Source organism: Microbacterium sp. Z11_20 (genome assembly GCF_057197605.1).
On the sequence record NZ_JBXVOQ010000006.1, the window covers coordinates 225315 to 281864 of the forward strand.

Consider the following 56550-nt stretch of genomic DNA (forward strand, 5'->3'; position numbering starts at 1 on the left):
AGTGACCCTCCCGCGCCGCCTCCCCCCACCCCGCCGTTCCTGGAGCCTCCAGGCGCGCCTGATGACGGCGATCATCGGGATGGTGGCGGTCATCCTCGCGATCGTCGCGCTGTCCACCGGTGCGATCCTCGGGCAGGTTCTTCAGGAGAACCTCGATACGCAGGTGCGCGAAGCCGCGGCCAACGTGCGGGTCAATCCGCAGAGCACGGCCACGGATCTGCTCGCGAACGGCCGGTTCCAGGACGGCACGATGCTGGTCACCCAGACACCCGGCGGGGGCACGACCGGCGCCTACGTCGACGGCGTCACGGTGCGGGCGCTGGACGGCGACGAGATCGAGAAGATCGTCGACTCGGTCCGCACTGCCGCCTCGCGCACGGTGGACATCCCCGAGCTCGGCGACTATCGGGTGACCAGCGTGGCCTTTCCCGGACAGCAGGCGATCGCGGTCCTCGGGCTCCCGCTGTCGGAGATCACCGGCACGATCTCGCAGATCCTGATCACGGTGGCGCTCGTGACCACCGGTGGCCTGCTGCTGCTGTCCTCGATCATCGCGATCGTGATCCGCATCGGCCTGGGCCCCCTCCGCTCCGTCGCCGACACCGCCGCGCGCGTGGCGAAGGTGCGCATGGACTCCGGGGACGTGTCGATCACCGAGCGCGTCCCCGCCGATCAAACGGACGAGAACACCGAGATCGGGCAGGTGGGAGCGGCGCTGAACACGCTGCTCGACCACGTCGACGCCTCGCTCACGGCCCGGCAGCACAACGAGGAGCTCATGCGCCGCTTCGTCGCCGACGCCAGCCACGAGCTGCGGACGCCGTTGACCTCCATCCGCGGCTACTCCGAATTGTCGCTGCGCGATGCGACCCTGAGCGAGAACACCCACGCGGCTTTGGAGCGCATCCAGGCGCAGTCGCTGCGCATGACCGCCCTCGTGGAGGACCTGCTGCTGCTGGCGAGACTGGATGAGGGTCAGGAGCTGGTGTACGGCGAGGTGGACCTCACGCGTCTGGCGGTGGAGGCCGTGGGTGACGCGCGCCCGGCCGGTCCCGACCACCAGTGGGTGCTGGATGTCGGCGATGAGCCGGTGATCCTGGCCGGAGACGCGGCGCGCCTGCAGCAGGTCATCGCGAACCTGCTCGCCAACGCCCGCACCCACACGCCCGCCGGCACCGTCGTCACCGTGTCGGTGCGCCGTGACGGCGAGGAAGCGGTGCTGCGCGTACACGACGACGGCCCCGGGATCGACCCCGCCATCGCCGATCGGCTGTTCGAACGGTTCGCACGCGGTGACGTCTCGCGCACGCGGAAGACCGGTGGCACGGGGCTGGGCCTGTCGATCGCCCGGGCCATCGTCGAGGCCCACCACGGCACGATTCGCGCCGAGAGCACTCCCGGCGACACCACGTTCGAGGTGCGCCTGCCCGCGAAGCCCGCCGACCCCGCATAGCCCTCCCCCGCCGTCGACTCGCCGACAAACGTCGTGACATGCGCGAAACAGGGACGTTTTCTGGCGAGTGGACGGCGTCAGTAGCCGGCGAACGCGTCGGTCGTGAGGGAGCGGGCGCGCTCGAGAGCGGGGGCGAGGCTCGCGATCAGTGCGGGCGGGCCGGAGATGTACGCGTGCCGCCCGGAGATGTCGGGCACCATCCGCAGCAGCGCCTCGGCGTCCAAGCGCACGCCCGCTCCCGCCCACCGCCACGACGCAGGGAGGTCGGGCGGGGCCTCGCGCGCGAACACGATGACCGGGATTCCCGACCGCGCGATCTCGTCGCGGAAGGCCAGTTCCGCCGCATCCGAGGCGATGTACAGGAGCACGATGTCGCGCTCCTCCCGTGCGGCCGCGAGGTGGCGCAGCTGCGAGACGAACGGGGTCACGCCGATGCCCGCGGCCACCAGCAGAAGCGGCGTGGCGGGCCTCGTCGGAAGGAGGAAGTCGCCCCAGATGCCCGTCGCCGTCAGGCTCGCGCCGGGCTCCGCCTCGGCGAGCGCGCGTTTGAAACTGGAGTTCGACCCCTCCCGGTAGGCGATCCGCACGATGGGCAGGTCTTCGGGTGCCGAGACGATGGAGAACTCCCGCCGCGTCCCGCGCGCGTCGGGCCGGCGGTGGGGCACATCGAGTTCGAGGTATTGCCCGGGGCGGAACCCGGCCGGCCGTTCTGCGCGGAAGGTCAGTTCACGCGCGGTCGGGGTGAGCTCGCGCCGGCCTTCCAGGACGAGGCGCAGGGCGCTCCGGCGGACGAAGGCGAACGCGACGAGATTGCCGATCAGGAGGGCGAACTCCTGCCCGAGGGTCACGACTCCGAGGTTGATCGGCCATCCGGCCAGCACACCGACGACTCCCGCGACGGTGAGCTGCTGCCACCGGCGCGGCGGCAGCGTCAGCGGCTCGGTGAGCATGAAGGCACCGAGGAACAGGTAGGGCGAGGACAGCACCACCTGCGACAGGATGCCCGCGGCGTCCACCTCCACGCCTGCTGCGGTGTCCTGCGCCACAGCGCGGAGGAACGCCACGCCGGCGGCGATCACCCAGAAGCCTCCGACCATCCGCAGCTTCTCGGTGCGCCACAGGATCGCCAGGCCCAGGATCAGCACCGGCAGCGCCAGCGGCGGAGTGCCCACCCACCACGCCGACGCCCCCAGCGCGGGCACCGCGATCCCCACGAGCGTGAGCACCGCGGCACCCACCGCGGCGGGGTTGAAGAGGTGGCGCCCGCGCCACGCGAGCACGTACTTCGACGCGGATGCGGCGGCACCGGCCAGCGCGATTCCGGCGAGACCCACGGGGTCGAGGGTGGGGAAGAGCACGAACAGGAGGATCCCCGCCGTGGTGACGGAAGACTCCAGGCGGCGGGGCAGTCGCATCGCGCTCTGCACGACGAGGTCGACGACCGCGCACACCGCCGCCAGCACGAGCGCGGTGACGATCAGATCGAGCGGACGCGGGCCCACCAGTCCCAGCAGCGAGAGCGCGAGCGCCACCACGGTCAGCGCGCCGAGGGAGAACAGCATGAGGCGATACATCGACACCCGCCCGAGCAGTCCGAGCACGCGGGTCCAGGCTGCCGTGACCGTTCCGATCACGAGAACAACTCCACCGTGCAGCCGGGCGACCACTCCACGCGCCCGTCCGTGCGCATCCGCACCCAGTGCGCACCCCAGGATGCGGCGAGCTCCGGACCGCCGTCGAAGAACAGCGCCGTGGCCAGCGCGTCCGCCTGCATGGCGGTGGGAGCCAGCGCCCACGTCGCCGCGTACGCGCGCACGGGCGCTCCGGTCCGCGCGTCGAGCACGTGGTGCAGCCCGTTGCCCCAGGTGCGGCGGGTCGTGGCTGAGGCGCACAGCGCCGCGTCCTGCACCTCGACCACGCCGATCGCCCTCCGCGCGTCGAACGGATGCTCGAGACCCACGCGCTGCGGTGTGCCTCGCACGGCCAGATCGCCCGACGCATCCACGACGACCTCCGCCTCGCCGGAGTTCGTCACGACCTCCAGCACCAGATCGACCAGGCGACCCTTCCCCACGGCGCCGACGTCGATGGTGGCAGGGCCGGCGAGCGTGAGCCGGCCGTCCCCCCATGTGAGGCGATCGCGCCAGTCCGCGGGCGCCCGGCGCGGATCGGCCGGGGCGAACGAATAGCGCGCGTCGTACCCGAGCCGCGCGAGGGAGTCGCCCACGAGGGGGTTCACCGCCCCGTCGGTGGCGGCATCGAGGTGCTCATAGACAGCGAGCATCGCGTCCGCATCGCGCGGCGCCGCCACGGAGCCGCCGTCCCGCGCCAATTCCGAGACGAGGGAGTCGCCGCGGAATCGTGACCAGGCCCGGTCGAACCCGGAGATCAGGGTCTCCACCTTCTGGGTCACCGACGGGGGAAGGGGCGCGCCGGTCTCGATCGACCAGCGCGTGCCGATGGCCTCGAACGACCAGGCCGCGCGCGGGGGTACGGATGTGAGCATGCGCTCAGGCGGTCGCGTCGGCCTTGATGGCCTCCAGCGCCTCGTTGAACCCCCCGCTGGTGAGGGAGGACCCCGCAACCCGGCTGACGGAGATCTCGTCGATGTCGCGTCCCACGACCTCGTCGGAGATGCCGCCGATGAACCGGCCCTGGTACTGCGTGGACTGCGGTGCCTGGGGGTCGCCGGTCACCTCGACCGCGGTGACCACATCGCCCTCCAGCGTGACGGTGACCTCGATGGTCTCGGTCGTCTCGGGGGTGCGGTAGGAACCCTCCGCGGTGTAGGTGCCGTCGGTGTAGGCGCCCTCCCCCGCGGAGCCGGAGCCGGCGTCGCTCTGCGTCGTCTCGTCGGCCTCAGGCTCGGCGGCAGGGGTGCCGGCGCATCCGGCGAGGGTCACGATGCCGGCCACGCCCAGGAGGGCGGTGCCGATGCGGACGGGGCGGGGTGCGGTGGTGCGGATCACGGGCGTCCTCCTGAGAGAGTCGGTGCAGTGCCTCGCGACGGGATCGTCACACGGGTGACACGGTGCAACGGACCCGCCGGTTCACCGGCGCGGCGACCTTTGCGCAAACTCGCCGGGAAGACGGGCCGAGAACCGGGTGGCGTCAGGCCTCGCCGCCGAACATGCTCGTCACCGAGCCGTCTTCGAAGACCTCGCGGATGGCGCGGGCCAGGAGCGGCGCGATCGGCAGGACCATGAGCCCCTCGAACCGCTCGTCCGCGGGGATCGGCACGGTGTCGGTGACCACGACGAGGTCGATCGCCTCGTCCTGCAGGCGCACCGTCGCGGGCGGGCTGAAGATCGCGTGGGTCGCGGCGACGATGACCTTCCGCGCGCCGGCCGCCTTGAGGGCCTGCGCGGCCTTCACGATGGTGCCACCGGTGTCGATCATGTCGTCCACCAGGAGGCACGTCCGGCCGGCGACCTCACCGACGATCTCGTGCACGGTGACCTGGTTCGCCACCTTCGGGTCGCGACGTTTGTGGATGATCGCCAGCGGCGCCCCCAGGCTGTCCGACCACGTGTCGGCCACGCGGACACGGCCCATGTCGGGCGAGACGACGGTGAGGGTGTCGCGGTCTTCCGCGCTGAGGTGCTCGCGGAAATACTCCAGGAGCACGGGCTTGGCGAAGAGGTGGTCGACGGGCCCGTCGAAGAAGCCCTGGATCTGTGCCGCGTGCAGGTCGACGCTCATGATGCGATCGGCGCCGGCGGTGGTGAGGAGGTCGGTGACCAGGCGGGCGCTGATCGGCTCGCGTCCGCGCCCCTTCTTGTCCTGGCGCGAATACGGGAAGTACGGCGCGACGACGGTGATGCGCTTGGCCGAGGCCCGCTTGAGGGCGTCGAGCATGATGAGCAGCTCCATGAGCCACTCGTTGACGGGCGGACCGAACGACTGGATGACGAAGACATCGCATCCGCGGATCGACACCTCGAACCGCGTGTAGATCTCCCCCGACGCGAACGTGCGGTGCTCGGTGGGAGCCAGCTCCGTGCCCAGCTGAGCGGCCACCTGCGCCGCCAACTCGGGGTGGGATCGACCGGCTGCCACGACCAGGCGCTTCTTGGTCTTGGCGACCAGTCCCGGGGCGATGCCGTTGTCCCGATCCAGGTCAACCGTCTTCTTCTTGCGGCCCATCGCCAGCTTCCTGTGCAGATCGGGCGAGCGCGGCGGCATGTGCCGCGCCCGTACCCGGTCGGTTCTTTTCGACCCATCCTTCGACGTTGCGCTGGGGCGCGACGCTCAGCGCGAGAGCCCCGGCGGGCACGTCCTTGCGGATCACGGCCCCGGCTCCGGTCTTGGCGCCTTCTCCGATCCTAACCGGCGCCACGAAGACGTTGTGCGAGCCGGAGTGCACCTCGTCGCCGATCTCGGTGCGGTGCTTGGTCAGATCGTCGTAGTTGGCCGTGATCGCACCCGCACCGAGGTTCACGTGGCGCCCGATGGTGGTGTCGCCGATGTAGGACAGGTGCGGCACCTTGCTGCCCTCGCCGATCGTGGAGTTCTTCGTCTCGACGAACGTGCCGATCTTCCCGCCCTCGGCGAGCGTGGTGTTGGGGCGGAGATACGCGAACGGGCCGACGGTCGTGCGCGCGCCGATCACGGCGAGGGTCGCGTCCGTGCGGCGGACGACGGCGTCCTCCCCCACCTCGCAGTCCACGAGGCTCGTGTCCGGGCCGATCACGGCACCGGAGGCGATGGTCGTCGCGCGGAGGATGTGCGTGTTGGGCAGGATCGTCACATCGGGCGCGAGGGCCGCGGTGTCGTCGATCCACGTCGTCGCGGGGTCCTGCACGGTGACCCCCTCCACCTGCCAGCGGCGGATGATGCGGGCGTTCAGCGTGCGCGCGGCCGCGGCCAGCTGCACCCGGTCGTTCACGCCGAGGGCGGCGGTCGCATCCGGCGCCTCGGTGACGGCGACCTCGTGACGCGAGTCGCGGAGGAGCCGCACGACGTCGGTGAGGTAGCGCTCGCCCTGCGCGTTGGCCTCCCCGACCAGAGCGAGGTGGGTCCGCAGCGGCTCCGCCTGGAAGACGTACACCCCGACGTTGATCTCGGTGACGGCGGCTTCGTCCTCGGTGGCGTCCTTCTGCTCCACGATGCGCTCCACACCGCCGGAGGAGTCGCGGATGATGCGGCCGTAGCCGCTCGGGTCGTCCACCCGCGCGCTGAGGACGGTCGCGGCGGCACCAGACGAACGGTGCGCGGCCAGCAGATCGGCAAGGGTGGAGGCCTCGAGCAACGGCACGTCGCCGCTGAGGACGAGGATGTCACCGGTGAAGCCGCCGAGGTCCTCCAGGGCCACCTGCACCGCGCGACCCGTGCCGGGGATCTCATCCTGGTCGACGATGTGCACGTCGGTGGTGAGCCCGCGGAGCGTCTCGACGACGAGATCACGTTCGTGACGCACGACGACGTCGATGCGCACGGGGTCGAGCAGGGAGGCCGCATCCAGGACGTGGGCGACGAGCGGGCGCCCGCCCAGAGGATGCAGCACCTTCGGCAGGCGCGAACGCATGCGCGTCCCCTGCCCTGCGGCGAGAATCACGACAGCCAGATCGTTCGTTGTGCTCATGCTCCGCCGCCAGGATTCGAACCTGGTCCTAACAGCTCCAAAGGCTGTCGTGCTGCCGTTACACCACGGCGGACCGCGCCCGCGGCGCCGCTTCAGTCTGCCAGATGCAGCTCCACGGCCGCCGCGAACGCGCGGCCGGCACCAGCGGCGATAATGAGTGGGTGAGCCACGAGAGCGATGAGGTCGACCGCATCGTCGAAGCGTGGATGGAGCAGCGACCCGACCTGGATTTCTCACCGCTGGAGGTGCTCTCCCGCGTCGACCGCCTCTCACGCCACCTCGACCGGGCGCGCCGGGAGGCGTTCCGCCGCAGCGAGCTGGAGCCGTGGGAGTGGGACGTGCTGTCGGCACTGCGCCGGGCGGGCGAGCCGTTCCAGCTGAGCCCCAAGCAACTCCTGCAGCAGACCCTCGTCTCCAGCGGCACCATGACCAACCGCATCGACCGCCTCGTCGACCGCCGCCTGGTGCGCCGCGAGGCCGATCCAGGAGACGGCCGCAGCGTGCTGGTGACACTCACTCCCGACGGTCGCACGCGCGTGGATGCGGCGATCACCCGGCTGGTCGATGCCGAGGCCATTCTCCTGGACGCGCTCTCGCGCGGTGACCGCGAGCGGCTGGCCAACCTGCTGCGCAAGCTCAGCCTGGGCTTCGACGGCTGAAACCCCCCTGCCGGCGGGTCACCGCACTAGGGCCGCGGCTGCTGCTCCACGCGTGACACGAAGTCCAGGAGCACGGAGGCGAGCGCCGCCGGCGCTTCCTGGGCGACGAGGTGTCCGACGCCCTCGACGTGCACCGCGGTGAATTCGCCTGCCGCCACCGGACGGAACGACCGTGCCGTGAACGGGTGGTTGGCGCCGTCGACCGTGAGCACCGGAACCCGGATCGGGTGGCTCTGTGCGCGGGCTCGCGTCGCCCCCTCGTCGGTGAACAGGGCGCGATACAGGCCTTCCGTGCCGCGCCACGCGTGGGGTCGTGAATACGTGCGGACGAACTCGTCGAGGTCCGCGGGGCCGACCGCGCCCTCGGTGGCATTCATCATCGGGTACGCCCACCCGGCGAGAAGCGCGCGTTCGTGGCCGGGGAGGAGCATCGAGGGGATGCCGGGGGTGCCGAGGAATCCGACGTGCCACGATCCGAAGGCGTTCACGTCGGCGAGGGCCTCGAGGCCGTAGCCGACGAGGGAGGATTCGACGGCGGTGAAGCTGAGCACCTCGTCGGGGTGCGCGGTCGCGAAGCGGAACGCCAGCCCCCCGCTGATGTCCTGTGCGAGGAGGTGCACGGCGCCCACGCCCAGGTGAGCGACGAGGTGGTGCAGGTCGTCGGCGGCGGCCTGTTCGCTGTGGCCGGTGGCGGCGGTGCTCGAGTCGCCGAAGCCGCGCAGGTCGAGCGCGTACACACGGTGGGTCTCCGCCAGAAGCGGGATGAGGCCCCGGAAGGCCCACCACGTCTCGGGCCAGCCGTGGACGAGCAGGATGGGCGAGCCGGACGTGCCGGCGGCGACGTAGTGCAGCTCGGTGCCGTTGAGTTCGGACCGATGGTGGGTGACAGCGGGGATGGTGGCGCCGATGGGGGCGATGGTGGACATGACTACTTCCAATCGACAATGTGGTTGTCGACAAAGATTAGACAACCGAGTTGTCTACGTCAAGCGGACCTAGACTGCTGAGGTGGCTCGTCGGGGTGGTGACCTAGCGCTGCTGATGCTCGCGGGTTTCCGCACGCTGGCCGACCGCGCGACCGCGGAGCTGGCGCGGCGGGGGTATGCCGACGTCCGACCCGTGCACGACTTCGCGCTCCACTCGATCATCGCCGGCGCGGCGAACGCCTCGGAACTCGGTCGTGCGATGTCGGTCACGAAGCAGGCGGCAGCGCGGACGATCACCGTCCTCGAGCAGAGAGGCTACGTCGCGCGCGAGGTCGATGCGGCGGACCGGAGGAAGATGACGCTGCGGGTCACCGAACGCGGCACCGACCTCCTGCGTGAGGGTGAGGCGGTCTTCGACGAGATGCGCGACGAGCTCGAGCGGCAGGTGGGCGCGGCATCCCTGGCGACGCTGGAGGACACCCTGCGCACCCTGGTGGGCGACAAGACGATCCGCCTCGACTCCCCCGGCTGGGACGCGGCCGAGGGCGACGTCGACGGCCGCGGATAACCTCGGCCGGATCCGCCCCGGCCTCACGCGCGGTGCGGCTCAGCCGAGCGCTTCCCCCAGCGCGTACCAGCGGGCCTCGAGGTCGTCGCGCTCGGCTTCCAGAGCGGCGATCCGCTGCATCTCCGACGAGATCCCGGTGTAGTCGGCCTGGTCGTGCTCGGCCAGCGCCGTGCGCGCCCCGCCGATCTCCTTCTCGAGCTTCGCGATCCGCCGCTCCAGCGCCGCGGTCTCCTTCTGGGCTGCGCGCAGGTCGGCGCCGGACAGCCCCGGGGATGCCGCGGCCTTCGCCGCGCCGGCGGCCGGGGCATCCGACTCCATCTTCCGCAGCCGCAGGTACTCGTCGACCCCGCCGGGCAGGTGCCGCAGGTGTCGGTCGAAGATGCCGTACTGCTGGTCGGTGACGCGCTCGAGGAAGTACCGGTCGTGCGAGACGACGAGCAGCGTGCCCGGCCAGGAATCGAGGAGGTCCTCCATCGCGGCGAGCATGTCGGTGTCGAGGTCGTTGGTGGGTTCGTCGAGGATCAGGACGTTCGGCTGGTCGAGGAGGATGAGCAGCAGCTGGAGGCGGCGCTTCTGACCGCCCGAGAGGTCCTTCACGGGCGTGGACAGCTGCGCGCTGGAGAATCCGAGCCGCTCGAGGAGCTGCCCGGGCGTGAGCTCCTGGGACTTGGATCCCGCACCGAACGTGTAGCTGGTGCGGAGGCTCTCCACGACGACCCGGACGGGGGCGTCGAGGTGTTGCTCCAGCTCGTCCAGGCGCTGGGTGAGCGTTGCCACCCGCACGGTCTTCCCGCGTTTGACCCGGCCCGAGGTGGGCGCGACGGTGCCGTCGATGAGTCCGAGCAGGGTGGACTTGCCGGCCCCGTTGACGCCGAGGATGCCGGTCCGCTCGCCCGGGGCGATGCGCCACTCGATGCCCTCCAGCACCTCCCGCGTCCCGGTCCCCTCTCCGGGCGAAGGGTACGCGACCGACACGTCCAGGAGGTCGACGACGTCCTTTCCCAGACGTGAGACCGCGAGCGACTGCAGCGCCACGGTGTCGCGGATCTCGGGCACGTCGGCGATGAGGGAGTTCGCCGCGTCGATGCGGAACTTCGGCTTGGTCGAGCGCGCTGGGGCACCGCGTCGCAGCCACGCCAGCTCTTTGCGCGCGAGGTTCTGCCGGCGCGCTTCGATCGTGGCGGACTGACGGTCGCGTTCGACCCGCTGGAGGATGTAGGCGGCATAGCCGCCCTCGAACGGCTCGACGATGCGGTCGTGCACCTCCCACGTGACGGTGCACACTTCGTCCAGGAACCAGCGATCGTGGGTGACGACGAGCAACCCGCCCGCGTTCGCGGACCATCGGCGCTTGAGGTGCTCGGCGAGCCACGTGATCCCCTCGACATCGAGGTGGTTGGTCGGCTCGTCCAGGAACAGCACGTCCCAGTCATCGACCAGCAGGCGCGCCAGGGCCACGCGCCGGCGCTGCCCTCCGGAGAGGGTGCCGAGCACCGCTCCCCACGGCAGGTCGCCCAGGAGCCCGGCGATGACGTCGCGCACCCGGGGGTCACCCGCCCATTCGTATTCGGGGCGGTCGCCCACCACGGCAGCGCCGATCGTCAGGTCGTCCGGAAGCGTGTCAGCCTGGTCGAGCACGCCGATGCGCACCCCGCCGCGCACCGTCACCCGGCCCGAGTCGGGCTGCTGGCGCCCGGCGAGCATCGCGAGCAGGCTCGACTTTCCGTCGCCGTTGCGCCCCACGATGCCGATGCGATCACCCTCGTTCACGCCGAGAGAGATCGAATCGAAGACGACCGTGGTGGGATATTCCAGGTGCAGGGCCTCGGCCCCAAGGAGATGTGCCATCCATCCCAGGCTACGGCGAATCGCCGCCGGCCGATTCCGCGGCGGTCCGGTGACTCCGGTTACCCGGTCAGGGGGTGGCGGGCCGGCCGAGTCCGAGGGTGTCCCGCAGGGTCGTGCCCGGGTACTCGCGGCGGAACAGGCCGCGACGCTGCAGTTCGGGGATGAGGTCGTCGCAGATCCGGTCCAACCCCTCGGGCAGGTACGAGGGGGTGAGGGTGAACCCGTCGCACGCGCCGCTTCGGAACCACTCCTCCATGCGGTCGGCGACGGTCTGCGCCGTGCCGACGAGAACCTGGTGCCCGGAGGACGTGCCGTGGGTGCGCAGCAGCTCGCGGAGCGTCGGCTTCTCGCCCACGACGATGCGGTACAGGCCGGGATACCGACTCGCGAGGGGGCTGGGATGGGTCGCGGCCTCCGACGGGTCGATGAGGCGATCGGGGGGAACCGGGTGGTCGAGGTCGAGGTCGGTGAGCTCGGCACCGAGCAGCAGCCCGCTGAGGGTGGCGAGGGCGATGTCGGGCTGGACAAGGTCGCCGAGTTCCGCGAGGCTGCGCTCGGCGTCCTCCTGGGTATCGCCGATGACCGGCATCAGCCCCGGGAGGATCGGGATGCGGTCGCGCCCGGCCTCCGTGGAGAGCTCCGCGAGCTGGGACCGGAATCGCTGCGCCGGCTCTTTCTCCACCTGCGCAGTGAAGACGACCTCGGCATTGCGCGCCGCGAACCGCATCCCCTCCTCCGACTGCCCCGCCTGGGCGATGACCGGGCGGCCCTGCGGTGATCGCGGGATGCTCAGCGCGTCGCGTATCTGGTAGTGATCTCCGCGGTAGTTCGGCTGGTGGATCTTCGCGGGGTCGGCCCACATGCCGTTCTCCCGGTCGATGATGACGGCGTCGTCCTCCCACGCGTCCCATACCGCGATGCAGGCCTGCAGGTAATCCTCCGCCCGGTGGTAGCGCTCCTGCTTGTCGGGCAGGGGCACCGTGAAGTTCTGGGCGCCGTCATAGGAGGTCACGACGTTCCACCCCACCCGGCCGTCGGAGAGGTGGTCCAGCTGCGACAGCATCCGGGCGACGTTGTACGGCTCGCTGAAGGTCGTCGAAATCGTGGCGACCAGGCCGATGTGCTCGGTCACTGCGCTCAGCGCGGCCATGGTCGTCAACGGCTCGTAGCCGCCCATCCAGGGATTGAGGCCGGCGTCGACGAAGAACAGCTGGTCGGCGAAGAAGACGGCGTCCATCTTCGCCGCCTCCGCGCGCTGCACCGAGTTCTTGGCGCCATCCAGACCGTAGAGCAGCTCCACCTGGCTGTCGGGGCGACGCCAGCTCGACCTGTTCCGGCCGACGGGGCTGAAGAACAGGAACAGGTGCATCTGGTCGTCGGCGCGCTCGGGCATCTGAATCTCTCCGTCGGGTCGGTCGCGGCGGCGGAACCGGTCCGCGCGGACGCTCGCCCCACCGTAGGAGCACGGTCGCGTGCCGCCCCGCGCCCATCGGGCCAATCAGGTAATAACCCCCACCCCGCCGACCGCGGTGCCCTGCGCCACGCGAGGGCCCGGCCCGCTGGTACGGCGTAGCCTGTCGGCCATGAGGCGTGCTCGCGTGGATTCCTCGGCGGTCGAGTCGATCGGATACGACCCCGCGCTGGCCGTGCTGGAGATCCAGTTCACCAGCGGTGATGTCTACCGTTATTTCGCCGTACCGCCCTCGGCCCACCGCGACCTGGTCGAGGCCGGCAGCATCGGTCGCCACTTCCTCGACCACATCCGTGACGTGTACCCCAGCGAGCGGGTGCGCTGACCGGAAGCACGCAGGAGGGGACGCCCGCTGCCGGCGCGTCCCCTCCTGGGTGCGGTGACTCCGCGGGGTCAGACGAGCCCGTTGTCCTCCAGCCACTGCGACGCGATCTCATCGGAGGAGAGTTCCTCCTCCGTGGACTGCACGTTCAGTGCGACCAGGTCCTCCGGGGTCAGGGCGGCGCTGACGGCGTTGAGCACCTCCGCCACCTCGTCCGCGACGTCCGCGCTGACCACGGGGATCACGTTGGAGGCGAGGAAGAGTCCCTCCGGGTCGTCGAGGACGACGAGGTCTTGGGTCTGGATGCTCGGATCGGCGGTGAAGACATTGGCGACGTTCACCGTGCCGGCCACGAGATCTTCGACCGTCGTGTCACCGGTGGCCGAGAAGTCGACCTCCACGCCGTAGGTCGACTGGAGGCCCTCCGGCCCGTAGGGCCGCTCGGCGAGCTCGGCCGGACCCCCGAGCGTCAGGGGCACATCGACGTTGGCGAGATCGGCGATCGTGGACAGGCCGTACTGGTCGGCGAATTCGGCCGTGACGGTGTAGGAATCCTGATCGCTCGCCGTGGCCTGCTCGAGCACTTCCAGACCCTCGGGCAGGGCGTCGGGCAACGCGGCGTAGACCTCCTCGGCGGTGCGCGCCTCCGTCTCGGCGTCGAAGTACTGCAGGAGGTTGCCCGAGTACTCGGGGAAGACGTTGACCGAGCCTTCCTCCAGGAGCGGGATGTACGCGTCGCGCTGGCCGATCTGGAACGAACGCTCCACCTCGAAACCGGCATTCTCCAGCGCCTGGGCGTAGATCTCGGCGATGATCTCGTTCGAGTAGTAGGCCTGGGAGCCGACGACGATCGCGGTGTCATCCGCGTTCTCGCCACCGGCGGAGTTGTCGTCTTCGAGCGGGTTGCTCGACGCGCAGCCGGCCAGCGCGAGCGCGGCTGCTGCGACACCGGCGACACCGGCGACACCGGCGAGGCCCTTCCGGGTACGTGCTGTGAACATGGGTTCCTCTTTCCTGGTGGGGCGTGATGACGTCAGACCGGCAGGCGCGGACCGCTGCGGCTGACGAGGGCGGGTGGTTCGGCCTGTGCGCGGAGCTTCTTCGTGGCGATCCCGGAACCGGATGCTGCGGCGCCGACCCCGCGGGGCACCACGGCGATCTGCAGCCACGCGAACAGGGCGTCCAGGATCAGGGCGAGCGCCGCCACCAGGAGTGCGCCCCCGATGATCACCTCCAGGCGCCGCAGCTGCAGCCCCGAGATGATGTACTCCCCCAGGCCACCGAGACCGATGTAGGCGGCGATGGTCACGGTCGCGACCACCTGGAGCGTCGCCGCCCGGAGGCCTCCGATGAGAAGGGGCAGCCCGAGAGGCACTTCGATGCGCCACAGGATCTGCCACTCCGTCATGCCCATCGACCGTCCGGCATCCAACACGCGCGGGTCGATGGCCTCGCACCCGGTGTACGCGCCGGCCAGGAGCGAGGGGATGGCGAGCACGACGAAGGTGATGACCGCCGCTTCCGGCTTGTGCAGGACCCCCAGGAGCAGCGTGAGGAGAATGACCAGGCCGAAGGAGGGGATCGCACGGGCGGCACCGGACACGGCCACGGCGATCTCGCGTCCTCTGCCGCTGTGCCCGATGTACCACCCGATCGGGACGGCGATCGCCGCGGCCACGAGGACGGAGATCGCCGTGTAGGCGATCTGCTCCAGGATGGCGACCGGGATCGGCGACAGCGCGCCGGTGTCGCCGGAGAAGAGCCATGCGATGGCCTCGAGGAAGAGGGTCATGCGTCCGCTCCCGCGGGAACGGCCGCCGTGCGCCGCGCGCGCACGGGGGATGCGCGGCGTGTCCACGGCATGAGGAGACGCCCCGCGAGTACGAGAAGCAGATCGACCAGGAGCGCGAGGACGACGACCGCGACGACACCGGCGAACACTTCGGGGAGGATGCGCCGCTGCAGCCCGTTCGTGAACAGGTACCCGAGGTTCGTGATGCCGACCAGGATCCCGACCGTTGCGAGCGAGATGGTGCTGGCGGCGGAGACGCGCAGGCCGGCGAGGATCACGGGCCCGGCCAGAGGAAGGTCCACCGCGCGGAACCGGCGGAGCGGGCCGAACCCGATCGCGATGGAGGCCTGACGCACGCCGGGATCCACGGCATCCAGTCCGTCGGCGACGGAGCGCACGAGGATCGCCACGGCGTAGATCGTCAGCGCCACCACGAGGTTCGTCTCACTGGTGAAGCTGTACCAGCCGGTCGCGGTGGGCAGGAGGATCAGCAGCGCGATCGAGGGGATCGTGTACAGCAGCCCCGTGATCGTGGTGACGCCGCTGCGCACGCGACGGTACCGCCACGCCACCCAGCCCAGCGGCACGGAGATCACCAAGCCGAGCAGAAGCGGGACCACGCTCTGCCGCAGATGGACGAGGGCCAGCTCGCCGATCAGGTCGAGGTTGGCGGCCACCCAGTTCACCGCTCGGCCTCCTCGTGGAGTGCCCCCTGCGTTCGCCCTTCGGCATCCACGACGACCGTGCCGCGCGGGGTGTGCTTCAGATGCAGGGCGCGTTTGCCGGTCTGGGCGCCGATGAACGCGGAGACGAAGCCGTCGGCGGGGTCCTCCATGATCTCGCTCGGGCTTCCCACCTGCGCGACGCGCGCCTCGTCCTCGAGGATCACCACCTGGTCGCCGAGGAGGAACGCCTCGTCGATGTCGTGCGTGACGAACACGATCGTCTTGCCGATCTCGCGCTGCAACCGGAGGAGTTCCTGCTGGAGCTCCGCGCGCACGATCGGATCGACCGCACCGAACGGCTCGTCCATGAGCAGGATGTTGGGCTCCGCCGCCAGCCCCCGCGCCACCCCGACCCGCTGCTGCTGACCGCCGGAGAGCTGGCTCGGATATCGATCCGCCATCGCCCGGTCAAGACCCACGATGTCCATCAGCTCGAGCGCACGGCCGCGGGCCGCCGTGCGCTTCCGCCCCTGCAGCACCGGGACGGTGGCGATGTTCTCGACGACCGTGAAGTGCGGGAGGAGTCCGGCGTTCTGCATCACGTAGCCGATGCTGCGCCGGAGCTCCACGGGTCGGCGCCCCGCGACGTCCTCGTCGTCGATCGAGACGACGCCGGCGGTCGGGTCGACCATGCGGTTGATCATCCGGAGGAGCGTGGTCTTGCCCGAACCGGACGATCCCACGAGCACGGTGGTCCGGCGCGATGGCACCACGAGGTTGAAATCCTCCACGGCACGGGTGCCGTCGGGAAAGACCTTCGAGACGTGAGAGAACTCGATCATCGATCGGAGGGTCGACCGCTCAGTCGACCACCTCGACTTCCTTCCAGAACGCGACGTAACCGGAGAAGTCCTTGCCGACACGATCGATCGCGCTCTGGTGCGGCCTCGGATAGGCCCACGCGCGGTCGACGAGTTCGGTGCCGCCGGAGCTCACCGTGTAGTACTGGCACGCACCTTTCCACGGGCACGTGTACGGCGTGGGACTGTCGACCAGGACCCCCTCCCGCACGCTCTGCCGCGGGAAGTACCAGTTCCCCTCGATCGAGATCAGATCCTGCCGGTCGGCTTCGGCGATGACCGTGCCGTCGAGTAGTGCTTTCATGGCTTTCCTCTGGCTGGGACGGGCGCGCTGGTGGGGCAGTCCGTCGGTGGCTGCCACGCTACCCGAGCCTTCCGGCACGGAGACGTGACCCTCTCTCCCTTGATAGCTTCCGCAGCCCGCGATACATTCCCGCTCACCTCAGACGAGCCGGGCACCCGGGACCGGCCCGTGCACGTGCAGGGCACGCAGCCCCGCGGCGGCGAGGGTCACGCGCAGTTCCGCGGCGGCCGCCTCATCGGCGGCGAGGAAGGCCAGAGTCGGACCCGACCCTGAGACGATCCCGGCCAGGGCGCCCGAGCCCTCCCCCGTCTCGAGCACGCGCGCGAGATCGGGCCGCAGATGAAGCGCCGGGGCTTGCAGATCGTTACGGAGGGTGGCTGCCAGCATCCCGGCATCCCCCTGCCGCAGCGCGTGCAGCACGTCCGGGTCGACCGCGGGCCGCCGCGGGACCGGGCCGATGTCGACCAGGTGGCGCTCGCGATGCACGTCCAGCTCGCGATACACGACGGGTGTCGACATGCCTTCCGTGCTCGGGACGAGGATCCAATCGAACCGTCCCCGAGCGAGGGCGGAGCTGACCTCGTCGCCACGCCCCGTGCCGACGGCCGTGCCGCCCAGCAGAGCGAAGGGCACGTCGGCGCCGAGCCGCGCGGCCAGGCGCAGCAGCTCGGCGGTGGAGAGCCCGGTGCCCCACAGCGCATCGCACGCGACCAGAGCCGCAGCCGCATCCGCCGACCCGCCGCCCATGCCGCCGGCCACCGGGACCGACTTGCGGATCTCCAGGCGCGCACCGGCGTCGACGCCGGTCGCGCGGGCGAGCAGTCGCGCAGCCCGCACGGCGAGGTTGCGGTCGTCGGTGGGCACGTCGTCGAGGTCGGCATCGCCGGCGACGGAGACGGTGATCTCGTCGGCCGGGCTCGCCCAGAGGTCTTCGTAGATCGACACCGCCTGGTAGGCCGTCGCGACGTCGTGGTAGCCGTCTTCCTGCACGTCCCCCACCTCGAGGAAGACGTTGATCTTCCCCGGCGCGCGGACGTGCACGCCGTCGGTGGACGCCGCCGAGATCACCGGGCCGAGTCCGCCCAGCGGTCGAGGTCGATCGTCTCCACGAGCGCATCGATGCGCTCGAGCTCCTCCGTATCGAACTGTGGGCCGCGGGCGCCGGCCAGATTGTCATCGATCTGCTCGATCCGGGAGGCGCCGATCAGCGCCGAGGTGACCGTCGGTTCGCGCAGCACCCACTGGATCGCCATCTGGGCGAGGGTCTGGCCCCGCTCCTGAGCGATCACGTTCAGCCCGCGCAGCCCCGTGATGGCCTCGTGCGGCAGCGCGTGCGCGGGGAGCGACGAGCGGTGCTGGGCGCGTTGCGCACGGCCGTCCCCGAGGTATTTGTCGGTGAGCACGCCCTGGGCGAGCGGGGTGAAGGCGATCGCGCCGAGGCCCTCCTGGGCGAGCACGCCCGTGAGCCCGTCTTCGATCCACCGGTTCACCATCGAGTACGACGGCTGATGGATCACCAGCGGCGTCCCGAGCGAGCGGGCCACCGCGACCGCGGCGACGGTCTGCTCCTCGTCGTACTGGGAGATGCCCACGTAGCGGGCCTTCCCCTGCCGGACGAGGGTGTCGAGGGCGCCGACGGTCTCCTCGACGGGGGTGACGGTGTCGGGGCGGTGCGAGTAGAAGATGTCGACGTACTCGAGCCCCAGTCGCTGCAGCGACTGGTCGGCGCTGGCGAGGACGTACTTGCGCGAGCCGAGGTCGCCATAGGGGCCCGGCCACATGTCCCACCCCGCCTTGGATGAGACGATCAGCTCGTCGCGGTACGGCGCGAAGTCCTCGCGCATCATCCGGCCGAAGTTGGTCTCGGCCGAGCCGTACGGCGGCCCGTAGTTGTTGGCCAGGTCGAAGTGCGTGATCCCCCGATCGAACGCGTGGCGGAGGAGCTCACGCTGACGGTCGAAGGGGATGTTGTCCCCGAAGTTCCACCAGAGTCCGAGGGAGACGGGCGGCAGGTACAATCCACTAGTACCCACCTGCCGGTAGTCCATCGCCGCATAGCGGTCGTCGGCGGCGGAGTACGGACGATGGACATCGGAGACGTCCGGGCGGAAGCGCGGTCGGTCGGTCACCCTCCGACCCTAGCGCGCACCCCGGAAACGAACGACCCTACGGCGAAACCCCGCCGTAATGGGAGTGTTCTACCGTGGGCGCTCTCGCATTGCGGGATTCCCCGGCTGTATTGGAAGGAGAGCGCGGTGCGTCGAATCGTCCCCCTCCCTATCGAACTCGACCCGTGGCAGGCGCTCCTGGCGCGGGAGGACGTCCGACTCGTGGACGGTGTCCTCCACCTGATCGCCGACGACGTGTCACCCACCGAAGCGATGGTGGATGATCTGCTGGATGTGGCGGCCGCGCTCGAGGCCGCCGGCATCGAGGTGCTGCTCGTGCGCGACAGCAACCGGCGTCCGAAACTGGTGGCCGATGCTGCCGCCGGGCCGAAAGCGCTGCGCTCGCTGCAGTCGGCGCGCCCCGGCGAGCCCTTCTACCTCAAAGCCCGCGGCGATGACCCGGTACCCATGCACGGTGCCGACATCGAGGACGGCGCGGTGGCCTCCTACGCGGTGTACCGTCCGCGGACGAGCACGAACGGCGCGTACCGCTACGGCGCATCCCTGGCACCCCGGCTGGAGTTCTGGCGCTTCGGAGACACGGTCGTCGAGGCGCCCAGGCCGACGGCTCTGACGCGGCGGGTCACCGCGCGCGAGGATGTCGCGTTCGTGACGACCGAGCGCTACGGCCGGTCGTGGCAGACCCTGGCGGGCATGTTCGATCCGTACCCCGACGAGGCGCAGTTCGACATCGACATGGTGTTCTCGTGGGTCGACGGATCGTCCACGGAGTTCCAGCGGCAGCGTGCCGCGCAGATGGACGGCTACGTCGTCGGCGACGGCGACGACTCCCCCGCGCGATTCCGGCAGATCGACGAGCTGCGGTACGCCCTGCGCAGCGTCCACATGTACGCGCCGTGGGTGCGCCGCATCTTCATCGCCACCGACTCGCCGCGTCCGGCGTGGCTCGACGAGCACCCGAAGGTGACGATCGTCCGCAGCGAGGAGTTCTTCGCCGATCCGGCCGTGCTCCCGACGCACAACTCCCACGCCGTGGAAGCCCAGCTGCACCGCATCGACGGGCTAGCCGAGCACTTCCTCTACAGCAACGACGACATGTTCTTCGGTCGCCCCGTCACACCGGAGCTGTTCTTCAGCGGCGGCGGGGTGAGCCGCTTCGTGGAGAGCGGCGTGCGGATCGGCACGGGCGACCCGCACGCGAGCCGCTCCGGCCACGACAACGGCCTGCGCGTGAACCGGGCCCTGCTGCGGGAGCGGTTCGGACGCATGATCACGCACGACCTGGAGCACTGCGCCGTGCCGATGCGCCGCTCGATCGCGGCGGAGCTGGAGCGCGAGTTCGCCCCGGACTACGCGCGCACGGCGGCCAATCGCTTCCGTGCGGCCAGCGACATCTCGGTGACCAACAGCCTGTACCACTACTACGCGCTGCTCACCGGTCGCGCCGTCGTCACGCGCGAGCCGCGGGTGCAGTACGTGCAGACGACGCAGCTGGAGTCCCTGCGGACGATGGAGCGGCTGGTCACCCGCCGCGACACCGACATGTTCTGCCTCAACGACGGAAGCATTCCGGAGATCCCCGAGGAGATGCGCATCCGCGCACTGCGATCGTGCCTGGAGCGGGCCTTCCCCGTGCGTCCCCCGTGGGAGCACGCCGAGGTCAGCGCAGGATCGGCAGCGGAGCGGTCGGCGGCGCTGTCCGGCCACTGAGCTCACGCGAGCCGGGAATCGCCACGCCCGCCTCGCGCAGCCGTGCCGCGGATGCCTCGGCGTCGACGTACTGCAGTGGCGCCGCCGCATCCAGCGACACCACCGAATGGACGATCGTCTCGTCGTAGACGCTGATGAGGTTGAACCCCTGTGCGCCGTCGCGCGGGCGCGTCCCGCCCACCGGGACGGTGAGGTCCTGCGTGTAGCACGTGGCCGAGGCGACGGAGACGGGGATGCCCGCGAACGTCGCGAAGGTGGAGTAGTGCAGGTGTCCGCCGATGATGGCGCGCACATCCGTGCCGCGCAGCACCTGGGCCAGTCGCGGCTGCTCGCGGAGTTCGACGGTGACGGCGAGGTCGAGGACGCTCGGGACGGGCGGGTGGTGGAGGGCCAGGATCGTTCCCAGGGGTGCCGGGGTGGCCAGGACCCCGGCGAGCCACTCCAGCTGCGCGTCGGAGATCTCGCCGTGGTGGTGCCCCGGCACGCTCGTGTCGAGGGTCACGATACGGAGGCCGTCGAGCTCGTCGACGCGGTCCACCGGCGCCGACGGCCATGGCGCCGGGTCGCCGGGGAGGAGGTGCTCGCGGAAAGCGGCGCGGTCGTCGTGATTGCCCATGACCCACACCACTGCCGCGCCGAGCCGCTCGGCGAGCGGTTCGACCAGCGCCCGCACGCGCTGGTAGGCCTCGCCCTGGCCGCGGTCGGCGACGTCACCGGTGAAGATCAGCGCGTCCGGGCGGATCCCGGAGGATTCGATGGCCGCGAGCGCGCGGGCCAGATACGCCTCCGCGTCGACCGCGTCGAAGAGCTGCGATCCGACCCGCAGGTGCGTGTCACTGAGATGGAGCAGGGTGCGTTCGGCTTTCGGGTACTCGGCGTACCGCATGTCTCCCCTTCACGTCGTCAGGTGCGACGTCTGGCGTTCCAGTGTGCCTCTCAAAAGGAAATGTTACCGGCATGTTTCATGAACGGGCCGTGTACACGTCAGGAAGGGCGGGAATCGGCCTCGGGCAGCGCGCGGGCGATCCGCAGGAAATCGTCGATGGCGAGCTCCTCCCCGCGCGCGGTGGGGGCGACGCCCGCCGTCTCCAGCAGGGCGGATGCGGCAGCCGCCGAGCCGCCCAGCACCGTCGCCAGCGCCTGCCGGAGCATCTTGCGCCGCTGCTGGAACGCCGCATCCACGATCGCGAAGGTACGTCGGCGCTCCGCCTCGCTGCCTCGTGGAACGGGGTCGCGGGAGAAGGCCACGAGCACCGAGTCGACGTTCGGCACCGGCCAGAACACCTGGCGCGACACGGTGCCGGCCAGCCGCCACCGCCCGTACCAGGCGGCCTTCGCGCTGGGTGCCCCGTAGACCTTGCTCCCGGGAGGAGCCGCAAGGCGTTCCCCCACCTCGGCCTGGACCATGACGACCCCTCGCTGCAGGGCGGGGAAGGTCTCCAGGAAGTGCAGCAGCACCGGCACCGACACGTTGTACGGCAGGTTCGCCACGAGAACGTCGGGGTCTCCGGGCAGCTCGGTGACGCGGAGCGCGTCGGCGTCGATCACGGTGAGCGCCCCGTCGGCGACACCGTGCTCGCGCGCCGTGGCGGCCAGCCGCTCGGCGAGGCGATGATCGATCTCCACGGCCACCACGCGCGCGCCGGTCTCCAGCACCGCGAGAGTGAGCGAGCCGAGACCGGGCCCGATCTCCACGACGCGGTCCTCGGCGGTGACCCGCGCGACCTGCACGATCTTGCGGACGCTGTTGGCGTCGACGACGAAGTTCTGCCCCAGCTTCTTGGTGGGAACGACATCCAGCTCCGCGGCGAGGCGGCGGATCTCGGTCGCGCCGAGGAGGGAGACAGGCATCGTTTCACTGTAGCCGTGCCCGTCGCACGTGCCCGGCGGTCCCTTGACAGCATGTGGGGCTCGCGGCAGGGTGGGCGCACAAGGGGGCACGGGGGCCACGAAGGAGGAATCCGATGAGTTCATCCCCGCCGTCCGGCGCCGACGTCTCCGTCCCGATCACCCGCGTCATCCTCGTCGCCGCCACCGCGGCGCTGGGGGGCTTCCTGTTCGGCTTCGACACCGCCGTGATCAACGGGGCAGTGAGCGCGATCGGCGAGCAGTTCGATGCCGGTCCGTTCCTCCTCGGGTTCTCCGTCGCGTCGGCGCTTCTCGGGTGCGCGGTGGGCGCGTGGTACGCCGGGCGCCTCGCGGATCGGTTCGGGCGCGTCCGCATCATGGTGGTCGCCGCCATCCTCTTCGTCATCAGCGCGGTGGGCTGCGGCTTCGCCTTCGGGATCTGGGATCTGTCGTTCTGGCGCATCGTGGGCGGCCTCGGGGTGGGGATCGCCTCGGTGATCGCCCCTGCCTACATCGCCGAGGTCTCCCCTCCGGCGCACCGCGGGCGCCTCGGGTCCCTCCAGCAGATGGCCATCGTCACCGGCATCTTCGTCGCGCTCCTCGGTGACGCCGCGATCGTGGCCGCGGCGGGCAGCGCCGCGGCCCCGTGGCTGCTGGGCCTCGAGGCATGGCGGTGGATGTTCCTGTCGGCACTCGTTCCGGCCGTCATCTACGGCGTGCTCGCCCTCACGATCCCCGAGTCGCCGCGCTACCTCATCGCTCGCGGCGAGGTGAGCAAGGCGAAAGAGGTGCTCACGCGCTTCGTGGGCGGCAATGTCGAGAAGACCACGACCGACATCATCCAGACGGTCCAGGGCAAGCCCGACCGGGCCCGCTTCGCCATCCTCCACGGCCCGGCGTTCGGTCTCCTTCCCATCGTGTGGGTGGGGATCGGCCTGTCGGTGCTGCAGCAGTTCACCGGCATCAACGTGATCTTCTACTACTCCTCGACGCTGTGGCAGGCGGTGGGATTCACCGAGCAGGATTCGCTGACGATCACCGTGATCACGTCCGTGACCAATATCGTCACCACGATCGTCGCGATCCTGCTCATCGACAAGGTGGGCCGCCGGCCCCTCCTCCTCATCGGGGCGATCGGGCAGTTCCTCTCCCTCGCGGCGCTCACCATCGTCTTCGCCACCGCGCCCATCATCGACGGCCAGCCGGTTCTCGAAGGCCCGGCCGGAACCGTCGCGCTCGTCGCCGCAAACCTCTACGTCGTCTTCTTCGGCGCGTCCTGGGGCCCCGTGGTGTGGGTGCTCCTGGGCGAGATGTTCAGCAACCGCATCCGCGCCGTCGCCCTGTCGGTGGCAGCGGCCGCGCAGTGGGTGGCCAACTTCATCATCTCCACGACCTTCCCGGCGCTGGCTGCGGTGGGTCTGGGCCTGGCGTACGGCGTGTACACCTTCTTCGCGTTCGTGGCGGTCTTCTTCGTGATCAGGTTCGTCCGTGAGACGAAGGGGCGCACCCTGGAATCGATGACCGACGGCGGCCGCGATCAGAACGCGCCGTAGACCTCGACGGTGTTCGCGGCGAGCTGCACGCACAGCTCCTCCAGATCCACGCCCAGTTCCGCGGCGAGGAACCGCACGGTGACCGGTACGAGGTAAGGCGCGTTGGGGCGGCCGCGGAACGGCGTGGGGGTCAGGAACGGGGCATCCGTCTCGACGAGGATGCGCTCCAGCGGGGTGACGGCGAGCGCGTCGCGGAGGTTCTGCGCGTTCTTGAAGGTCACGTTGCCGGCGAAGGAGAGGTAGTAGCCCCGGTCGGCGGCGATGCGCGCCATCGACTCGTCGCCGGAGAAGCAGTGGAACACCGTGCGTTCGGGGGCCCCGACGCGCTGCAGCGTCTCCAGAACCGCGTCGTGCGCGTCGCGATCGTGGATCTGCATCGCGATGCCGTGCCTCTTCGCGAGGGCGATGTGCGCCTCGAACGAGCGGAACTGCGCCGGCCGGCCGTCCTCGTCGGTGCGGAAGAAATCCAGCCCGGTCTCGCCGATGGCCCGCACGCGCGGCTCGGCGGCCAGTTCGTCGATCACGGCGATCGCCGCATCCAACTCCCCCGCCGCCTCGTACGCCGGCGCCTCATTCGGATGGATCGCCACGGCGGCGAGCACGTGGGGGTGGGATGCGGCGGCCCACGCCGACCAGCGCGAGGACGCGATATCGCCGCCGGCCTGGACGACGCCGAGGACCCCCACCGCCGCGGCGCGCTCGAGCTGTTCGTCCAGCGAGAGCCCGACCTCGCCGTCTTCGATCTCCAGGTGCGCGTGGTTGTCGTACACCGCCACCGGGAGCGCTTCGGGCGGCGCGGGGTAGCTGACCTCGCGCGTCCCCTTCTCGCGCTGCCGGACGTACTGCGACGGATCCGCCGCATCCTTCTGCGTCACCATCCCGGTCCGCCCTCCTGTCCCGTGCCCCGTGCGTGCCCCGTCCCCCGTTTCTCTCCCGTCCCCCGTGCGTGTCTGGCGCGTCTGGCGTGTCTGGTCCACCGTGTCTCACTTTCTGCAGAAACAGGGGCCGGATGCTGCAGATCCTGAGACATGCGTGGCGAGAAGTGAGACATGGGGGTCAAGAAGTGGGACATGGATCGGGTGGGGGCGAGGCGATGGGGGCGAGACGGATGGGGCGGCGCCCGTCAGGCCGGCTGCTCCACGCGGGGGAAGAGCGGCGCCAGGCCGTTCACGGACGTGCCGGGGCGGAGGCTCCCCCACTGGCCCGCCTCGCGAAGCGGCTGGTCGCGCAGGCGCCCGAGCGTCTCGGCGGCACCGAGTGCCACCCACAGCTTCTCGGTCGCGATGGGCATCACCGGCGACAGCAGTACGGCGAGGGCGCGGAGCCCCTCGGCGGCGGTGTACAGCACCGTGCCGAGCCGCTCGCGCTGGGCGTCGTCCTTGGCCAGCGCCCACGGCTCGTTGACGGTGATGTAGCCGTTGAGCTCGTCGACGATCGTCCATACCGCGTGGATGGCCTCGTCGATGCGGAACCGTTCCATGGCGGCGTCGGCCCGGGCCGCCGCATCCGCCACGGTGCTCTGGATGCGGAGGTCGCCCTCGGCGTACTCGCCCGGCGGCGGAACGATCCCCTGGTAATACCGCTCGATCATCGCGACGGTGCGGGATGCGAGGTTGCCGAAGCCGTTCGCGAGCTCGGCCTGGTAGCGGGCGGTGAGGTCCTCCCACGAGAACGATCCGTCCTGGCCGAACGCGATCGCGGACAGGAAGTAGAACCGGTACGCGTCGGAGCCGAAGACATCGGTGATCTCGGTGGGGGCGATACCGGTGAGCTTCGACTTCGACATCTTCTCGCCACCGACGAGGAGCCACCCGTGGGCGAACACCCCGCGCGGAACCTCCACCCCGGCAGCCATCAGCATCGCCGGCCAGATCACCGCGTGGAAACGGAGGATGTCCTTCCCCACCACGTGGTACGCGGGCCACCGCTCGGCGAACTGCTCCGGGTCGGACCCGTACCCGACGGCCGTGGCGTAATTGAGCAGCGCGTCCACCCACACGTAGATGACGTGCGACTCGTCCCACGGCACCTGGATGCCCCAGTCGAAGGTCGAGCGCGAGATGGAGAGGTCTTTCAGCCCGTTCTTCACGAACGACACGACCTCGTTGCGCGCCGACTCCGGCCGGACGAAGTCGGGGACGTCGCGGTAGAGCTCGAGCAGGCGATCCTGGAACTCGCTGAGCTTGAAGAAGTAGTTCTTCTCCTGCAGCAGTTCCAGCGGCTTGGAGTGGATGGCGCAGACCTTCAGGCCCTCGAAGGCTCCGGTGCCGTCGACGATCTCCGCCTCGGTCTTGAACTCCTCGCATCCGACGCAGTACAGCGCCTCGAACTCGCCGGCGTAGATGTAGCCGCGGTCGTAGATCGCCTGGACGAACTGCCGAACCCGCTCTTCGTGACGCGGCTGGGTGGTGCGGATGAAATCGTCGTTGGCGACGTCGAGGGTCTCCAGCAGCGGGTACCACGCCTCGGTGACGAGCTTGTCGACCCACTCCTGCGGCGTCGCGCCGTTGGCCGCCGCCGCCCGCATCATCTTCTGCCCGTGCTCGTCGGTGCCGGTGAGCATCCACGTGTCATCGCCCGACTGGCGGTGCCAGCGCGCGAGCGTGTCCACGGCCACGGTCGTGTACCCGTGGCCGATGTGGGGCACGTCGCTCGGGTAGTAGATCGGCGTCGTGATGTAGAAGGATCGGCCGGTGCTCACCCGAGAATTCTACGGGCGCGCCCGGGTGCGCCCGTCCGTGTGACGTGCCGGCGCCCGCCCGCACCCGGGTTTCTCACCCGCGGGCGTCGAGGGCCGCCTGGTACAGCTCGCGCGAGGAGTGCCCCGTGTGCGCGGCGACCTCGGCGGCAGCATCCTTCAGGCGGGTGCCGGTGGCTTTCAGCTCCACCACCTGCGCGACGGCGTCGGGGAACGTCGTCTCCCGCGGCGCCGCCCCACCGACGACGACGACGATCTCGCCGCGCACTCCCCCAGCGGCCCACTCCGCCAGCTCGCCGAGCGAGCCGCGGACGACCTCCTCGTAGAGCTTCGTCAGTTCGCGGCACACCGCCGCGGGCCGGTCGGCCCCGAACGCGGCGGCGAGGTCGTCCAGCGTCGCGGCCAGGCGCGTGGGCGCTTCGAAGAACACCAGAGTCCGCGGCTCGGCGGCCAGCGCCGCGAACGCCGCGCGCCGCTCCCCGGGCTTGCGCGGCGGGAACCCTTCGAACGCGAACCGGTCGGTCGGAAGCCCCGACACCGCGAGCGCGGTGAGCACGGCGCTCGGCCCGGGAAGCACGGTCACCACGACGCCGGCGCGTGCAGCGGCCGAGACCAGGCCGTACCCCGGATCGCTCACGGTCGGCATGCCGGCATCGCTGAGCACGAGCACGTCCTGCTCGCGCGCGAGCGCGACGATCTCGCCCGCGCGTTCCTTCTCGTTGTGGTCGTGCATCGCGATCAGCCGCGGACGGTTCTCCACACCCAGCGCGGCCAGCAGCCGCTGCGCGGTGCGCGTGTCCTCTGCCGCGATGACCTCGACCGTGGAGAGCGCGTCGATCAGGCGCCGCGACGCGTCGCCGAGGTTGCCGATCGGGGTCGCACCCAGGATGATCACGGGCCCCAGCTTAGGCTGGGTGCCGTGACGTCGACCGCCGAGCTTCCGCCTCCCGCGGTGACGCCGACGTGGTTCGACCGGGCGCGCGCACAGGTGCTCGCCGACCCGCGCCGTGTGCGCCTTTACGCGTGGCTGGCCCCGGCGCTGGTGACGCTTCTGGCCGGCGTGCTGCGGTTCGCCGGGCTCGGTCATCCGGACGCGATCGTCTTCGACGAGACGTACTACGTCAAGGATGCGTGGAGCCAGTGGAACCTGGGCTACCCCGCGACATGGCCCGACGACGCCGACGCCCGCTTCCTCGCCGGCGAGACCGACATCTTCCGCACCGCCGGCAGCTTCGTCGTGCACCCGCCGCTCGGACGCATCCTCATGGGAGCGGGCATGGCGCTGTTCGGCGCCGATTCCTCCACCGGATGGCGCGTCGCCGTAGCGGTGCTCGGCACCGCCAGCGTGCTCGTTCTGTACTTCCTCGCGCACGCTCTCACCCGCTCACGCGTGTTCGCGACGATCGCCGCCTTCCTGCTCGCCATCGACGGCCTCGGGATCGTGATGAGCCGCATCGCACTGCTGGACGGCATCCTCACCTTCTTCGTCCTGCTCGCCTTCTGGTTCGTGGTGCTCGATCGCCGGGCAGCGCTCGCGCGCTTGGCCGCCCTGGTCGCCGCGCGCGAGGGCGACCAGCCCGCCTGGGGGCCTGTGCTGTGGGCGCGCCCCTGGCTGATCGCGGCGGGGGCCGCGGCGGGCGCGGCCACCGCGGTGAAGTGGTCCGGGCTGTACGTCCTGGCCGCGATCGGCCTGTACGCCGTCGTCACCGACGCATTGGCCCGCCGTCGCGCGGGCGTGCGGCTGTGGCCGGCCGACGCCGTGCTCCGGCAGGGCCCGGTGTCGTTCCTCCTCCTCGTCCCCGTCGCCCTCCTGGTGTACGTCGCATCCTGGACCGGCTGGCTCTTGACCGACGGCGGCTACGCGCGCCATGCGGTGGATGCCTCGCCGGCGACGGGCGTGTGGGCGTGGGTGCCCCTGGCCCTGCAGAACCTGTGGGCCTACCACCAGTCGATCTACGCGTTCCACGTCGGCCTCGCCACCCCGCACGCCTACGCGAGTCCGGCGTGGCAGTGGCCGCTGCTGATCCGTCCCACATCGATGTACTGGCACCAGGATGCCGCCGGGGAGAACGGATGCACGCTGCCCTCCGGGTGCACCCAGGCCATCTCGAGCCTCCCGAACCCGCTCCTGTGGTGGGGTGGCGTGGCCGCGGTCCTCTACCTCGCCGTGCGCTTCGTCCTCACCCGCGAGTGGCGTTTCGCGCTCGTGCTCACGGGGGTGGCGGCGACCTACGTGCCCTGGCTGCTGTATCCGGAGCGGACGATCTTCCAGTTCTACACGGTGGTGCTGCTGCCGTTCCTGATCCTCGCGCTGGTCTTCGCCCTGCGCGATATCGCGCGGGCGGGAGGCGACCCCGCACGGCGGGCCGGGGGCCAGGGGGTCGTCATCGTGTTCCTCGTGGTCGCCACCCTCGTCTCGGCGTTCTGGTACCCGGTGTGGACGGGGATCCGCGTCCCCTACGACTTCTGGCTGCTGCACAACTGGCTGCGCACCTGGGTCTAGCCGAGCAGCTCCGGATCGGTCACCGGGAGGCGGCACGCGAAAGCACGGCAGTCGTATGCGGTGGCACGCCCGTCGACGGGGGTTTTGCCCTCGAACAGGGAGAACCCCGCCGCGGCGAGGCCCACGGCGTGATCGGGCGAGACGAGGGCGACGACATCCGCGCGGATGCCGCGGGCGCGGGCCGCGAGCGGGCTCGCCGCGTCACCGACCACGACGAGCTGGTGAGGTGGCGTCGCCAGGCCCACGGCGACCTCCAGGAGCGCTCCGTGCGCGATCGGCGCGGCCAGGGCTGCCGGCGCGGCCGCCCGCACGAGCGTCGCCGCGGCGTCGCGGTACCGGTCGCCCGCGCCCAGCTGCCACAGGAGCAGCGCTGCGGCAGCCAGGGCGGACGGTCCCGAGGGCGCAGCCCCGTCGCTGGGCACGCCGGCGGAGCGGAGCCCCTGCGCCGCGAGCACCGGGTCGCCCCCGCCGGGCGCCTCGATGCCCCCGTCGTCGCGGAGGCACGCGTCGACGAGTTCGCGGCCGCGAACGGCGTAGGCCGTCTCGCCCGTGGCCAGGGCGAGCACCAGCAACCCGCGGGCAAGGCCCCCGTAGTCCTCGAGCGTGGCCGGCGCGGCGGAGACGATCTCATCCAGTGACGCCCGCCGCAGCATCCCGTCGTCGCCGACGTTGGCCTCCAGCACCGCATCCGCGGCCCAGCGGGCCGCCTCGAGGAATCGGCCGTCGGCCAGCGTCGCCCCGGCCCGGGCGAGCGCCGCGATGGCATGCCCGTTCCAGCCGGTCACGATCTTGCCGTCCAGCGCCGGCGGCGAAAGCTCCGCCCGCGCCTCGGCGTCGCGGGCGTAATAGCCGCCCTCGCTGCGCTCGCCGTCGATGATCGACTCGGAGTCCTGAGCCGCCGCGATGCCGCCGGTCGGCTGCTGCAGCACGTCGACGAGGTAACGTGCCGCGTCGCGGGCGATGTCGTCCTCCCCCGCGTCGAGCGCGGCGTCGATCAGCCCGGCGTTGTCGGTGAGCATCCGCTCGTAGTGCGGCACCGTCCAGTCGCGGCGGGTGGCGTAGCGGAAGAACCCGCCCTCGACCGGGTCGTGGAGCTCGGAGGCCGCCATCGCCGCCAGGGCGCGGCGGGCGACGGCCGCAGCATCCGGAACGGGGTCGGCCAGCGCCTCGGCCGAGAGGAAGCGCAGCACGGGAACGTTCGGGAATTTCGGCGACTCGATGGCGCGGCCCGCGGCGAACCCGCCGTATTCGCGGTCTTCGAGGGCCACCACGGCGCGGGCCGCCTCGGCGAGCACGTCGATGGGGGGAAGCGCGTCAGCCGCTGGCCCGGCGGAGGCGGCGAGCGCGTCGCGCAGGGCGTCGCCCGTGCGGAGGACCTCCTCTCGGCGCTGCGTCCACGCCTCCCGCACTGCGGCGAGCACCTCGCGGAAGGCCGGCATCCCGCCTCGGGCCTCGTCCGGCCAGTACGTGCCGGCGTAGAACACCCCGCCGGCGGGTGTCGTGAACACCGTGAGGGGCCAGCCGAGGTTGCGGGTGAAGGCGGATGCGGCGTCGAGGTACGCAGCATCCACCTCGGGATGCTCCTCCCGGTCGACCTTGATCGCCACGAACCCGTCGTTGATGATCGCGGCGGTGGCGTCATCGGCGAACGACTCGCGCGCCATGACGTGGCACCAGTGGCACGTGGAGTATCCGATCGACACGAGCACCGGCACGTCGCGGCGCGCCGCCTCGGCGAATGCCTCCGGCCCCCACGGGTACCACGCGACCGGGTTGGTCGCGTGGAGGCGCAGGTAGGGGCTGGAGGCGTTCGCGAGGCGGTTCAGGTCAGTTCACCTCATCCGGGTGCGACCCGACGCGGCCGGAGCCGTCCTGCGGGTCGATCGCGTCGATGGCGGCCATCTCGGCGTCGGTGAGCTCGAAGTCGAAGACGTCGATGTTCTCCTCGAGACGCTCGCGGCGCACCGACTTGGGGAACACGATGAACCCGTGCTGGATGTGCCAGCGCAGCACCGCCTGGGCGGGCGTCTTGCCGTGTGCTTCGGCGGCCTCCGCGACGGCGCGGATGCCGAAGAGGTCGTACTTGCCCTGCCCGAGCGGACCCCACGACTCGATGTGCATACCGTGGTCGGCACCCCAGGCCGCGATCTCGCGCTGAGCGTGCGCCGGGTGCAGCTCGATCTGGTCGATGGCGGGGGTGACCCCGGTGGCCTCGACGATGCGCTCCAGGTGCGGCACGAGGAAGTTCGACACTCCGATCGAGCGGGCCTGCCCCGCATCCCGGATCTGGATCAGCTTCTCCCACGCGTTGAGGTAGTTGTCCTTCGCGGGGGTGGGCCAGTGGATGAGGTAGAGGTCCACCTGCTCGAGGCCGAGCTTGTCCAGGCTCTCCGCGATGGCGTCGAGCGGCTCGTCGCCGTCGTGCCGGTCGTTGGCGAGCTTCGTCGTGACGAAGAGCTCGTCCCGCGGAATCCCGCTGGCCGCGATCGCTGCGCCGACGCCTTTCTCGTTGCGGTAGAGGGCCGCGGTGTCGATGTGCCGGTAGCCGACCTCGAGTGCTTCGCTCACCGCACGCTCGGTGTCCTCCGGCGGAACGAGGAAGACGCCGTAGCCGAGCTGGGGGATGCTGTTGCCGTCGTTCAGGGCAACGGTGGGAATGGTCATGTCCCCACCCTAGGAGCGGCCCCGGCCGTCGCGTCCGGGGGTTGACGGACACGCCCCGGCGCGCGACACGCCCCTCCGCCCGGTGCCGCGCGCTGGCCTCCCACCGGCCTCCCGCCGGCCTCCCGCCGTCCTCCAGCCAGCCTCCCGCCGGCGAGAAACAGCGATCCGGACGAGAAACCCCGCGCCGCGCCCTGTCTCGTCCGGATCGTCGTTTCTCGCGCAGGCGGATCCCCCGCTGCCTCGTCCTCCGCCGCCATGCACAACGGCGGAGATTCTCGGTGACACGCCGGTCGGGCCGGTGCGTCACCGGCGTGCCTCGCAGAAGATCCGCCGTTGTGCACGGGCGGCGGCAAGATGGTGCGATGAGCGACGAGGAACTGTGGGACCTCACCACCCGCGATGGCGCGCCGATGGGTCGCGCCCACCGACGCGGCGATGCCCGATGGCCGGATGGTGCGTTCCACGTCGTCGTGGGCACGTGCGTGGTCCGCCCCGACAGTCGCGTGCTCATGACGCGCCGGGCCTCGGTCAAGGACTATCCGCTCACCTGGGAGTTCCCGGCGGGGAGCGTGCTCGCCGGTGAAGCCAGTGCCGAGGGCGCGGTGCGAGAGCTGCGCGAGGAGACGGGCGTCGCGGTGTCCGCCGCATCCCTGGTCCTGGTGGGCCGATTCGCGGAGCCGACCGCGCTCTTCGATCTCTACGCCGCGCGGATCACCGAGACCCCGACGCTGCGGCCCGATCCTCTCGAGGTGGCCGAAGCCGAGTGGGTGCCGCTGGAGGTGGCCGAGCACCGCTACCGGTCCGGCGAGATGGCGGCGCCGTGGACGCCGCGCCTGGATGCGATGTGGGACGACCTGACCGCCCGCATCTCCCGCCCATCCTGACCCTCCCCCGGCCGCTCCCCTGTCGGTCCGCCGGCGCACAACGGCGGAGATCCTGAGTGGCGCGCCGCGTCCTGCCCCTCTCGCGCGGCGTGCCGACCGCCGCATCCGCCGTTGTGCATCCCGCGGTGAACGGCGAATGCTGCTACGGAGGGGATACGATCGAAGGCTGTGTCCTCGCCCGAACCCGTGATCACCTACCCCCCGGAGCTGCCGGTCAGCGCCGCGCGGGAGGAGATCGCGCGCGCCATCGCCGAGAACCAGGTCGTGATCGTCGCCGGCGCGACCGGGTCGGGCAAGACCACGCAGCTGCCGAAGATCTGCCTCGAGCTCGGACGCACGCGCATCGCGCACACCCAGCCTCGCCGGATCGCCGCCCGCACCATCGCCGAGCGCATCGCCGAGGAACTCGAGGTGCCGCTGGGCACCACCGTCGGCTACAAGGTGCGCTTCACCGACAACGTCTCCGAGGACACGCGGGTCGCCCTCGTCACCGACGGCATCCTCCTCAACGAGATCCACCGCGACCGGCTCCTCCGCCGCTACGACACGATCATCATCGACGAGGCGCACGAGCGGTCGCTCAACATCGACTTCCTCCTCGGCTACCTCCGCCGCATCCTTCCCGAGCGCCCCGACCTGAAGGTCATCGTCACCTCCGCCACGATCGATCCGGAGAGCTTCGCGAAGCACTTCGCGGATGCCGCGGGTCAGCCCGCGCCGATCGTGGAGGTCTCCGGCCGCACCTACCCGGTCGACATCCACTACCGGCCGCTGGTGGCCGAGGGCGAGGCGGCCGATGACGCGGACGAGGTCGGCGGGATCGTCGCGGCGCTCCGCGAACTCGACCGCGAACCGCCCGGCGACGTGCTGGTGTTCCTCCCCGGGGAGGCGGAGATCCGCGATGCCGCCGACGCGGTGCGGGGTGCGTACGCGAAGGATGCTGCGCCCACCGAGGTGCTCCCCCTCTACGGCCGCCTGTCCTCGGCGGAACAGCACCGGGTGTTCGAACCGTCCCGCGTCGCCGGCGTGCGGCGCCGGGTCATCCTCGCCACCAACGTCGCCGAGACGAGCCTGACCGTCCCCGGAATCCGGTACGTCGTCGACACCGGCACGGCGCGCATCTCGCGGTACAGCGCGCGCTCGAAGATCCAGCGCCTGCCGATCGAGGCCGTGTCGCAGGCGTCGGCGCAGCAGCGCGCGGGCCGCGCCGGCCGCACCGCGCCCGGCGTCGCGATCCGCCTGTACTCCGAGGAGGACTTCGCCCGGCGCCCCGAGTTCACCGAACCGGAGGTCCTGCGGACGTCGCTGGCCTCGGTGCTCCTGCAGATGCTGTCGCTCGGCTTCGGCGATCTCGCGGCGTTCCCGTTCCTCACCAAACCGGACTCGCGCGGGGTGAAGGCCGCCGCCGACCTCCTCACCGAGCTCGGCGCGATCCGCCCGGGTCGTAGCGGCGACGCTCCTCGGCTGACGGGGATCGGACGCGAGATCTCCCGCCTGCCGATCGACCCGCGCTTCGCCCGGATGCTGCTGGAGGCCCGCGACAACGGCACCCTCGGCGACGTGCTCCCCATCGTGGCAGGGCTGTCGATCCAGGATGTGCGCGAACGCCCCGAAGAGCGCCGCGAGGAGGCCGACCGCCTGCACGCGCGCTTCACCGACCCCACGAGCGACTTCCTCTCGCTGCTGAACCTGTGGAACCACCTGCAGGAGAAGCAGGCCGAACTCGGATCCAGCGCCTTCCGGCGGCTGTGCCGGGCCGAGTGCCTCAACTACGTGCGCGTGCGGGAGTGGGTCGACGTACACCGCCAGCTCCGCTCGGTGCTGGGTGGGCCGCGGCGGCCCGCCCAGGGCGCCCCCCGATCGCGCCCGTCGGATGCTGCCGACCCGACGCGCCCGTCGGATGCTGACGCGGCGCGCCGGTCGGATGCTGCCGACCCCGCGCCCCCGCGAACGGCGGGCGAGGCCACCGGACATGACGCCGGCGACGACATCCACCGCGCCATCCTCGCCGGACTCCTCTCGCAGATCGGCATCCTCGACCCGCGGACCGCGAACCCGCCCAAGGACCGCCGCACGCCGCGCGACGGCAAGGGCGACGGCCGCTCGGCCAAGGGCGAGTACGTCGGCGCCCGCGGTGCGCGTTTCGCGATCTTCCCCGGGTCGGGGCTCCGCAAGCGCCGGCCCCAGGCCGTGATGGCCGCCGAGCTGGTGGAGACCTCCCGGTTGTACGCCCGCACCGTGGCGGCGATCGACCCCGCGTGGGCGGAGTCGCTGGCCGGCGACCTCGCCAAGCGTTCCTTGAGCGAACCGCACTGGTCCAAGTCCGCCGGCGCCGCGTCCGCGTACGAGAAGGTCACCCTGTTCGGGGTCGAGATCATCCCCCGCCGCCGCGTGCAGCTGGCCCGCTTCGACCGCCCCCTCGCGCGGGAGATGTTCCTCCGCCACGCCCTCGTGGAGGAGGAGTGGGATGCGTCGGCCCTCGACAAGCGCCTCACCGCGTTCCTCCGGCGCAACACCGAGCAGCGCCGGCGGCTGGAGAAGATCGAGGAGCGCGAGCGCCGCCGCGACATCCTCGTGGGCGATGAGGCCGTGTTCGCCTTCTACGACGCGCGCATCCCCGCCGATGTGTTCGACGTACGCTCGTTCGAGCAGTGGTGGCGGGATGCGTCGAGCCGCACCCCGCACCTGCTCGATCTGTCGGAGGCCGACCTCACGGGGGATGCGGCGCGCGCGGATGACCGCGGATTCCCATCTCGGTGGCAGCAGGGCGACCAGACCCTGTCGCTGTCGTACCGGTTCGAACCCGGCGCTCCCGACGACGGGCTCACCGTCGTCGTGCCCCTGGCCCTCCTCGCGCAGCTGCGCCCCGACGGTTTCGACTGGCAGGTGCCGGGGCTCCGCGACGCCCTGGTGACCGCGCTCCTCCGCGCGCTCCCCAAAGCGATCCGGCGAAACGTCGTTCCCGCCGGCGACTGGGCCGACCGGTTCGCCGCCGAACTCGCCGGTCGCGGGCCGGAGAATTCCGACGGTCTCCCGGCGACGAGCCTCGTCGAGGCCCTCGCCGCCCTCGTCCAGCGCGTCGCGAACCAGCGCGTGAGCGGGGCGGACTTCGACCTGGCGCGGGTGCCGGCTCACCTGCTTCCGACCTTCCGCGCGGTGGACGCGCGGGGGCGCACCGTCGGCACCGACCGCGACCTGCGGGCTCTGCAGGCGCGCCTGGCCGACCGCGCGCGCACGAGCGTCGCGGCGACGATCGACCGGAGCGCCTCGCGGGTGGCGGCGGCGACCGCACCCGGGGACGGCGGCGGATTCTCCGCCCGCTCCGGCGTCACCGGCTGGACGTTCGGCGACCTTCCCGACGTCGTGGATACGCGGGTCGCCGGAGGGGTCGTGCGCGGCTATCCGGCGATCGTGGACGAGGGTGCCTCGGTGTCGCTGCGATTGGAGACCACGCCGGAGGATGCGGCCCGCCTCACCGCCGCGGGCGTCCGCCGGCTGCTGCTCCTCGCGGTCGCCTCGCCCGCGTCCTATGTGCTGGAGCACCTCACCTCGACGGAGAAGCTGGCCCTGGCCGCATCCCCGTACCCCAGCGCGAAGGCGCTCATCGAGGACGCGCGCGTGGCCGTGGCCGACGCGGTGCTCCAGCGGGAGACGCCGGGCGGAGCGGTGCGCACCGCCGCCGCGTTCGAGCGCGTGCGCGATGCCCTCTCCGCCGCTGTCGTGGACGACACCTTCGCGGCCGTGTCCCTGACGGTGCGCGTCCTCAGCGGCGCGCGCGAGGTGGAGCGGGCACTGAGGGGTCAGACGTCGATGGCGCTCCTCGGCGCGCTCGGAGACGTCCGCGCGCAGCTGACGGGGCTGGTGTTCCCCGGGTTCGTCTCCGCCATCGGGCTCGCGCGGCTCGCGCATGTGCCGCGATACCTCGCCGGTGCACTCGAGCGGGTGCAGACCCTGCCCGACAATCCGGGCCGTGACCGGCAGCGCCAGACCGAGTACGAGCGGGCTGCGGCCGTCTACGCCGAGGCGGGCGGCACCATCCCCCCGGCCGCGGACGCGCCGCCCGGCCTCGTCCACGCGCGGTGGCTTCTCGAAGAGCTGCGCGTGAGCCTCTTCGCCCAACGGCTCGGGACGGCAGAACCGGTGTCGCCGCAGCGGCTCGCCAAGGCGTTGCGCGGGTGACCCGCCGCTAGGCTCGGCCGCGGAGAGGGAGGCCCCATGCCGCGCGCCGTCGTCTATACCGAGTTCGGAGACCCCGAGGTGCTCCACGTGAGGGATGTGCCCTCCCCCGCCCTCGGCCCAGGCGAGCTGCGAATCCGGCTCGAGGCCGCCGGGGTGAACCCCGTCGACGCGAAGCTGCGCTCCGGACGCCGCGTCAGCGCGCCGATCGACGAACCGCGCCGCACCGGCGCGGACGGCGCGGGCATCGTGACCGAGGTCGGCGCGGAGGTCGACGGCTTCCGCCCCGGCCTTGCCGTCGCCGTGTTCGACGCACTGGGCACCTACGCCGACGAGATCGTCGTGACCGCCGCATCCGCCGTTCCGCGTCCTGCCGCGGTCTCCGCCGCGCAGGCGGCCGCGATGGGTATCCCGGTGGGCACGGCGTACCAGTCGCTGCGGTCGCTCGCGATCGGTCCGGGCGACACGCTGCTGGTGCACGGCGGGTCGGGGTCGGTCGGACGGGCAGCCGTGCAGTACGCCACGCTGTGGGGCGCGCGCGTGGTCGCGACCTCGTCGGAGCGGCGGGCCGCGGGCCTCGCGGCGTTGGGCGCGACCGTCATCCGCTACGGCGAAGGGCTCGCCGGCCGTGTGCGCGAGGCCGCCCCGGAGGGGATCACGGCGGCGCTGGACTGCGTCGGCACGGACGAGGCCCTCCAGACCTCCCTCGCGCTGGTCGCCGACCGGCGGCGGATCGTGACGCTCGTCCGCGGAGCCGAGGCCGACGCCCTCGGGATCCGCGCGTTCCGCGGCGGCAGCCCGCGCCCCCTCACCCCACAAGAGAGCGCGTGGCGGCGCGAGGCGATCCCCGTCACGCTCGCGCTGCTGGCGGCGGGTGCGTTCTCGGTCGAACTCGGCCCGGCGCTCCCCCTGTCAGCCGCTGCCGAGGCGCAGCGCCTGGTCGAGGCGGGCACCGAGGGCAAGGTCACTCTCGTCCCCTGACGGCGGCGACCCCCCGAGAACCCCGCGGACGGGTTCTCGGGGGGTCGGGATGCTCAGTTGCCGGAGCGGCGCTTGTTGTACACGTCGAACGCGACGGCCAGCAGCAGCACGAGGCCCTTCACGGCCTGCTGCCACTCGATGCCGATGCCCATGATCGACATGCCGTTGTTGAGCACGCCGATGATGAGGCCACCGATGATCGCGCCGCCGATCGTGCCGACGCCGCCCTGCACCGCGGCGCCGCCGATGAAGGCCGCGGAGATCGCCTCCAGCTCGAAGCCGGTACCGGCTCGAGGACCGGCGAGGTTCAGGCGGGCGGTGAAGATCAGGCCGGCCAGCGCGGCCAGGACTCCCATGTTCACGAACAGCCAGAAGTCCACGCGGCGCGTCTTGATCCCCGACAGCTCGGCGGCGTGGCGGTTGCCGCCGATGGCGTAGATGTGCCGGCCGAAGACCGTGCGATTCATGACCACTCCGTAGACCATCACCAGCACCGCGAGGATGATGAGGGTCACGGGGATGCCGCGGTACGAGGCGAGAGAGTACATGAAGAACGCGATCGCGGCCGAGATCAGGGCGAGCTTGGCGACGAACCACAGCAGCGGCTCGACCTCCTGACCGTACTTCTGCCGGCCGGCCCGGGTGCGCCACTGCTGCACGACGAGTGCGACGATCGCCACCGCACCGATGATCAGCGTGAACACGTCCGGTTCGGTCTCACCGAAGATCCCCCCGAGGAAGCCGTTGCCGATTGCGCGGTATTCGGTCGGGAACGATCCGACGTTGGCGCCGTCCAGGACGATCAGCGCGAGTCCGCGGAAGATGAGCATCCCCGCCAGCGTCACGATGAACGCCGGAATCCCCACGAAGGCGATCCAGAAGCCCTGCCACGCGCCCACGAGCGCACCGATCAGGAGCGACAGCAGGATCGCCAGCCACCAGGGCATTCCCATGCGCACGGCGAAGACGCCGGAGAGTGCGGCGACGAAGGCGGCGACGGAACCGACGGACAGATCGATGTGTCCCGCCACGATGATCATCACCATGCCGATCGCCAGCACGAGGATGTAACCGTTCTGCACGACCAGGTTCGAGATGTTCTGCGGTCGCAACAGGATGCCGTCGGTGAGGATCGCGAACAGGGTCACGACGGCGAGGAGGGCGATGAAGATGCCGTTCTTGCCCAGGTCCGTCAGGACGTGCGTGAACCAGCGCGTGAACTTGTTGTCGGGCGGATTGACCTGTGCGCCGACGGCCTCGGTGTTGTTCGTCATTGATGTGTCTCCCGGCCCCCGTCAGCGGGGGTTTTCCATGGTCATGAGCTTGAGGACGGATTCGGGTGTGGCTTCGGAAACGGGCACCTCACCGGTGATCCGCCCCTCCGACAGCGCGTACACGCGGTCGGAGATTCCGAGGAGCTCGGGCAGTTCGGACGAGATGACGATGATGCCCTTCCCCTCTGCGGCCAGCCGGTTGATGATCGTGTAGATCTCGTACTTCGCTCCCACGTCGATGCCGCGCGTGGGCTCGTCGAGGATCAGCACATCGGGATCGGCGTAGATCCACTTCGACAGCACGACCTTCTGCTGGTTACCGCCGGAGAGCTTGCCGGTTTTCACGAGCACGTTCGGGGCCTTGATGTTGAGGTCGCGCCGGTACTGATTGGCGACCTTGAACTCCTCGTTGTCGTTGACGAGCCCGGCCTTCTCGAGCTTGCGCAGCGACGCCATCGAGACGTTGCGCTTGATGTCTTCGATGAGGTTCAGACCGTACGTCTTGCGGTCCTCGGTGGCGTACGCGAGGCCGTTGTCGATCGCCTCGGACACCGTGCGGGTCTTGATCTCCTTGCCGCGCATGAACACCTTGCCGGAGATGCGCGTGCCGTAGCTGTGGCCGAACAGGCTCATCGCGAACTCGGTGCGGCCGGCGCCCATGAGCCCGGCGATCCCGACGATCTCGCCCGCCCGGACGGTGAGCGAGACCTTGTCGACGACGACGCGGGCGGGGTCCTGCGGGTGGTGGGCCGTCCAGTCCTCCACCCGCAGCAGCTCCTCACCGATCTGGGGCTCGTGATCGGGATAGCGGTGCTCGAGGTCCCGGCCCACCATGTCCTTGATGATGCGGTCCTCGGTGACCTCGGCCTTGGCCATCGTCTCGATCGTCTTGCCGTCGCGGATGACCGTGACGCTGTCGGCCACGCGTTTGATCTCGTTGAGCTTGTGACTGATGATGATCGAGGTCACGCCCTCCTCCTTGAGTTGAAGGATGAGCTCGAGCAGATGCGCGGAGTCGTCGTCGTTGAGGGCGGCCGTGGGCTCGTCCAGGATGAGGAGCTTGACGTCTTTCGACAGCGCCTTGGCGATCTCCACCAGCTGCTGCTTTCCGACGCCGATCTGGTTGATCTTGGTGGTCGGATTGTCGCGGAGGCCGACGCGCTTGAGGAGGGTGGCCGCCTCGAAGTTGGTCTTGTTCCAGTCGATGATCCCGGCCCTGGTGCGCTCGTTGTTGAGGAAGATGTTCTCGGCGATCGACAGGTACGGGCTCAACGCCAGCTCCTGATGGATGATGACGATGCCTCGCGACTCGCTGTCGCGGAGGTTGCGGAAGGCCACCTCATCGCCCTCGAACACGATCTGGCCGTCGTAGGTGCCGTGGGGGTACACCCCCGACAGGACCTTCATCAGAGTCGACTTGCCGGCACCGTTCTCGCCGCAGATCGCGTGGACCGCGCCGCGCTCCACGGCCAGCGTGACGTTCGAGAGCGCTTTCACGCCCGGGAAGGTCTTGGTGATGCCTCGCATCTCGAGGATGTTCTCTGTCATCGTGCTCCCTCTCCCACACCCCGGCCGGACGGCTGACGCCGCCCGGCCGGGTTGACCGCGTGCGGTCTAGCCGTTGATCTCTTCCTCGGTCCAGTACCCGGTGTCCACCAGGGTCTCCGTGATGTTGTCCTGGACGACGATCACGGGGTCCAGCAGGAAGGACGGGACGACCTTCGTACCGTTGTCGTAGTCCTCGGTGTTGTTCACGTCGGGCTCTTCATCGTTCAGGAGCGCCACCGCCATGTCCACGGCCACGTCAGCGAGCTCACGCGTGTCCTTGAAGATGGTGGCGAACTGCTCGCCCCGCTCGATGGCGCGCACCGAATCGATCTCGGCGTCCTGGCCCGAGATGACGGGCCACTCGTCACCCACGCTGTAACCGGCGTCGGTGAGGGCGGAGATGATGCCGCGCGAGATGCCGTCGTACGGAGAGAGCACCGCGTGGACGGTGGTGCCGTCGGAGTAGCTCGCGGTGATGATGTCTTCCATACGGCTCTGCGCCGTCTCACCGTCCCAGCGCAGCGTCGCAGCCTGCTCGATCTCGGTCTGGTCCGACTGGACCACGAGCGTGCCGGCGTCGATGAAGGGCTGGAGCGCGTCCATCGCGCCTTCCCAGAAGAAGAACGCGTTGTTGTCGTCCAGCGAGCCGGCGAAGAGCTCGATGTTGAACGGCCCGGCCGGCGCGCCCTCGATCGGCGTGCCGTCGAGCTCGGTGAGGCCGAGACCGTGGAGGACCGACCATGCCTGCTGCTGACCGACGGTGAAGTTGTCGAACGACGCGTAGTAGTCGACGTTCTCCGAGTCGAGGATGAGGCGGTCGTACGCGATGACGGGGATGTCGGCGTCGGCCGCGGTCTGCAGCACCTCGGAGAGCGTGGTCCCGTCGATCGAGGCGACGATGAGCGCCTCGGCTCCCCGGGTGATCATGTTCTCGATCTGCGACACCTGGGTGGGGATGTCGTCCTCGGCGTACTGCAGGTCGACGGAGTAGCCCTGGTCCTCGAGCGCGGCCTGCACGGCTTCGCCATCCTGGATCCAGCGCTCGGAGCTGCGCGTGGGCATCGCCACGCCGACGAGCCCTTCGTCGCCGCCGCCGCCTCCGCTGCCGGTGCCTCCGCCGCTGCAGGCGGAGAGCATCAGGGCGCCTGAGGCGACTGCCACGAGGAGTACCTTCTTAGCCTTCACTGTGTTTCCTTTCGTAGGACTTCGTCGTCTCGGTCGCGGTGTTCAGTTGTGCGTCTGCTGGCCGTAGACGTTCTGATAGCGGTCGAACAGCTGATCGATCGCCTCCTGCGGGAGGGGGATGAGCTCCCCCGCCTGCCGGGCGTAGTGGATGGTGCGCGCGACGTCCTCGAGCATCACGGCGGCTTTGACCGCATCCCGCGCGCTCGAGCCGATCGTGAAGGGCCCGTGGTTCTGCATGAGCACCGCGCGCGAACGGTGATCGCGGAGCGTCTCCACGATGCCCCGTCCGATGGAGTCGTCGCCGATGATCGCGAACGGGCCGACCGGGATCGGACCACCGAACTCGTCCGCCATCGCGGTGATAACGCATGGGATCTCCTCACCCCGGGCCGCCCACGCCGTGGCGAAGGTCGAATGCGTGTGCACAACGCCGCCGACCTCTGGCATATTCCGGTAGACGTACGCGTGCGCCGCGGTGTCGCTGGAGGGCGAGCGATCGCTACCCGGCGTCCCCGGGATCACGGCGCCGTCCAGGTCGCAGAGGATCATGTTCTCCGGCGCCAGTTCGTCGTAGGAGACGCCGGACGGCTTGATGACGAACAGGTCGGCGCCCGGTACGCGCGCCGAGACATTCCCACCCGTCCACACCACGAGGCCGGAGCGCACCAGTTCAGCGTGCAGTGCCGCCACCTCGGCGCGGGTACGGGCGATGGCCACCTCGGTCCGGGCTCCGACCACGTACGGGTCGTGGCGGTCGGACTCCGTGCTCCGGCTCATCCCGCTGGACTCCTTCGTCTGCTTTCGAACCGTCATGTGACCGTTCACATCGGGACACTATAGCCACCTCGGTGACCGCCGTGTCAACTCCCCGCGGTCTCGTTCCGGTAACGGCTGCTACCACCCGACGGCCGGGCCCGTCGATTCCCGCACGACCAGTTCCGGCAGGATCGCCCCGCTCACCGGGTCAGCCGAGGGGTCTGCCTCGCCCAGAAGCAGGTCGACGCAACGGCGGCCGAGTTCGGGAAAGTCCTGGCGCACGGTCGTCAGCGGCGGGGAGAAGTGCGCGGCCTCGGGGATGTCATCGAACCCGACGATGCTGATGTCGCCCGGCACCTCGAGACCCTCCTCCCGAATGGCGTGCAGCAGCCCGAGGGCCATCTGGTCATTGGAGGAGAAGATCGCCGTGAAGTCGCGCACACTGAGCAGCTCCCGCCCGGCGTGGTACCCGAAGTCGGCCGTCCAGTCGCCGAGGATCGGGGCCGTGGTGGGGATGTCCTGCGCCGACATCTCCTCGAGGAAGCCCCGCATGCGCGCCTCCGCCTCGACCCAGTCCTGCGGACCGGCGAGGTGATAGATCCCGCGATGACCCAGCTCGATGAGGTGCCGTGTGGCCAGGCGTGCGCCGGCGATCTGGTCCACCGACAGGGTGTGGCCGGCATCGACCTCGGTCGACTGCAGCGTGACGTAGGGCAGCGCCAGGTTCTGGGCGGCGATCGCCCGGATCACCCGCACCTGCGGGGCGATGACCACGAGACCCTCGACCGACTGGGCCATGAGGTGCGCGAGGCCCTGGGAGATCGAGTCGGGGTCGCGCGGCTCGATGTTCGCGGTGCTGACCCAGTATCCGCGCGCGCGGGCGGCGGCTTCGATCGCCGCGATGCTCGAGGCCGGCCCGTACTGCGTGCTCGAGGCGGCCAGGATCCCGATCGTCTGCGAACGGGAGGTCACGAGGGCACGCGCGGCGCGGTTGGGCCGGTACTGCAGCTGCGCCATGACGTCGAGTACGCGCGCGCGAGTCTCCGGGCGGATGCTGGGGTGGTTGTTCAGCACGCGGGAGACCGTCTGGTGCGACACGTCCGCCAAACGCGCGACGTCGCGGATGCTCGGGCGACGCCCGTTCGCGTCCTCGCTCATCGCGCCTCCGGCACTGGTCCGTGGCATCCTGCCAGTGCATGTGACTGTCACACGACCGCGGATCGCCAGTCGGATTCTGTCACACGAGCGTCACATGCTTACACTGTGCCCGTGTCCGGATTCGCTCGGTTCCTGCCGCTGAGCCAGCAGGAGCCTGCCGACGAGGCGGCCGTGTCCAGCGACCGCCGGGCAGCTGTCGCCGACGTGGTCGACCGCGCGGCTGTCCTGATCGCAGCATCCGGGGGTTCCGCCTCCGGGGCGGCAGAGTCTTTCCTCGACCTCGCGGGTTTGACGGACGAGGCGGCGCTGGTCTCGGCGGCCGACCCCGCCGAGCGGTTGCGCGCGATCGCGGCCCGCGTGCGCCACGATCGACGCCGCAGCATCCGCGGGCTGGCCGCGGCTGTGCGCGCGCTGCTCGTTCTCGCGCGGGATCTGGACCGTGACGCGGGACTGGATCCACTGCTGGCCGGCGCGGCGGCGCTGTATGCCGCCGGCTCCGCGCCCGCCGACCGGCGGGCCGTGGTGCGGGGGCACACCGTGCGGGCGATCGACGCGGAGTGGGCCTTCGGGCACGGGCCGGTGCTGGAAGGCCGCGCCAGCGATATCGCCGCGTTCCTCCTGGGGGTCTCCGACGATCCGCCGCGCCCGCCGGTCACCCCGCGAGGATGAGCTCGCGGTAGAAGCCGATTCCGCGGAGCCAGACCTCGGCGCGGATGCGCTCGTCGTGCGCGTGCAGCGCATCCCGCTCGGGGCGGGAGAGCCGGAACGGCGTGAAGCGGTAGACCGTGTCGCTGAGGCCGGTGAACCAGCGGCTGTCGCTGGCGCCGAGTTGCACGTAGGGCAGCGTCACCACGTCTGCGCCCAGGGTGGAGCCCACCGTGCGCGAGAGCCGGCGCCACGACTCGCCCCGCCACGGCGAGACCGGCGAGGGTTCCGAGCCCTCCTCCAGCTCGATCTCCACGAGCGGATCCGCGATCGCGCGGCGGAGGTGCGCGGCGGCATCGGCGAGGCTGTCGCCGGTGAGCAGGCGCACGTTCACCCACGCGCGGGCTGTCGTCGCCAGGACGTTGCGTCCGTGCGCGCCGGCGAGCTCGGTCACCACCGCCGTCGTCCGCACCAGCGCGTTGGTCTCGGGGCCGAGCGCGGAGAGCACCCGCGTGAGCACCGGCGCGAGCGCACCGGAGGACGCGAACACCGACCGCAGCGGCTGGGGCACGTGGGGGGCCGCGGTGGCGAGCATGGCCCGGACGGGAGGCGCGAGCCGGGGCGGGAACGGGCGCCGGCGGATGCGGTCGATCGCCCGGGCCAGGCGGGCCGTGGCCGGCATGCGCGGCGGGGTGGAGGCGTGTCCCCCCGCTTCCCGCGCCGTGAGGACGAAGGTCGCGATGCCGCGCTCGGCCACGCCGATCATCGCCGCCGGCGCCGCGAGACCCGGGAGGACGTCCTCCACCACCGCTCCGCCCTCATCCAGCACCAGACCCGGCCGCACGCCCCGATCGCGCAGCCGCGCCACGATCGCCTGCGCACCCGTGCCGTGGGTCTCCTCGTCATGGCCGAAGGCGAGGTACACGTCACGGGGCGGCGACACCCCCTCGCCGAGGAGCCCCTCGACGGCTTCGAGAATGGCCACGAGGGCGCCCTTGTCGTCGATCGCTCCGCGGCCGTGGATCTCGGCGTCCGCGCCCTCCCCCACGATCTCCGCCCCGAACGGCGGATGCTGCCACTCCTCGGCGACGACCGGGACGACGTCCTGGTGCGCCATCAGCACGAGCGGTTCGGCGTCACTCGCACCGCGCCAGCGGTACAGCAGCGCGCCCCCGCCGAGGATCTCGCGCTCGAGCCGCTCGTGGACGAGGGGGTACAGCCGCTGCACCGCGGCCCGGAACTGCTCGAAGGGCACGACGTCCGTCCGTGAGGCGTCGGCGCGCGAGATCGTCGGGATGCGCAACAGCGCGCGGAGGCGGTCGGTCGGGCACACGCGACGAGCCTACGGCGGCCGATACGCTCTCCTGATGAGTCGACTTCGCTGGGGAATCCTCGCCACCGGTGGCATCGCCCGCGCGTTCACCGCCGATCTGCGTCTCGCGGGCCTCACCGTCTCTGCCGTGGGGTCGCGGACCGCGGCCTCGGCCGAGGCGTTCGCGCGGGAGTTCGCCATCCCGCGCGCGCATGGCTCGTACGAGTCGCTCGTTTCCGACCCCGATGTCGACATCGTGTACATCGCGACGCCGCATCCCGCACATGCCGACACTGCTCTCCTCGCGCTCCAGCACGGCAAGCACGTGCTCGTCGAGAAGCCCTTCACCCTCAACGGCGCCGAGGCCGAGCGGATTCGGGAGGTCGCCGAGCAGCGGGGCCTGGTGGCGCTGGAGGCGATGTGGACCCGCTATCTGCCGCACATGGTGCGCATCCGCGAGATCGTCCGCGCCGGCACGATCGGCGAGGTGCGCGCCGTGACGGCCGACCACACCCAGAGGATCACGGCCGACCCGGCCCACCGGCTCAACGATCTCGCCCTCGGCGGCGGTGCGCTGCTGGATCTGGGGATCTACCCCGTCTCGTTCGTGTGGGACATGCTCGGTGCGCCCACCTCCGTGACCGCGCGTGCACGCTTCGCCGAGACGGGGGCCGACACGGAGGTCGCGACCGTCTTCACGCACGCCGGCGGCGGGATCTCCACGACCCTGTCCTCGTCGCGGGCGGTCGGGTCGAACACCGCGGTGGTCATCGGCACCGAGGCCCGCATCGACATCGACCGGGTCTGGTACTCCCCCACGTCCTTCCGGGTGACCGCCCCCGATGGCACGGTGCTCGAGCAGTTCGAGACCCGCATCGAGGGCCGGGGCATGCAGTTCCAGGCCCTCCACGCGGAGGAGCTCGTCTCCTCCGGCCGCCTGAGCGGCGACATCCAGCCCCTCGCGCAGTCGGTCGAGATCATGCGCACCCTCGACGCCGTGCGCGCTCAGATCGGTCTGCGGTACCCCGGAGAGCGCTGAGACGCGTCAGACTGGTCCTCATGCCCGACACCCAGAACGCCCGCGTCGCCGTCTACCTCGACTTCGACAACATCGTGATGTCGTGGTACGACCGGGTGCACGGGCGCAACGCGTATGCGCGCGATCGCACCAAGATCGCCGAGAAGCCGACCGAGCCCGACATCGTCGAGCGCCTCACCCAGGCGACCATCGACGTCGGCGCGATCATCGACTACGCCGCGTCGTTCGGAACCCTCGTCCTCACCCGCGCGTACGCCGACTGGTCATCGCCGGTCAACGCCGAGTACCGCACGCAGCTGGTCGCGCGCGCCGTCGATCTCGTGCAGCTGTTCCCCGCCGCCGCGTACGCCAAGAACGGCGCCGACATCCGGCTGGCCGTGGATGCTGTCGAGGACATGTTCCGCCTCCCCGACCTCACCCACGTCGTCATCGTGGGCGGCGACTCCGACTACGTCCCCCTCGCCCAGCGCTGCCGGCGCCTCGGCCGCTACGTCGTGGGGGTGGGCGTGGCGGGGTCCACGGCCAAGTCGCTCGCCGCGGCCTGCGACCAGTTCGACGCGTACGACTCGCTGCCGGGCATCGCCGTCCCCACGCCCGAGAAGAAAGACCCGTCGCCGTCCCGCTCGCGCGCCCGCAAGCGCACGAGCGACCCCGGCGCCGACCTCCTCGAGCGGGCCCTCCGGCTCGGCGGCGATCGCGACGAGAACGAGTGGCAGCACGCCTCGACGGTGAAGAGCCTGATCAAGCGACTCGACCCCGCGTTCAGCGAGAAGGCCTACGGGCAGCGGAGCTTCTCCGACTTCGTCAAGGCGTACGGCGAGGTCGCCGAGACCGACGAATCCGGCAACGTCGTGCTCGTACGGCTCGCTCCCGCGAAGGGCTGACCTCCCTCCCGCGCAGCGAAAGTTGCGCAGTGTTTACCGAAACGTGACCTCCGAACCGATGCGCTGAGCGGCCGGTGAGGTGCATCCTTTCAGGGCCGCGTCCACGGGGCGTAGGCGTTTCGGAAAACACCTCACACCAATGGAGGGTGAGAAATGAAGCGAAGCTCGTTGTCTGCCGTGGTAGCGCTCTCAGGCGCTGCGGCGCTACTGCTCGCGGGATGTGCCGGGTCGGGGGGCGGGTCCTCGGACGGAGGCGGAGGGGAAGCGGCCGACCGGGCCTGCGTGATCCTCCCGGACGCCGCCTCGTCACCCCGCTGGGAGAACTTCGACCGCAAGTACCTGCAGGAGGGCCTCGAGGAAGCGGGCTTCGACGTCGACATCCAGAACGCCCAGGGCGACACCAACAAGTACTCGACCATCGCCGACCAGCAGCTCACCCAGGGCTGCGGCGTGATGCTCCTCGTGGACTACCAGGGCGCAGCCGAGGCCGTCGCCGCCAAGGCCACCGCCGAGGGTATCCCGGTCATCGCCTACGACCGCCCGTTCGAGGGCGCCGACTACTACGTCTCCTTCGACAACGTCGAGGTCGGACGCCTCGAGGGCCAGACGGTTCTCGACGGACTCCAGGCCGCCGGGAAGGACCCGGCCACGGCCGTCGTGGTCTACATGGGCGGTGACCCCACCGACGGCAACGCAGCCATGTTCAAGGAGGGTGCCGCCGAGGTGATGGAGGCAGCGGGCATCACCGCGGCCGCGGAGCCCCCGGGGGTATGGGACCAGGGCGAATCGCAGACCAACTTCGAGCAGGCGCTGACCTCGCTCGGCGGCGCGGTGGACGGCGTGTGGGTGGCCAACGACACCAACGCCGCCGGGGTCATCAAGGTGCTGCAGGACAACAACCTCACCGGCGTGGCCGTCTCCGGCCAGGACGCCAACGTGGCGGGGCTGCAGAACATCCTGCTCGGCTGGCAGACCGCCACGGTGTACAAGCCCGTCAAGGAAGAGGCCGACGCCGCCGTCGACGTGGCCGTGGCTCTCCTCAGCGGCGAGACGCCCGAGGCCGACCAGGAGCTCGACGACGGCACGCCGTACATCGCCGTGGCCCCGCAGCTGGTGGGTCCCGAAGAGGTCGTCACCGTCGTCGAGGCCGGCGACGCGGACGCCGAAGAGATCTGCGCGGGCGACGTCGCCGCCGCGTGCGCCGAGTTCGGGGTGCAGTAACACTCCCCTTCGGGGCGCCGCGTCTCCGGGCGCGGCGCCCCCTCTCTGTGTGACGGAAGACAAGGAAGCGGGAATGGCACAACCGATCATCGAACTGTCGGGCGTGAAGAAGTCGTTCGGCCCGGTCAGCGTTCTCAAGGGCATCGACCTGAAGGTGCACGCCGGGACGGTGACCGCCCTGGTGGGCGACAACGGCGCCGGCAAGTCCACCCTCATCAAGGGCCTGGCCGGTGTGCAGCCCTACGACGAGGGCGAGGTCCTGATCGACGGAGTGCACCGCGACCTGCACACGCCGCGCGATGCCGCAGGCCTCGGCATCGAGGTGGTCTACCAGGACCTCGCCCTGTGCGACAACCTCGACATCGTGCAGAACATGTTCCTCGGACGGGAGGAGCTGTCCACCGGCACCCTCGACGAGGGACGGATGGAGCGCGAGGCCTCGGACACGCTGCGATCCCTGTCGGTGCGCACCGTGAAGTCCGTGCGCCAGAAGGTGGCGTCGCTCTCCGGCGGCCAGCGCCAGACGGTGGCGATCGCGCGGGCGGTCCTGAAGAAGGCCCGCGTGGTGATCCTCGACGAACCCACCGCCGCGCTCGGGGTGGCCCAGACCGAGCAGGTGCTGCACCTCGTCCAGCGCCTCTCGCAGCAGGGGGTCGCGGTCATCCTGATCAGCCACAACCTCGCCGACGTCTTCGCGGTGGCCGACGACATCGCCGTGCTGTACCTGGGTCAGCTGGTGGCACAGGTGAAGGCGAAGGACACCACCCGCGACGACGTCGTGGGCTACATCACCGGCACCAAGACGCTCACCGGTGCGCCGCTGCTCACCACCGACACGATCACCACTCCAGGAGACCCGGCATGACCACCGTCACGAACGCGTCGCCGGACCCGCTGGCCGGCGACCTCATCGGCAGCGGCGTCGAAGGGGGCCTCCGCGACCAGGTCGCCGCATGGTGGCAACGGGTCCGCTCCGGCGACATGGGAGCTCTCCCTGCCATCGGCGGACTGGTCGTTCTCGGCGTGTTGTTCTCGACGCTGAGCCCGTTCTTCCTCACCGAGCGGAACTTCGCGAACCTGCTGAACCAGGCGGCCACCCTGGTCATGCTGGGCATGGCTCTGGTCTTCGTGCTGCTGCTGGGCGAGATCGATCTGTCGGCCGGAGTCACCGGCGGCGTGGCGATGGCCCTGTTCGTGGTGCTGAACAGTCAGTTCCAGGTCAACTGGGTTCTCGCCCTCCTGATCGGATTCGGCGTGGGCCTGGCCACCGGGGCTCTGATCGGGTTCTTCGTCGCGCGCGTGGGGATCCCGTCCTTCGTGGTGACCTTGGGCCTGTTCCTCGGGTACCAGGGCCTGGCGTTGCTGATCATCGGTGACGGCGGCCTGTACCGGTTGCAGGTTCCCGAACTGCTCGCGCTGCAGAACGGCAACCTCCCGGTGTGGGGCGGCTGGGTGATGCTGGCGGTGATGCTGGCCGTCTCCGGCGGCATGTCCTTCTGGGACCGGGCTCGCCGCACCAAGGCGGGCGTCCCCAATCGAGCGATCTCGCTGGTGTGGATCAAGCTGGCCGTCATCGTCGTCCTCGGCGGCGTCTTCGTGGCGATCCTCAACCAGGACCGCGGGCAATCGGTCGTCGCCGTACAGGGCGTGCCGATCATCGTCCCGGTGACGCTGACGATCCTGTGGCTGGGCACGTTCCTGCTCGATCGGACGAGGTTCGGCCGCTACATCTACGCCATCGGAGGAAACGCCGAAGCGGCGCGTCGGTCGGGTGTCAAGGTGCGCTGGGTGAAGTGGTGGGCGTTCGTGATCTGCTCCACGCTCGCGGTGGTCTCGGCCCTGTTCAGCGTCGCGCGGGTCGGCTCGGTGGATGCGACGGTCGGACGCGACATCGTCCTCAGCGGTGTCGCGGCGGCCGTCGTCGGCGGCGTGAGCCTCTTCGGGGGCCGCGGACGCCTCATCCACGCCGCGATCGGCGCACTGGTGATCGCCGTGATCACCAATGGGCTGGGGCTGCTGAACCTTCCCGCCGGCATCAACCTCCTCGTCACCGGCGGCGTCCTCATCCTCGCCGCGACGGTGGACGCCGTGTCGCGCCTGCGCGCCGGCGGATCGTTCCTGCGAGGGTGACCGGCTGCCCGGCAGCGGTCAGGGGCGGGTGAGGGTCTCCTCGACCCACTCCGGCACGACGACCGTCGCCGGGCCGGTCCGCACCTCGTCGAAGGGCACCGGCGGCGCGCTCGGCACGAGATTCAGCTCCACGGTGCGGGCCCCGTAGGCCCCCGCCAGCGCCGCGTACCCGGCGGCGGGGTAGACCTCCCCCGATGTGCCGATCGACACGAAGACATCGCAGCCGGTCACGGCGTCCTCGATACGGTCGAGCTCGTAGGGCATCTCGCCGAACCAGACGACGTCGGGCCGGAGTGCCCGCGCACCGCAGTGCGGGCACTCCGGCCGCCCGCGCAGGTCGCCGGCCCAGGGCGTGCGCGCGCCGCAGCGCGCGCACAGGGCCACGGAGAGTTCGCCGTGCATATGGATCAACCGCGTCGTGCCCGCGCGCTCGTGCAGGTCGTCGACGTTCTGGGTCACCACCAGCAGGTCGTCACCGAGCGCGCGTTCGAGCTCGGCCAGTGCGCGGTGGGCGGCATTGGGGAGGGCGGACGCTGCGGCGCGGCGACGCGCGTCGTAGAACGCGAGCACCGTGTCGGGGTCGCGCTCGAAGCCTTCGGGCGTGGCGACGTCGGCGATGTCGTGTCCCTCCCACAGGCCGCCGGGGTCGCGGAAGGTGGCCAGGCCGCTCTCGGCCGAGATGCCGGCGCCCGTCAGCACGACGATCCTCATGATGAGGCCTGCCGACCGGGTGCGTCCACGTGGTCGAGCACCCGGTCCCACACGTGAGGCAGCGCCAAGCGCCCGTCGAGGGTGTGCAGGCCTTCCCGGGACACGACGTCGGCGCGCGCGGACGGCAGCTGCGCGGCGAACCACCGTGCGCTCTCCGCCGGCGCCGCCGCATCCTGTGCCGCGTTGATGACGAGGGTGTCGGCCGTGACGCGCTGGAGCGCTGCGGCCATGAGGTCTTGCGCAAGAGGGCTGTCGGGGAGGGGGACGGCCACGAGCGCCAGCCGCTGGACGAGGGTACCGAGGGCGGCGGCCAGCGACACGGCGAACATCGCCGCGGCGCGCTCTCCCACCAGGCTCACCACACCGCCGGGAACCTCTTCGGGCAGGAGCGCGAGCACCTCGGCGGCGGTGGATTCCGCGGTCGTCTCCCCGCCGAAGGTGGGCGGGTCGTCCAGCTCCGGCGCGTCGACCTCGATGAGGAGGAGCCGGATGTCGTGCTGCGCCGTGACGGCGGGGGCCGGATCGACCAGGGCGAGCGCACCGGTGCGGACGATCATGACGGTGCGGGCGGCCGCGGGGGGTCCGACGCTGCGGTATTCGATCCCGAACGCGGGTCCCTGAGCGCGGGTCATGCCGCCATCCTGACAGAGCGCGCGGGATGCGTCAGCCCCGCAGCATCCCCCGCAGTCGCTCGATCGAATCGGCCTCCACGGGGCGCTTGTCGGGCCGATAGGCCTTGACCCGGGCGAAGCGCAGCGCGACTCCGCCGGGGTAGCGCGTGGATCGCTGCACGCCGTCGATCGCGATCTCCACGACAGTGACCGGCTCCACGTGCACGGTGTGCGCGGTGCGACGCGTCTGGATAGTGGGGAAGTGCGCGGTCTGCCACCGCAGCAGCTCGTCGGTCAGGCCCTTGAACGTCTTGCCGACCATGACGAACCCGCCCGGCTCCCCGTAGGCGCCGTCGGGGTCGTAGGCGCCCAGGTGGAGATTCGACAGCCACCCCGCACGCCGTCCCGAGCCCTCTTCGACGGCGAGCACGACGAGATCGAACGTATGCACGGGCTTGATCTTGATCCAGGCGGTGCCGCGACGGCCCGCGACGTACGGCGCGGCCAGATCCTTCACCATCACGCCCTCATGCCCCGCATCCAGCGCCGCTCCGGCGAACGCCTCGCCCGCCGCGGGGTCGTCGGTGACGAGCACCGGCACGCGCCACGGCGCGGCGACGCGCTCGAGCTCGCCCTGACGGACCGACAGCGGCTCGTCGAGCAGGTCGCGGCCGTCGACGTGCAGGAGATCGAAGAACCAGGGGCGAAGTGCGACCTCCCGCGCGGCGTCGGCGCCGAAGCGCGCCATGGTGTCCTGAAACGCGCGTGGCGCGCCGGACTCGTCGAGCGACAGCGTCTCGCCGTCGAGGATCAGGTCGGTGGCCGGCAGCGCCCGCACGACCTCGACGATCTCCGGCACGCGTGCGGTGACATCGGCGAGGCTGCGGGTGAACACCCGCACGTCGTCGCCCTTTCGATGCACCTGGACGCGCGCACCGTCGAGCTTGTACTCCACGGACGACATGCCCGTCGCCGCGACCGCGTCGCCGACGGTGGCGGCGGTGCTGGCCAGCATGGGAAGCACCGGCCGCCCGACGACGAGTCCCACCTCCGTGAGCGCCTCCGCGCTCTCTGTCAGCGCGATCCGGGCGGTCTCGCCCAGGTCGCCGGAGAGCATCGCGGCCCGCCGCACGTCGGCGGCGTCCCGATCGGCGGCGCGCGCGATCGCGTCCAGCAGCACGCCCTCGAGGGCGCCGGTGCGCAGTTCGCCGAGCATCACCCGGACGAGGAAGTCCCATTCGTCGGCCGTCGCCCGCCCCGCGAGCGTCTCCAGTGCGTGCGTCCGCCGCGCCGCGGATCCCGTGCCCGAGGTCTCTGCGATCTCGGTGAACGCGGCGTCGACGTCGAGGATCTCCAGGAGCGGCGCGTCCGCGTGCGACACCGAGAGCCCGGCGAGTCCGCGCCAGCCGACGCCGAGCCGGCCCTGACGCGGGGACGCCGTGAGGATCCCGACGGCGGGCAGGATCTCCGGGCGTTCCAGCCGCGCGAGCAGCTCGGCGAGCGCCTCGATCTTCGTCGACCGCGACCGGGTGGCGGTCACGACCGAGGCGGTTGCCACGACATCGGCGAGCAGCATCCCGGCATTCTCGCACCGGGCTCCGACATGGCGTCCACCCGAAGCGGCGGAGCGGGGGGGGGGGGCGGGTCAGGCGCCGGCCGAGGGGCGGGTCGCCCACAGCGCCCACACGACGAGCACAGGCTGCAGGAACAGCCGGATGAAGCGTGCCCGATCGGTGCGGAGGCCGGGAGCCGGGCGCCCGGTGCGCCACTGATGCACGTTGCCGGGGAACACTGCGACGAAGAACGCGGCGATGGCCACGCCCACGCGCGTCCGCTCGCGCGGGAGTCCGACGACGGCCGCGCCCAGTGCCATCTCCGCCGCGCCCGAGGCCACGACGATGGCGTCCTTGTCCATGCCGAGCGCCCGCGGCGCCCAGTCGGGCACCACGATCCGGTACCCGCGCCGGCCCCACGTGAGGTGGGAGGCGCCGGCAGCGACGAGGAGCGCGCCGAGCGCCCACCGGGCGGTGGAACGCAGCGCGCGAGGAAGGGGACATGCCGCCAGTGTTCCACGGACGCTCCCGTCACCGGCCTGTCACCGCGTGTTCCCCCGCCGGATGCGCGCCGGCCGTAGCGTGGTGCGTGCTTTCGTCCCCCCGCGAAGGAGCATCCATGACCACAGTCCGTGTACCCGCCCTCGCGGCCGGAGCGCTCTCGACGGCCCTCGTCCTGGCCGCGATCGCCGCCCCCGCCGGCGCCGCCGAGCCCGCCACCCCCGCCGGGGCCGCCGAGCCCGAGTCGGCCTCGGCCGCCGGGTTCGGGCAGAAGGAGCCGTTGCGCGTGGCGACCTTCAACGCGTCACTGAATCGCTCCGCGGCCGGCGACCTCGTGCGCGACCTGTCCACCGGCGACGATCCGCAGGCGCGGACGATCGCCGAGATCATCCAGCTCGCCGACGCCGACGTGATCCTCCTCAACGAGTTCGACTACGCCGAGGGCGCCGTCGACCTCTTCCGCGACAACTATCTCGAGGTGTCGCAGAACGGGGCGGCGCCCGTCGACTATCCCTACGCGTTCGTGGCGCCCTCCAACACCGGCGTGGCCAGCGGCTTCGACCTCAACAACGACGGCACCGTCGGCGGAGGCGACGACGCGTGGGGGTTCGGAGCGTACGAGGGGCAGTACGGCATGGTGGTGCTGTCCACACACCCGATCCGCACCGACGAGGTGCGCACCTTCCAGCACTTCCTCTGGCGCGACATGCCGGGGGCGCTCCTGCCCGACGACCCGGCGACGGCGGCGCCCGGCGACTGGTACACCCCGGAGGAACTCGCCGTCCTGCCACTGTCGAGCAAGTCGCACTGGGATGTTCCGATCCGCGTCGGCGCACACACCGTGCACGTGCTCGCCTCCCACCCCACTCCGCCGACCTTCGACGGCGCCGAAGACCGCAACGGTCGACGCAACCACGACGAGATCCGGTTCTGGGCCGACTACATCTCGCCCGGCCGCGGCGGGTACATCCGCGACGACGAGGGAGGCCGGGGTGGTCTGCGCGGCGCCTCGTTCGTCGTGGTCGGGGACCAGAACGCCGACCCCCGGGACGGCGACTCGGTGGATGCCGCCATCGATCAGCTCCTCGGGCACTGGCGGGTGCGCGATCCGCGGCCCCGCTCCGACGGCGCCGTCGAGGCTGCCGTGCTCCAGGGTGGTGCGAACGCCTCGCACGCGGGTGATGCCGCCCGGGACACGGCCGATTTCGCCGACACGGCTCCGGGTAACCTCCGTGCGGACTACGTCCTTCCGTCGTTCACGCTGCCGATCGCGGATGCCGGTGTGTTCTGGCCGGTGCAGGACGATCCGCTGTCGGCGTTGACGGGCGCGTTCCCGTTCCCCGCCAGCGACCACCGCCTGGTGTGGGTCGACCTGCGCGTGCCGCGCGTCAGCTTCGGCCGCTGACGCGCGCCCCGGCGCTCACGCCGGCCGCGTGGCCGCGACGAAGGAGAGGTACGCCTCGAGGTCGTCGGCGGCGGTCACTGCGCGCAGCACCACGTCGCCGGCGCGCTCGTAGGCCGGCAGGCCCGCGCGAAGGGCCTCTTCGTCGGGGAGGGCGGTGGCGACGGGATCGACGCCCATCCGGGCGAAATGCGCGGCGTAGTTCGGGAAGGACGCGTATCGCGCCGCCTCGGCCTCGAGGCGCCCGCGCGCAGCCGGGTCCACGGCCGTGCGGACGTAGATCGTCACCCGCGCGTCGGCGGAGCGGGCGCGCGCCTCAGCCGCCTGGCGGCGTCCGGCATCCGCCGTCACCCAGGTGAGCAGGATCCCGTCGCCGCGCTCGGCGCCGAGCCGCCGCATCCGGGGCCCGAGCGCGCCCACCACGATGGGCGAGGAGACGCGGCCGCGGAGGATGTCGATGGCCTCGGTGACGCGGTGAAGAGCCCCCGCGCGGGCGGCGCCGGACCCGATGCCCAGCACGAGGCGATCCTGCGGAAGGTCTGCCGCCAGCACCTCTTCGGCGATGGTGCGGGCCGGGCGTCTGTCCACGGGCACGACCCCGGTGGCCAGCGTGAGGCGCTCGGTCGTCCGCGCAGCGGCCGCCAGGGCGGCCAGCGCGTCGCCGTCCGGCGTGTCATTGACCCACAGCGCGGCGAACCCGGCTTCCTCCACCGCCGGTGCCAGCTGACCGATGAGCTCCGGCCCGACGGATGCGGCCACCCCCAGCGATACCGTCATGCCCCTACTCTGCCACGACGCGACGAAGCCCCCGGGGGGGTACCCCGGGGGCTTCGTGTCGCTGAACGTGCAGCCGTTACGCGGCCTGGGCGAACGCGGGAGTCGATCGGACGGTGAGCTCGCCGCCGGCGGCATCCACCGTGACCGAACCCCCGTCCACGAGCGCACCCGTGACGAACAGATCGGCGATCCGGTCATCCAGTTCGCGCTGCAGCAGGCGCCGCAGCGGCCGGGCACCGTACTCC

The 56550-nt window shown here is 71.0% G+C and carries 52 protein-coding genes and 1 tRNA gene (2 of these 53 running past the window's edge); 18 read left to right on the forward strand and 35 right to left on the reverse strand.

The features are described from left to right. Together AC2DFQ_RS15440 and AC2DFQ_RS15445 are read left to right on the forward strand one after the other, a co-directional pair. On the forward strand, positions 1-5 hold the end of the coding sequence (locus AC2DFQ_RS15440; protein ID WP_484508763.1) for a response regulator transcription factor. Its footprint begins 730 nt before the window's first position; only the last 5 of its 735 coding nucleotides appear in the window; its start codon lies off the left edge, out of view; the stop codon is at positions 3-5. A 56-nt stretch (positions 6-61) separates the two neighbouring features. After that, positions 62-1453: a sensor histidine kinase gene (locus AC2DFQ_RS15445; protein ID WP_484508762.1), complete on the forward strand. Its 1392-nt coding sequence runs from the start codon at positions 62-64 to the stop codon at positions 1451-1453. A gap of 77 nt (positions 1454-1530) precedes the next feature. On the opposite strand, the gene AC2DFQ_RS15450 is transcribed toward AC2DFQ_RS15445, so the two are convergent. The 6 genes from AC2DFQ_RS15450 to AC2DFQ_RS15475 form a co-directional block, all read right to left on the reverse strand. Beyond that, complete coding sequence (locus AC2DFQ_RS15450; protein ID WP_484534495.1) at positions 1531-3087, reverse strand: FAD-dependent oxidoreductase; 1557 nt, start codon at positions 3085-3087, stop codon at positions 1531-1533. Further along, a complete protein-coding gene (locus AC2DFQ_RS15455) occupies positions 3084-3959 on the reverse strand; it encodes an FAD:protein FMN transferase (RefSeq protein ID WP_484534496.1) in 876 nt (291 codons plus the stop codon). The genes AC2DFQ_RS15450 and AC2DFQ_RS15455 overlap by 4 nt, the downstream gene beginning before the upstream one ends. Positions 3960-3963: 4 nt before the next feature. After that, positions 3964-4422 carry a hypothetical protein gene (locus tag AC2DFQ_RS15460; RefSeq protein ID WP_484534497.1) on the reverse strand — a complete coding sequence of 153 codons (459 nt, stop codon included), beginning with the start codon at positions 4420-4422 and terminating at the stop codon, positions 3964-3966. 142 nt (positions 4423-4564) lie between these two features. Continuing rightward, entirely contained in the window at positions 4565-5599 is a 1035-nt protein-coding gene (locus tag AC2DFQ_RS15465) for a ribose-phosphate diphosphokinase (protein WP_484508758.1), read from the reverse strand. Further along, the gene (gene glmU, locus AC2DFQ_RS15470; RefSeq protein ID WP_484534498.1) at positions 5574-7037 is read right to left on the reverse strand and encodes a bifunctional UDP-N-acetylglucosamine diphosphorylase/glucosamine-1-phosphate N-acetyltransferase GlmU; all 1464 of its coding nucleotides are present in this window, start codon (positions 7035-7037) and stop codon (positions 5574-5576) included. The genes AC2DFQ_RS15465 and glmU overlap by 26 nt, the downstream gene beginning before the upstream one ends. Position 7038: 1 nt before the next feature. Further along, positions 7039-7110, reverse strand: a tRNA-Gln gene (locus AC2DFQ_RS15475). 88 nt (positions 7111-7198) lie between these two features. On the opposite strand from AC2DFQ_RS15475, the gene AC2DFQ_RS15480 reads away from it, so the two are divergent. Continuing rightward, entirely contained in the window at positions 7199-7696 is a 498-nt protein-coding gene (locus AC2DFQ_RS15480; protein WP_484534499.1) for a MarR family winged helix-turn-helix transcriptional regulator, read from the forward strand. Between the two features lie 26 nt (positions 7697-7722). Here AC2DFQ_RS15480 and AC2DFQ_RS15485 read toward each other — a convergent pair whose 3' ends face one another. Next, positions 7723-8622, reverse strand: coding sequence for an alpha/beta fold hydrolase (locus AC2DFQ_RS15485; RefSeq protein ID WP_484534500.1), 900 nt, complete (start codon positions 8620-8622; stop codon positions 7723-7725). Between the two features lie 82 nt (positions 8623-8704). Between AC2DFQ_RS15485 and AC2DFQ_RS15490 the strand changes: the two genes are divergently transcribed. After that, a complete protein-coding gene (locus tag AC2DFQ_RS15490; protein ID WP_484534501.1) occupies positions 8705-9190 on the forward strand; it encodes a MarR family winged helix-turn-helix transcriptional regulator in 486 nt (161 codons plus the stop codon). 39 nt (positions 9191-9229) lie between these two features. On the opposite strand, the gene AC2DFQ_RS15495 is transcribed toward AC2DFQ_RS15490, so the two are convergent. Next, positions 9230-11038, reverse strand: coding sequence for an ABC-F family ATP-binding cassette domain-containing protein (locus AC2DFQ_RS15495; protein WP_484534502.1), 1809 nt, complete (start codon positions 11036-11038; stop codon positions 9230-9232). A 67-nt stretch (positions 11039-11105) separates the two neighbouring features. Then, positions 11106-12431: an NtaA/DmoA family FMN-dependent monooxygenase gene (locus AC2DFQ_RS15500; protein WP_484534503.1), complete on the reverse strand. Its 1326-nt coding sequence runs from the start codon at positions 12429-12431 to the stop codon at positions 11106-11108. A gap of 190 nt (positions 12432-12621) precedes the next feature. Between AC2DFQ_RS15500 and AC2DFQ_RS15505 the strand changes: the two genes are divergently transcribed. Then, positions 12622-12834, forward strand: a complete 213-nt coding sequence (locus AC2DFQ_RS15505) for a KTSC domain-containing protein (RefSeq protein WP_484534504.1) — start codon at positions 12622-12624, stop codon at positions 12832-12834. A gap of 68 nt (positions 12835-12902) precedes the next feature. On the opposite strand, the gene AC2DFQ_RS15510 is transcribed toward AC2DFQ_RS15505, so the two are convergent. The 7 genes from AC2DFQ_RS15510 to AC2DFQ_RS15540 form a co-directional block, all read right to left on the reverse strand. Next, a complete protein-coding gene (locus AC2DFQ_RS15510) occupies positions 12903-13832 on the reverse strand; it encodes an ABC transporter substrate-binding protein (RefSeq protein WP_484534505.1) in 930 nt (309 codons plus the stop codon). A gap of 32 nt (positions 13833-13864) precedes the next feature. After that, positions 13865-14623, reverse strand: a complete 759-nt coding sequence (locus AC2DFQ_RS15515; protein ID WP_484508749.1) for an ABC transporter permease — start codon at positions 14621-14623, stop codon at positions 13865-13867. After that, positions 14620-15309, reverse strand: a complete 690-nt coding sequence (locus tag AC2DFQ_RS15520) for an ABC transporter permease (protein WP_484534506.1) — start codon at positions 15307-15309, stop codon at positions 14620-14622. The genes AC2DFQ_RS15515 and AC2DFQ_RS15520 overlap by 4 nt, the downstream gene beginning before the upstream one ends. Then, on the reverse strand, positions 15306-16130 hold the full coding sequence (locus AC2DFQ_RS15525; RefSeq protein ID WP_484534507.1) for an ABC transporter ATP-binding protein: 825 nt from the start codon (positions 16128-16130) through the stop codon (positions 15306-15308). The genes AC2DFQ_RS15520 and AC2DFQ_RS15525 overlap by 4 nt, the downstream gene beginning before the upstream one ends. Before the next feature lie 19 nt (positions 16131-16149). Next, on the reverse strand, positions 16150-16452 hold the full coding sequence (locus AC2DFQ_RS15530; RefSeq protein WP_484508746.1) for a DUF427 domain-containing protein: 303 nt from the start codon (positions 16450-16452) through the stop codon (positions 16150-16152). A gap of 138 nt (positions 16453-16590) precedes the next feature. Then, positions 16591-17520, reverse strand: coding sequence for a 4-(cytidine 5'-diphospho)-2-C-methyl-D-erythritol kinase (locus AC2DFQ_RS15535; RefSeq protein ID WP_484508745.1), 930 nt, complete (start codon positions 17518-17520; stop codon positions 16591-16593). After that, entirely contained in the window at positions 17517-18581 is a 1065-nt protein-coding gene (locus tag AC2DFQ_RS15540) for an aldo/keto reductase (RefSeq protein ID WP_484508744.1), read from the reverse strand. The genes AC2DFQ_RS15535 and AC2DFQ_RS15540 overlap by 4 nt, the downstream gene beginning before the upstream one ends. Positions 18582-18707: 126 nt before the next feature. Between AC2DFQ_RS15540 and AC2DFQ_RS15545 the strand changes: the two genes are divergently transcribed. Further along, positions 18708-20291, forward strand: coding sequence for a stealth family protein (locus AC2DFQ_RS15545; RefSeq protein ID WP_484508743.1), 1584 nt, complete (start codon positions 18708-18710; stop codon positions 20289-20291). Here the strand turns inward: AC2DFQ_RS15545 and AC2DFQ_RS15550 are convergent. After that, positions 20242-21177, reverse strand: a complete 936-nt coding sequence (locus AC2DFQ_RS15550) for a phosphodiesterase (protein WP_484534508.1) — start codon at positions 21175-21177, stop codon at positions 20242-20244. The genes AC2DFQ_RS15545 and AC2DFQ_RS15550 overlap by 50 nt on opposite strands. Positions 21178-21275: 98 nt before the next feature. Further along, positions 21276-22142 carry a 16S rRNA (adenine(1518)-N(6)/adenine(1519)-N(6))-dimethyltransferase RsmA gene (rsmA, locus tag AC2DFQ_RS15555; RefSeq protein WP_484508741.1) on the reverse strand — a complete coding sequence of 289 codons (867 nt, stop codon included), beginning with the start codon at positions 22140-22142 and terminating at the stop codon, positions 21276-21278. A gap of 113 nt (positions 22143-22255) precedes the next feature. Here rsmA and AC2DFQ_RS15560 point away from each other — a divergent pair, with 113 nt between their 5' ends. Beyond that, positions 22256-23692, forward strand: a complete 1437-nt coding sequence (locus AC2DFQ_RS15560; protein WP_484534509.1) for a sugar porter family MFS transporter — start codon at positions 22256-22258, stop codon at positions 23690-23692. On the opposite strand, the gene AC2DFQ_RS15565 is transcribed toward AC2DFQ_RS15560, so the two are convergent. From AC2DFQ_RS15565 to rsmI, 3 genes are all read right to left on the reverse strand, one after another. Beyond that, positions 23677-24570 carry a TatD family hydrolase gene (locus tag AC2DFQ_RS15565; RefSeq protein ID WP_484508739.1) on the reverse strand — a complete coding sequence of 298 codons (894 nt, stop codon included), beginning with the start codon at positions 24568-24570 and terminating at the stop codon, positions 23677-23679. The genes AC2DFQ_RS15560 and AC2DFQ_RS15565 overlap by 16 nt on opposite strands. 245 nt (positions 24571-24815) lie before the next feature. Next, positions 24816-26393, reverse strand: a complete 1578-nt coding sequence (gene metG / locus AC2DFQ_RS15570) for a methionine--tRNA ligase (RefSeq protein WP_484534510.1) — start codon at positions 26391-26393, stop codon at positions 24816-24818. 73 nt (positions 26394-26466) lie between these two features. Further along, positions 26467-27285: a 16S rRNA (cytidine(1402)-2'-O)-methyltransferase gene (rsmI, locus tag AC2DFQ_RS15575; RefSeq protein WP_484534511.1), complete on the reverse strand. Its 819-nt coding sequence runs from the start codon at positions 27283-27285 to the stop codon at positions 26467-26469. A gap of 24 nt (positions 27286-27309) precedes the next feature. Here rsmI and AC2DFQ_RS15580 point away from each other — a divergent pair, with 24 nt between their 5' ends. Next, positions 27310-28893, forward strand: a complete 1584-nt coding sequence (locus AC2DFQ_RS15580) for a dolichyl-phosphate-mannose--protein mannosyltransferase (RefSeq protein WP_484534512.1) — start codon at positions 27310-27312, stop codon at positions 28891-28893. On the opposite strand, the gene AC2DFQ_RS15585 is transcribed toward AC2DFQ_RS15580, so the two are convergent. Together AC2DFQ_RS15585 and AC2DFQ_RS15590 are read right to left on the reverse strand one after the other, a co-directional pair. Then, the gene (locus tag AC2DFQ_RS15585) at positions 28890-30719 is read right to left on the reverse strand and encodes a thioredoxin domain-containing protein (protein ID WP_484534567.1); all 1830 of its coding nucleotides are present in this window, start codon (positions 30717-30719) and stop codon (positions 28890-28892) included. The two genes, AC2DFQ_RS15580 and AC2DFQ_RS15585, sit on opposite strands and share 4 nt — an antisense overlap. A 1-nt stretch (position 30720) precedes the next feature. Further along, positions 30721-31557 carry an aldo/keto reductase gene (locus AC2DFQ_RS15590; RefSeq protein WP_484534513.1) on the reverse strand — a complete coding sequence of 279 codons (837 nt, stop codon included), beginning with the start codon at positions 31555-31557 and terminating at the stop codon, positions 30721-30723. Between the two features lie 362 nt (positions 31558-31919). Here AC2DFQ_RS15590 and AC2DFQ_RS15595 point away from each other — a divergent pair, with 362 nt between their 5' ends. The 3 genes from AC2DFQ_RS15595 to AC2DFQ_RS15605 all read left to right on the forward strand — a co-directional run bounded on the left by AC2DFQ_RS15595 (position 31920) and on the right by AC2DFQ_RS15605 (position 37598). Next, positions 31920-32441, forward strand: coding sequence for an NUDIX domain-containing protein (locus tag AC2DFQ_RS15595; protein ID WP_484534514.1), 522 nt, complete (start codon positions 31920-31922; stop codon positions 32439-32441). Positions 32442-32609: 168 nt separating this feature from the next. Then, positions 32610-36620 (forward strand): ATP-dependent RNA helicase HrpA, encoded by a 4011-nt coding sequence (hrpA, locus tag AC2DFQ_RS15600; protein WP_484534515.1) that lies wholly within the window; start codon positions 32610-32612, stop codon positions 36618-36620. Between the two features lie 36 nt (positions 36621-36656). Beyond that, on the forward strand, positions 36657-37598 hold the full coding sequence (locus AC2DFQ_RS15605; RefSeq protein ID WP_484534516.1) for a quinone oxidoreductase family protein: 942 nt from the start codon (positions 36657-36659) through the stop codon (positions 37596-37598). A gap of 53 nt (positions 37599-37651) precedes the next feature. On the opposite strand, the gene mmsB is transcribed toward AC2DFQ_RS15605, so the two are convergent. The 5 genes from mmsB to AC2DFQ_RS15630 form a co-directional block, all read right to left on the reverse strand. Then, positions 37652-38872, reverse strand: coding sequence for a multiple monosaccharide ABC transporter permease (gene mmsB / locus AC2DFQ_RS15610; RefSeq protein ID WP_484508731.1), 1221 nt, complete (start codon positions 38870-38872; stop codon positions 37652-37654). Positions 38873-38893: 21 nt separating this feature from the next. Beyond that, the gene (gene mmsA, locus AC2DFQ_RS15615) at positions 38894-40420 is read right to left on the reverse strand and encodes a multiple monosaccharide ABC transporter ATP-binding protein (protein ID WP_484508730.1); all 1527 of its coding nucleotides are present in this window, start codon (positions 40418-40420) and stop codon (positions 38894-38896) included. Positions 40421-40486: 66 nt separating this feature from the next. Further along, positions 40487-41557 carry a multiple monosaccharide ABC transporter substrate-binding protein gene (gene chvE / locus AC2DFQ_RS15620; protein ID WP_484509976.1) on the reverse strand — a complete coding sequence of 357 codons (1071 nt, stop codon included), beginning with the start codon at positions 41555-41557 and terminating at the stop codon, positions 40487-40489. Between the two features lie 90 nt (positions 41558-41647). Further along, entirely contained in the window at positions 41648-42382 is a 735-nt protein-coding gene (locus AC2DFQ_RS15625; RefSeq protein WP_484534517.1) for an L-ribulose-5-phosphate 4-epimerase, read from the reverse strand. A gap of 117 nt (positions 42383-42499) precedes the next feature. Then, positions 42500-43546, reverse strand: a complete 1047-nt coding sequence (locus AC2DFQ_RS15630; protein ID WP_484508728.1) for a LacI family DNA-binding transcriptional regulator — start codon at positions 43544-43546, stop codon at positions 42500-42502. 84 nt (positions 43547-43630) lie between these two features. Here AC2DFQ_RS15630 and AC2DFQ_RS15635 point away from each other — a divergent pair, with 84 nt between their 5' ends. Then, entirely contained in the window at positions 43631-44188 is a 558-nt protein-coding gene (locus tag AC2DFQ_RS15635; protein ID WP_484534518.1) for a hypothetical protein, read from the forward strand. On the opposite strand, the gene AC2DFQ_RS15640 is transcribed toward AC2DFQ_RS15635, so the two are convergent. After that, on the reverse strand, positions 44172-45497 hold the full coding sequence (locus AC2DFQ_RS15640) for a M20/M25/M40 family metallo-hydrolase (RefSeq protein ID WP_484534519.1): 1326 nt from the start codon (positions 45495-45497) through the stop codon (positions 44172-44174). The genes AC2DFQ_RS15635 and AC2DFQ_RS15640 overlap by 17 nt on opposite strands. A 34-nt stretch (positions 45498-45531) precedes the next feature. Between AC2DFQ_RS15640 and AC2DFQ_RS15645 the strand changes: the two genes are divergently transcribed. From AC2DFQ_RS15645 to AC2DFQ_RS15665, 5 genes are all read left to right on the forward strand, one after another. Next, a complete protein-coding gene (locus tag AC2DFQ_RS15645; RefSeq protein ID WP_484534520.1) occupies positions 45532-46515 on the forward strand; it encodes a Gfo/Idh/MocA family protein in 984 nt (327 codons plus the stop codon). A gap of 20 nt (positions 46516-46535) precedes the next feature. Beyond that, entirely contained in the window at positions 46536-47399 is an 864-nt protein-coding gene (locus tag AC2DFQ_RS15650; RefSeq protein WP_484508724.1) for an NYN domain-containing protein, read from the forward strand. Positions 47400-47681: 282 nt separating this feature from the next. Continuing rightward, positions 47682-48620, forward strand: a complete 939-nt coding sequence (locus AC2DFQ_RS15655) for a substrate-binding domain-containing protein (RefSeq protein WP_484534521.1) — start codon at positions 47682-47684, stop codon at positions 48618-48620. A gap of 73 nt (positions 48621-48693) precedes the next feature. After that, positions 48694-49485 (forward strand): ATP-binding cassette domain-containing protein, encoded by a 792-nt coding sequence (locus tag AC2DFQ_RS15660; RefSeq protein WP_484508722.1) that lies wholly within the window; start codon positions 48694-48696, stop codon positions 49483-49485. Next, positions 49482-50750, forward strand: a complete 1269-nt coding sequence (locus AC2DFQ_RS15665; protein ID WP_484508721.1) for a sugar ABC transporter permease — start codon at positions 49482-49484, stop codon at positions 50748-50750. Before AC2DFQ_RS15660 ends, AC2DFQ_RS15665 begins: the two co-directional genes overlap by 4 nt. Positions 50751-50768: 18 nt before the next feature. On the opposite strand, the gene AC2DFQ_RS15670 is transcribed toward AC2DFQ_RS15665, so the two are convergent. The 4 genes from AC2DFQ_RS15670 to AC2DFQ_RS15685 all read right to left on the reverse strand — a co-directional run bounded on the left by AC2DFQ_RS15670 (position 50769) and on the right by AC2DFQ_RS15685 (position 54110). Then, positions 50769-51461, reverse strand: coding sequence for an NAD-dependent deacylase (locus AC2DFQ_RS15670; RefSeq protein ID WP_484534522.1), 693 nt, complete (start codon positions 51459-51461; stop codon positions 50769-50771). Further along, positions 51458-52093: a hypothetical protein gene (locus AC2DFQ_RS15675; protein ID WP_484534523.1), complete on the reverse strand. Its 636-nt coding sequence runs from the start codon at positions 52091-52093 to the stop codon at positions 51458-51460. The genes AC2DFQ_RS15670 and AC2DFQ_RS15675 overlap by 4 nt, the downstream gene beginning before the upstream one ends. Before the next feature lie 31 nt (positions 52094-52124). Next, on the reverse strand, positions 52125-53648 hold the full coding sequence (locus tag AC2DFQ_RS15680; RefSeq protein WP_484534524.1) for an ATP-dependent DNA ligase: 1524 nt from the start codon (positions 53646-53648) through the stop codon (positions 52125-52127). A 69-nt stretch (positions 53649-53717) separates the two neighbouring features. Beyond that, positions 53718-54110, reverse strand: a complete 393-nt coding sequence (locus AC2DFQ_RS15685; protein ID WP_484534568.1) for a DoxX family protein — start codon at positions 54108-54110, stop codon at positions 53718-53720. Between the two features lie 134 nt (positions 54111-54244). On the opposite strand from AC2DFQ_RS15685, the gene AC2DFQ_RS15690 reads away from it, so the two are divergent. Further along, complete coding sequence (locus tag AC2DFQ_RS15690; RefSeq protein ID WP_484534525.1) at positions 54245-55531, forward strand: endonuclease/exonuclease/phosphatase family protein; 1287 nt, start codon at positions 54245-54247, stop codon at positions 55529-55531. 15 nt (positions 55532-55546) lie between these two features. Here the strand turns inward: AC2DFQ_RS15690 and AC2DFQ_RS15695 are convergent, their stop codons facing one another. Both AC2DFQ_RS15695 and AC2DFQ_RS15700 read right to left on the reverse strand, forming a co-directional pair. Next, positions 55547-56305, reverse strand: coding sequence for an LLM class flavin-dependent oxidoreductase (locus AC2DFQ_RS15695; RefSeq protein WP_484534526.1), 759 nt, complete (start codon positions 56303-56305; stop codon positions 55547-55549). Between the two features lie 76 nt (positions 56306-56381). After that, positions 56382-56550: the 3' portion of an ATP-dependent Clp protease ATP-binding subunit gene (locus AC2DFQ_RS15700; protein WP_484534527.1), read on the reverse strand. Its footprint extends 2396 nt past the window's final position; the window shows 169 of its 2565 coding nt (coding positions 2397-2565); its start codon lies beyond the right edge, outside the window — the gene reads right to left on this strand; it ends in the stop codon at positions 56382-56384.

Excerpts from the sequence above, each read along its gene's own strand:
- AC2DFQ_RS15445 (WP_484508762.1), top strand. The coding sequence starts at position 62 with ATGACGGCGATCATCGGGATGGTGGCGGTCATCCTCGCGATCGTCGCG.
- AC2DFQ_RS15455 (WP_484534496.1), bottom strand. The coding sequence starts at position 3,959 with ATGCTCACATCCGTACCCCCGCGCGCGGCCTGGTCGTTCGAGGCCATC.
- AC2DFQ_RS15465 (WP_484508758.1), bottom strand. The coding sequence starts at position 5,599 with ATGGGCCGCAAGAAGAAGACGGTTGACCTGGATCGGGACAACGGCATC.
- glmU (WP_484534498.1), bottom strand. The coding sequence starts at position 7,037 with ATGAGCACAACGAACGATCTGGCTGTCGTGATTCTCGCCGCAGGGCAG.
- AC2DFQ_RS15485 (WP_484534500.1), bottom strand. The coding sequence starts at position 8,622 with ATGTCCACCATCGCCCCCATCGGCGCCACCATCCCCGCTGTCACCCAC.
- AC2DFQ_RS15495 (WP_484534502.1), bottom strand. The coding sequence starts at position 11,038 with ATGGCACATCTCCTTGGGGCCGAGGCCCTGCACCTGGAATATCCCACC.
- AC2DFQ_RS15500 (WP_484534503.1), bottom strand. The coding sequence starts at position 12,431 with ATGCCCGAGCGCGCCGACGACCAGATGCACCTGTTCCTGTTCTTCAGC.
- AC2DFQ_RS15505 (WP_484534504.1), top strand. The coding sequence starts at position 12,622 with ATGAGGCGTGCTCGCGTGGATTCCTCGGCGGTCGAGTCGATCGGATAC.
- AC2DFQ_RS15510 (WP_484534505.1), bottom strand. The coding sequence starts at position 13,832 with ATGTTCACAGCACGTACCCGGAAGGGCCTCGCCGGTGTCGCCGGTGTC.
- AC2DFQ_RS15515 (WP_484508749.1), bottom strand. The coding sequence starts at position 14,623 with ATGACCCTCTTCCTCGAGGCCATCGCATGGCTCTTCTCCGGCGACACC.
- AC2DFQ_RS15525 (WP_484534507.1), bottom strand. The coding sequence starts at position 16,130 with ATGATCGAGTTCTCTCACGTCTCGAAGGTCTTTCCCGACGGCACCCGT.
- AC2DFQ_RS15530 (WP_484508746.1), bottom strand. The coding sequence starts at position 16,452 with ATGAAAGCACTACTCGACGGCACGGTCATCGCCGAAGCCGACCGGCAG.
- AC2DFQ_RS15550 (WP_484534508.1), bottom strand. The coding sequence starts at position 21,177 with ATGCGGTACGCCGAGTACCCGAAAGCCGAACGCACCCTGCTCCATCTC.
- rsmA (WP_484508741.1), bottom strand. The coding sequence starts at position 22,142 with ATGCCTGTCTCCCTCCTCGGCGCGACCGAGATCCGCCGCCTCGCCGCG.
- AC2DFQ_RS15560 (WP_484534509.1), top strand. The coding sequence starts at position 22,256 with ATGAGTTCATCCCCGCCGTCCGGCGCCGACGTCTCCGTCCCGATCACC.
- AC2DFQ_RS15565 (WP_484508739.1), bottom strand. The coding sequence starts at position 24,570 with ATGGTGACGCAGAAGGATGCGGCGGATCCGTCGCAGTACGTCCGGCAG.
- AC2DFQ_RS15590 (WP_484534513.1), bottom strand. The coding sequence starts at position 31,557 with ATGACCATTCCCACCGTTGCCCTGAACGACGGCAACAGCATCCCCCAG.
- AC2DFQ_RS15595 (WP_484534514.1), top strand. The coding sequence starts at position 31,920 with ATGAGCGACGAGGAACTGTGGGACCTCACCACCCGCGATGGCGCGCCG.
- AC2DFQ_RS15605 (WP_484534516.1), top strand. The coding sequence starts at position 36,657 with ATGCCGCGCGCCGTCGTCTATACCGAGTTCGGAGACCCCGAGGTGCTC.
- mmsB (WP_484508731.1), bottom strand. The coding sequence starts at position 38,872 with ATGACGAACAACACCGAGGCCGTCGGCGCACAGGTCAATCCGCCCGAC.
- mmsA (WP_484508730.1), bottom strand. The coding sequence starts at position 40,420 with ATGACAGAGAACATCCTCGAGATGCGAGGCATCACCAAGACCTTCCCG.
- chvE (WP_484509976.1), bottom strand. The coding sequence starts at position 41,557 with ATGCTCTCCGCCTGCAGCGGCGGAGGCACCGGCAGCGGAGGCGGCGGC.
- AC2DFQ_RS15625 (WP_484534517.1), bottom strand. The coding sequence starts at position 42,382 with ATGAGCCGGAGCACGGAGTCCGACCGCCACGACCCGTACGTGGTCGGA.
- AC2DFQ_RS15630 (WP_484508728.1), bottom strand. The coding sequence starts at position 43,546 with ATGCCACGGACCAGTGCCGGAGGCGCGATGAGCGAGGACGCGAACGGG.
- AC2DFQ_RS15645 (WP_484534520.1), top strand. The coding sequence starts at position 45,532 with ATGAGTCGACTTCGCTGGGGAATCCTCGCCACCGGTGGCATCGCCCGC.
- AC2DFQ_RS15650 (WP_484508724.1), top strand. The coding sequence starts at position 46,536 with ATGCCCGACACCCAGAACGCCCGCGTCGCCGTCTACCTCGACTTCGAC.
- AC2DFQ_RS15660 (WP_484508722.1), top strand. The coding sequence starts at position 48,694 with ATGGCACAACCGATCATCGAACTGTCGGGCGTGAAGAAGTCGTTCGGC.
- AC2DFQ_RS15665 (WP_484508721.1), top strand. The coding sequence starts at position 49,482 with ATGACCACCGTCACGAACGCGTCGCCGGACCCGCTGGCCGGCGACCTC.
- AC2DFQ_RS15670 (WP_484534522.1), bottom strand. The coding sequence starts at position 51,461 with ATGAGGATCGTCGTGCTGACGGGCGCCGGCATCTCGGCCGAGAGCGGC.
- AC2DFQ_RS15675 (WP_484534523.1), bottom strand. The coding sequence starts at position 52,093 with ATGACCCGCGCTCAGGGACCCGCGTTCGGGATCGAATACCGCAGCGTC.
- AC2DFQ_RS15680 (WP_484534524.1), bottom strand. The coding sequence starts at position 53,648 with ATGCTGCTCGCCGATGTCGTGGCAACCGCCTCGGTCGTGACCGCCACC.
- AC2DFQ_RS15690 (WP_484534525.1), top strand. The coding sequence starts at position 54,245 with ATGACCACAGTCCGTGTACCCGCCCTCGCGGCCGGAGCGCTCTCGACG.
- AC2DFQ_RS15695 (WP_484534526.1), bottom strand. The coding sequence starts at position 56,305 with ATGACGGTATCGCTGGGGGTGGCCGCATCCGTCGGGCCGGAGCTCATC.